The sequence below is a fragment of the Marinobacter sp. F4218 genome (genome assembly GCF_019443085.1).
Lineage (GTDB): Bacteria > Pseudomonadota > Gammaproteobacteria > Pseudomonadales > Oleiphilaceae > Marinobacter > Marinobacter albus.
In genome coordinates, this window is the sequence record NZ_JAHZIL010000004.1 from 514,134 (window position 1) to 571,424 (window position 57,291).

The 57,291-nt window shown below is 57.8% G+C and carries 54 protein-coding genes and 1 tRNA gene (2 of these 55 running past the window's edge); 22 read left to right on the forward strand and 33 right to left on the reverse strand.

All coding sequences use genetic code 11. The features are described from left to right. The 8 genes from alr to rnr all read right to left on the reverse strand — a co-directional run. Positions 1-684 carry the 5' portion of an alanine racemase gene (alr, locus tag K0B93_RS17700; protein ID WP_219868578.1) on the reverse strand. The gene continues 393 nt to the left of window position 1, outside the view, so 684 of the gene's 1,077 nt are visible here — the first part of the coding sequence; it begins with the start codon at positions 682-684; its stop codon lies off the left edge, out of view. Next, a complete protein-coding gene (gene dnaB / locus K0B93_RS17705; protein WP_219868579.1) occupies positions 684-2,090 on the reverse strand; it encodes a replicative DNA helicase in 1,407 nt (468 codons plus the stop codon). The genes alr and dnaB overlap by 1 nt, the downstream gene beginning before the upstream one ends. A gap of 179 nt (positions 2,091-2,269) precedes the next feature. Beyond that, positions 2,270-2,716 (reverse strand): 50S ribosomal protein L9, encoded by a 447-nt coding sequence (gene rplI / locus K0B93_RS17710; RefSeq protein WP_219868580.1) that lies wholly within the window; start codon positions 2,714-2,716, stop codon positions 2,270-2,272. 20 nt (positions 2,717-2,736) lie between these two features. Beyond that, entirely contained in the window at positions 2,737-3,603 is an 867-nt protein-coding gene (locus tag K0B93_RS17715) for a hypothetical protein (RefSeq protein WP_219868581.1), read from the reverse strand. A 26-nt stretch (positions 3,604-3,629) separates the two neighbouring features. Then, positions 3,630-3,860 carry a 30S ribosomal protein S18 gene (gene rpsR, locus K0B93_RS17720; RefSeq protein ID WP_007154918.1) on the reverse strand — a complete coding sequence of 77 codons (231 nt, stop codon included), beginning with the start codon at positions 3,858-3,860 and terminating at the stop codon, positions 3,630-3,632. A gap of 25 nt (positions 3,861-3,885) precedes the next feature. Continuing rightward, a complete protein-coding gene (gene rpsF, locus K0B93_RS17725; RefSeq protein WP_219868582.1) occupies positions 3,886-4,302 on the reverse strand; it encodes a 30S ribosomal protein S6 in 417 nt (138 codons plus the stop codon). A gap of 242 nt (positions 4,303-4,544) precedes the next feature. Next, positions 4,545-5,282 (reverse strand): 23S rRNA (guanosine(2251)-2'-O)-methyltransferase RlmB, encoded by a 738-nt coding sequence (gene rlmB / locus K0B93_RS17730; RefSeq protein WP_219868583.1) that lies wholly within the window; start codon positions 5,280-5,282, stop codon positions 4,545-4,547. Positions 5,283-5,297: 15 nt separating this feature from the next. Beyond that, positions 5,298-7,868, reverse strand: coding sequence for a ribonuclease R (gene rnr, locus K0B93_RS17735; protein ID WP_219868688.1), 2,571 nt, complete (start codon positions 7,866-7,868; stop codon positions 5,298-5,300). Positions 7,869-8,123: 255 nt separating this feature from the next. On the opposite strand from rnr, the gene K0B93_RS17740 reads away from it, so the two are divergent. The 5 genes from K0B93_RS17740 to K0B93_RS19495 all read left to right on the forward strand — a co-directional run bounded on the left by K0B93_RS17740 (position 8,124) and on the right by K0B93_RS19495 (position 15,389). After that, positions 8,124-8,210, forward strand: a tRNA-Leu gene (locus K0B93_RS17740). 478 nt (positions 8,211-8,688) lie between these two features. Next, positions 8,689-10,287, forward strand: coding sequence for a PAS domain-containing methyl-accepting chemotaxis protein (locus tag K0B93_RS19430; RefSeq protein WP_219868584.1), 1,599 nt, complete (start codon positions 8,689-8,691; stop codon positions 10,285-10,287). A 38-nt stretch (positions 10,288-10,325) separates the two neighbouring features. Further along, positions 10,326-14,003, forward strand: a complete 3,678-nt coding sequence (locus K0B93_RS17750) for a PAS domain-containing protein (protein WP_219868585.1) — start codon at positions 10,326-10,328, stop codon at positions 14,001-14,003. A gap of 8 nt (positions 14,004-14,011) precedes the next feature. Beyond that, complete coding sequence (locus tag K0B93_RS17755; protein WP_219868586.1) at positions 14,012-15,085, forward strand: HD-GYP domain-containing protein; 1,074 nt, start codon at positions 14,012-14,014, stop codon at positions 15,083-15,085. Positions 15,086-15,128: 43 nt separating this feature from the next. Continuing rightward, entirely contained in the window at positions 15,129-15,389 is a 261-nt protein-coding gene (locus K0B93_RS19495; protein WP_416383219.1) for a hypothetical protein, read from the forward strand. Here the strand turns inward: K0B93_RS19495 and K0B93_RS17765 are convergent. Further along, positions 15,379-16,308, reverse strand: a complete 930-nt coding sequence (locus tag K0B93_RS17765) for an AraC family transcriptional regulator (RefSeq protein ID WP_219868587.1) — start codon at positions 16,306-16,308, stop codon at positions 15,379-15,381. The two genes, K0B93_RS19495 and K0B93_RS17765, sit on opposite strands and share 11 nt — an antisense overlap. Positions 16,309-16,885: 577 nt before the next feature. Here K0B93_RS17765 and K0B93_RS17770 point away from each other — a divergent pair. The 6 genes from K0B93_RS17770 to K0B93_RS17795 all read left to right on the forward strand — a co-directional run bounded on the left by K0B93_RS17770 (position 16,886) and on the right by K0B93_RS17795 (position 21,204). After that, the gene (locus K0B93_RS17770; protein ID WP_219868588.1) at positions 16,886-17,524 is read left to right on the forward strand and encodes a hypothetical protein; all 639 of its coding nucleotides are present in this window, start codon (positions 16,886-16,888) and stop codon (positions 17,522-17,524) included. A gap of 9 nt (positions 17,525-17,533) precedes the next feature. Beyond that, positions 17,534-18,067: a GTP-binding protein gene (locus tag K0B93_RS17775; protein ID WP_219868589.1), complete on the forward strand. Its 534-nt coding sequence runs from the start codon at positions 17,534-17,536 to the stop codon at positions 18,065-18,067. 77 nt (positions 18,068-18,144) lie between these two features. Next, positions 18,145-19,401, forward strand: coding sequence for an ATP-binding cassette domain-containing protein (locus K0B93_RS17780; RefSeq protein WP_324125848.1), 1,257 nt, complete (start codon positions 18,145-18,147; stop codon positions 19,399-19,401). Positions 19,402-19,439: 38 nt separating this feature from the next. Next, positions 19,440-19,847 (forward strand): hypothetical protein, encoded by a 408-nt coding sequence (locus K0B93_RS17785; RefSeq protein ID WP_219868591.1) that lies wholly within the window; start codon positions 19,440-19,442, stop codon positions 19,845-19,847. Between the two features lie 69 nt (positions 19,848-19,916). After that, positions 19,917-20,324 (forward strand): roadblock/LC7 domain-containing protein, encoded by a 408-nt coding sequence (locus K0B93_RS17790; protein WP_219868592.1) that lies wholly within the window; start codon positions 19,917-19,919, stop codon positions 20,322-20,324. 16 nt (positions 20,325-20,340) lie between these two features. Then, on the forward strand, positions 20,341-21,204 hold the full coding sequence (locus K0B93_RS17795; RefSeq protein WP_219868593.1) for a 2Fe-2S iron-sulfur cluster-binding protein: 864 nt from the start codon (positions 20,341-20,343) through the stop codon (positions 21,202-21,204). Positions 21,205-21,250: 46 nt separating this feature from the next. Here K0B93_RS17795 and K0B93_RS17800 read toward each other — a convergent pair whose 3' ends face one another. From K0B93_RS17800 to mpl, 4 genes are all read right to left on the reverse strand, one after another. Further along, positions 21,251-23,152 (reverse strand): hypothetical protein, encoded by a 1,902-nt coding sequence (locus tag K0B93_RS17800; RefSeq protein WP_219868594.1) that lies wholly within the window; start codon positions 23,150-23,152, stop codon positions 21,251-21,253. Positions 23,153-23,307: 155 nt separating this feature from the next. Further along, a complete protein-coding gene (locus K0B93_RS17805; RefSeq protein WP_219868595.1) occupies positions 23,308-24,447 on the reverse strand; it encodes an acyl-CoA dehydrogenase family protein in 1,140 nt (379 codons plus the stop codon). Between the two features lie 122 nt (positions 24,448-24,569). Next, on the reverse strand, positions 24,570-25,223 hold the full coding sequence (locus tag K0B93_RS17810) for a flavin prenyltransferase UbiX (RefSeq protein WP_219868596.1): 654 nt from the start codon (positions 25,221-25,223) through the stop codon (positions 24,570-24,572). Positions 25,224-25,260: 37 nt separating this feature from the next. Continuing rightward, the gene (gene mpl / locus K0B93_RS17815; RefSeq protein WP_219868597.1) at positions 25,261-26,655 is read right to left on the reverse strand and encodes a UDP-N-acetylmuramate:L-alanyl-gamma-D-glutamyl-meso-diaminopimelate ligase; all 1,395 of its coding nucleotides are present in this window, start codon (positions 26,653-26,655) and stop codon (positions 25,261-25,263) included. A gap of 156 nt (positions 26,656-26,811) precedes the next feature. On the opposite strand from mpl, the gene K0B93_RS17820 reads away from it, so the two are divergent. Then, on the forward strand, positions 26,812-28,074 hold the full coding sequence (locus K0B93_RS17820; RefSeq protein WP_219868598.1) for a 6-phosphofructokinase: 1,263 nt from the start codon (positions 26,812-26,814) through the stop codon (positions 28,072-28,074). Between the two features lie 80 nt (positions 28,075-28,154). On the opposite strand, the gene K0B93_RS17825 is transcribed toward K0B93_RS17820, so the two are convergent. Both K0B93_RS17825 and K0B93_RS17830 read right to left on the reverse strand, forming a co-directional pair. Next, entirely contained in the window at positions 28,155-28,409 is a 255-nt protein-coding gene (locus K0B93_RS17825; RefSeq protein WP_219868599.1) for a GrxA family glutaredoxin, read from the reverse strand. Positions 28,410-28,569: 160 nt separating this feature from the next. Continuing rightward, positions 28,570-30,696: a methyl-accepting chemotaxis protein gene (locus K0B93_RS17830; protein ID WP_219868600.1), complete on the reverse strand. Its 2,127-nt coding sequence runs from the start codon at positions 30,694-30,696 to the stop codon at positions 28,570-28,572. A gap of 60 nt (positions 30,697-30,756) precedes the next feature. Between K0B93_RS17830 and K0B93_RS17835 the strand changes: the two genes are divergently transcribed. Next, positions 30,757-31,185 carry a YqaA family protein gene (locus tag K0B93_RS17835; protein ID WP_219868601.1) on the forward strand — a complete coding sequence of 143 codons (429 nt, stop codon included), beginning with the start codon at positions 30,757-30,759 and terminating at the stop codon, positions 31,183-31,185. Here the strand turns inward: K0B93_RS17835 and K0B93_RS17840 are convergent. Beyond that, positions 31,140-32,570, reverse strand: a complete 1,431-nt coding sequence (locus tag K0B93_RS17840; protein WP_219868602.1) for an ABC1 kinase family protein — start codon at positions 32,568-32,570, stop codon at positions 31,140-31,142. The two genes, K0B93_RS17835 and K0B93_RS17840, sit on opposite strands and share 46 nt — an antisense overlap. A gap of 250 nt (positions 32,571-32,820) precedes the next feature. Between K0B93_RS17840 and K0B93_RS17845 the strand changes: the two genes are divergently transcribed. Further along, the gene (locus K0B93_RS17845; RefSeq protein WP_219868603.1) at positions 32,821-33,912 is read left to right on the forward strand and encodes a GGDEF domain-containing protein; all 1,092 of its coding nucleotides are present in this window, start codon (positions 32,821-32,823) and stop codon (positions 33,910-33,912) included. Positions 33,913-33,915: 3 nt separating this feature from the next. Here the strand turns inward: K0B93_RS17845 and lipB are convergent, their stop codons facing one another. The 10 genes from lipB to K0B93_RS17895 all read right to left on the reverse strand — a co-directional run bounded on the left by lipB (position 33,916) and on the right by K0B93_RS17895 (position 42,947). Beyond that, entirely contained in the window at positions 33,916-34,554 is a 639-nt protein-coding gene (gene lipB, locus K0B93_RS17850) for a lipoyl(octanoyl) transferase LipB (protein ID WP_219868604.1), read from the reverse strand. Positions 34,555-34,559: 5 nt separating this feature from the next. Further along, positions 34,560-34,829 carry a YbeD family protein gene (locus K0B93_RS17855; RefSeq protein ID WP_218636911.1) on the reverse strand — a complete coding sequence of 90 codons (270 nt, stop codon included), beginning with the start codon at positions 34,827-34,829 and terminating at the stop codon, positions 34,560-34,562. 39 nt (positions 34,830-34,868) lie between these two features. Then, positions 34,869-36,032, reverse strand: a complete 1,164-nt coding sequence (locus K0B93_RS17860) for a D-alanyl-D-alanine carboxypeptidase family protein (RefSeq protein WP_219868605.1) — start codon at positions 36,030-36,032, stop codon at positions 34,869-34,871. 44 nt (positions 36,033-36,076) lie between these two features. After that, positions 36,077-36,970: a septal ring lytic transglycosylase RlpA family protein gene (locus tag K0B93_RS17865; protein WP_219868606.1), complete on the reverse strand. Its 894-nt coding sequence runs from the start codon at positions 36,968-36,970 to the stop codon at positions 36,077-36,079. A 126-nt stretch (positions 36,971-37,096) separates the two neighbouring features. Next, positions 37,097-38,239 carry a rod shape-determining protein RodA gene (gene rodA, locus K0B93_RS17870; protein ID WP_219868607.1) on the reverse strand — a complete coding sequence of 381 codons (1,143 nt, stop codon included), beginning with the start codon at positions 38,237-38,239 and terminating at the stop codon, positions 37,097-37,099. Continuing rightward, positions 38,239-40,134, reverse strand: coding sequence for a penicillin-binding protein 2 (gene mrdA, locus K0B93_RS17875; protein ID WP_219868608.1), 1,896 nt, complete (start codon positions 40,132-40,134; stop codon positions 38,239-38,241). The genes rodA and mrdA overlap by 1 nt, the downstream gene beginning before the upstream one ends. Before the next feature lie 9 nt (positions 40,135-40,143). Continuing rightward, entirely contained in the window at positions 40,144-40,614 is a 471-nt protein-coding gene (gene rlmH / locus K0B93_RS17880) for a 23S rRNA (pseudouridine(1915)-N(3))-methyltransferase RlmH (protein WP_219868609.1), read from the reverse strand. 2 nt (positions 40,615-40,616) lie between these two features. Further along, positions 40,617-40,967: a ribosome silencing factor gene (gene rsfS / locus K0B93_RS17885; RefSeq protein ID WP_219868610.1), complete on the reverse strand. Its 351-nt coding sequence runs from the start codon at positions 40,965-40,967 to the stop codon at positions 40,617-40,619. Between the two features lie 70 nt (positions 40,968-41,037). Beyond that, a complete protein-coding gene (gene nadD, locus K0B93_RS17890) occupies positions 41,038-41,688 on the reverse strand; it encodes a nicotinate-nucleotide adenylyltransferase (protein ID WP_219868611.1) in 651 nt (216 codons plus the stop codon). Positions 41,689-41,693: 5 nt separating this feature from the next. Continuing rightward, entirely contained in the window at positions 41,694-42,947 is a 1,254-nt protein-coding gene (locus tag K0B93_RS17895) for a glutamate-5-semialdehyde dehydrogenase (protein ID WP_219868612.1), read from the reverse strand. A gap of 141 nt (positions 42,948-43,088) precedes the next feature. Between K0B93_RS17895 and K0B93_RS17900 the strand changes: the two genes are divergently transcribed. The 3 genes from K0B93_RS17900 to K0B93_RS17910 are packed head-to-tail and all read left to right on the forward strand — an operon-like array spanning position 43,089 to position 46,545. After that, positions 43,089-44,105: a GGDEF domain-containing protein gene (locus K0B93_RS17900; RefSeq protein ID WP_219868613.1), complete on the forward strand. Its 1,017-nt coding sequence runs from the start codon at positions 43,089-43,091 to the stop codon at positions 44,103-44,105. Further along, positions 44,102-45,100: a GGDEF domain-containing protein gene (locus tag K0B93_RS17905; protein ID WP_219868614.1), complete on the forward strand. Its 999-nt coding sequence runs from the start codon at positions 44,102-44,104 to the stop codon at positions 45,098-45,100. The genes K0B93_RS17900 and K0B93_RS17905 overlap by 4 nt, the downstream gene beginning before the upstream one ends. Then, the gene (locus K0B93_RS17910) at positions 45,097-46,545 is read left to right on the forward strand and encodes a bifunctional DedA family/phosphatase PAP2 family protein (protein ID WP_219868615.1); all 1,449 of its coding nucleotides are present in this window, start codon (positions 45,097-45,099) and stop codon (positions 46,543-46,545) included. Before K0B93_RS17905 ends, K0B93_RS17910 begins: the two co-directional genes overlap by 4 nt. On the opposite strand, the gene K0B93_RS17915 is transcribed toward K0B93_RS17910, so the two are convergent. Then, the gene (locus tag K0B93_RS17915; RefSeq protein ID WP_219868616.1) at positions 46,542-47,120 is read right to left on the reverse strand and encodes an LON peptidase substrate-binding domain-containing protein; all 579 of its coding nucleotides are present in this window, start codon (positions 47,118-47,120) and stop codon (positions 46,542-46,544) included. The genes K0B93_RS17910 and K0B93_RS17915 overlap by 4 nt on opposite strands. Positions 47,121-47,170: 50 nt before the next feature. After that, entirely contained in the window at positions 47,171-48,427 is a 1,257-nt protein-coding gene (locus K0B93_RS17920; protein ID WP_219868617.1) for an HDOD domain-containing protein, read from the reverse strand. A gap of 173 nt (positions 48,428-48,600) precedes the next feature. Between K0B93_RS17920 and ilvD the strand changes: the two genes are divergently transcribed. Beyond that, positions 48,601-50,436, forward strand: a complete 1,836-nt coding sequence (gene ilvD / locus K0B93_RS17925) for a dihydroxy-acid dehydratase (RefSeq protein WP_219868618.1) — start codon at positions 48,601-48,603, stop codon at positions 50,434-50,436. Positions 50,437-50,500: 64 nt separating this feature from the next. Here ilvD and K0B93_RS17930 read toward each other — a convergent pair whose 3' ends face one another. Both K0B93_RS17930 and K0B93_RS17935 read right to left on the reverse strand, forming a co-directional pair. Further along, the gene (locus tag K0B93_RS17930; protein WP_219868619.1) at positions 50,501-50,911 is read right to left on the reverse strand and encodes a peptidoglycan-binding domain-containing protein; all 411 of its coding nucleotides are present in this window, start codon (positions 50,909-50,911) and stop codon (positions 50,501-50,503) included. 123 nt (positions 50,912-51,034) lie between these two features. Continuing rightward, a complete protein-coding gene (locus tag K0B93_RS17935; RefSeq protein WP_219868620.1) occupies positions 51,035-52,135 on the reverse strand; it encodes an AI-2E family transporter in 1,101 nt (366 codons plus the stop codon). A 154-nt stretch (positions 52,136-52,289) separates the two neighbouring features. Here K0B93_RS17935 and K0B93_RS17940 point away from each other — a divergent pair, with 154 nt between their 5' ends. The 3 genes from K0B93_RS17940 to K0B93_RS17950 all read left to right on the forward strand — a co-directional run bounded on the left by K0B93_RS17940 (position 52,290) and on the right by K0B93_RS17950 (position 54,006). Continuing rightward, a complete protein-coding gene (locus K0B93_RS17940; protein ID WP_219868621.1) occupies positions 52,290-52,634 on the forward strand; it encodes a hypothetical protein in 345 nt (114 codons plus the stop codon). Positions 52,635-52,705: 71 nt separating this feature from the next. Further along, positions 52,706-52,960, forward strand: coding sequence for a hypothetical protein (locus K0B93_RS17945; RefSeq protein ID WP_228743581.1), 255 nt, complete (start codon positions 52,706-52,708; stop codon positions 52,958-52,960). 146 nt (positions 52,961-53,106) lie between these two features. Then, positions 53,107-54,006, forward strand: coding sequence for a haloalkane dehalogenase (locus tag K0B93_RS17950; protein ID WP_219868622.1), 900 nt, complete (start codon positions 53,107-53,109; stop codon positions 54,004-54,006). Here the strand turns inward: K0B93_RS17950 and K0B93_RS17955 are convergent. Next, entirely contained in the window at positions 53,989-54,342 is a 354-nt protein-coding gene (locus tag K0B93_RS17955) for a hypothetical protein (RefSeq protein WP_324125805.1), read from the reverse strand. The genes K0B93_RS17950 and K0B93_RS17955 overlap by 18 nt on opposite strands. A 236-nt stretch (positions 54,343-54,578) precedes the next feature. Here K0B93_RS17955 and K0B93_RS17960 point away from each other — a divergent pair, with 236 nt between their 5' ends. After that, positions 54,579-56,093, forward strand: a complete 1,515-nt coding sequence (locus K0B93_RS17960) for a DEAD/DEAH box helicase (RefSeq protein WP_219868624.1) — start codon at positions 54,579-54,581, stop codon at positions 56,091-56,093. On the opposite strand, the gene K0B93_RS17965 is transcribed toward K0B93_RS17960, so the two are convergent. Beyond that, positions 56,090-56,599 carry a dihydrofolate reductase gene (locus tag K0B93_RS17965; protein WP_219868625.1) on the reverse strand — a complete coding sequence of 170 codons (510 nt, stop codon included), beginning with the start codon at positions 56,597-56,599 and terminating at the stop codon, positions 56,090-56,092. The genes K0B93_RS17960 and K0B93_RS17965 overlap by 4 nt on opposite strands. A gap of 77 nt (positions 56,600-56,676) precedes the next feature. Beyond that, positions 56,677-57,291 carry the 3' portion of a thymidylate synthase gene (locus tag K0B93_RS17970; protein ID WP_219868626.1) on the reverse strand. Its footprint extends 225 nt past the window's final position, so 615 of the gene's 840 nt are visible here — the last part of the coding sequence; its start codon lies off the right edge, out of view — the gene reads right to left on this strand; it ends in the stop codon at positions 56,677-56,679.

The following is a 57,291-nucleotide window of genomic DNA, read 5'->3' on the forward strand; positions in this document are numbered from 1 at the left end:
CTCGGGGCCAATCTTGGCCAGCATGGGCGACCCGCCGTACAGCATGATGCCCGGACGGCTCCAGTCAAACATAGGCTGACCGGGAATAAAGTGGGCGGCGGAATTACCGACACTTCGCATCAGCTCCGGCCAGTGCGCTGTCGCTTCCTCAAAACGCGCGGTCTGCTCGGCGGTCATCGAGCTGTCGAGGTCATCGGCGCAGGCAAAGTGGGTTACAAAACCCAGCAGGCCTGGACGGGCACCGATTGCATCCAACTTCCTCATCACCTCGGCCAGTTCGGCGGGCAGGAACCCAAGACGGTTCATCCCGGTGTTTACCTTGACCCAGAACGTTGGCCGCGCCGCCATTTGGTCCAGCCAGGCAAGCTGGTGATGACTGTGCAGAACCGGCTCAAAACCTTGCCGTACACACAGCCCGAGATCCCCGGGAGCATGAACACCCTGAAGCATCACCACCGGCTGCCGCAGCCCGGCGTCGCGAATGGCGAGCGCCTCTTCCAGGCAGGCGACCGCGTATTTCGGAGCATCGTTCGCGAGGGCCTGCGCCACGGGCACAATGCCATGACCGTAACCATCGGCCTTGACCACCGCCATAGCCTGCGCCGGGCCAGCATGCTCGCAGGCCAACCGGTAATTCTGGCGCAACGCCCCCAGATCAATACGGGCAACAGTGCTTCGGGGCATCAGTAATCACCACCGTAATCGCCATAATCACCGTGCGCCAGATCTTCAAACTTGGTGTATTTCCCGATAAAGGCCAGACGGATCGTGCCGATGGGGCCGTTCCGCTGTTTGCCGATGATGATTTCGGCAATGCCCTTATCCGAAGTGTCCTCGTTATAAACCTCGTCGCGGTAGACGAACATGATGACGTCGGCGTCCTGCTCGATCGCACCGGATTCCCGCAAATCCGAGTTCACCGGGCGCTTGTTGGGCCGCTGCTCCAGGCTCCGGTTCAGCTGCGACAGGGCCACCACCGGACAGCTCAATTCCTTGGCGATCCCCTTCAGGGAGCGGGAGATTTCGGAGATCTCCGCGGTCCGGCCCTCGGTGTTGCCCGGCACGCGCATCAACTGAAGGTAATCGACCATGATCAGGCCGATCTTGCCGTCGTTCTCCCGGGCGATTCGCCGGGCCCGCGACCGCATTTCCGTGGGACTCAGGCCCGGCGTGTCATCGATGTAGAGCGGCTTGTCCTTGAGCAGACTGACAGCCGAGGTCAGGCGCGGCCAGTCGTCTTCCTCAAGCTTGCCGCCGCGGACCTTGGTCTGATCAATACGACCCAGGGAGGACAGCATCCTCATGGCCAGGGCATCCGCCGGCATTTCCATGCTGAAAACCAGGACCGGCGTGCCGGTGCTGATCAGCGCGTTCTCAACAATGTTCATGGCGAAGGTGGTCTTACCCATGGAAGGCCGCCCCGCGACGATGATCAGGTCGGCCGGCTGCATACCGGAGGTCCGGTCATCCAGGTCCCGGAACCCGGTGGTCAGGCCCGTGGTCTGCTCGCCCGATTCGAACAGCTCTTCAATACGGCTTAGCGTCTTGGTCAGTATTGGATTGATGGCCTGGGGGCCGGAACCTTCCTTGACGCGAGACTCCGCAATCTGGAACACATTGCGTTCGGCTTCATCGAGGATCTCGTTACTGTTTCGCCCCTGGGGATTGAACGCAGAATCCGAAATCTTGCCGGAGACCTCCACCAGTTGGCGCAGGACCGAACGCTCGCGAACGATATCGGCATAGGCCCGGATATTCGCGGCACCTGGAGTTTTCTCGGCCAGCTCGGCAAGGTAGGCCAATCCGCCGGCATCTTCGATGTCGCCGGCGCGTTCGAGAAATTCCGCCAGGGTGACAACATCCAGAGGCTCACTTTCACTGGCCAGTCGCTCGACAGCACCGAAAATGAGACGGTGATCCTGCCGGTAGAAATCGACAGCAGAAATGATCTCTGAAATCTCGTCAAACCGGCGATTGTCCAGCATCAGGCCACCGAGTACCGCCTGCTCCGCCTCGACGGAATGCGGGGGGACCTTGATGCGACTGGTTTCTAGATCAGAGTTGGCGGATTTCAGGTTGGGCTTGGCCATAACAACGTCTTCAGCTGGATACCACGAAGCCCACAGTTTACGGGGAACGCTTCGGGAATGGGAGAGGCTTACAGAAAGCTAAGAATACCAGAAAGCAACGGGCCCGAAACCGTCTCCGGCTCGGGCCCGTTCAATCAAGCGCGGCCGGGTTGCCCCGGCCTGGCCAATGTTGTTGCAGATTACTCTGCAACAACCGCCAGCTTGACAGTTACTTCAACGTCAGAGTGCAGCTGCAGCTCGATATCATACTCGCCGGTCACGCGGATCGGACCTTCAGGCAGACGAACTTCGCTCTTCTCGACTTCAGTGCCACCGGTGGTGATCGCGTCTGCGATATCACGAACACCGATAGAACCGAACAGCTTGCCTTCCTCGCCAGCCTTGGAGCTGATGGTGAAAGACGCACCTTCCAGAGCTTCGGCGCGAGTCTTGGCAGCAGCCAGCTTCTCGGCAGCCGCTTTTTCAAGCTCTGCACGACGCTCTTCGAACGCCTTCAGGTTCGCTTCAGTGGCAGGTACGGCCTTGCCATACGGAAGCAGGAAATTACGACCGTAACCGGCCTTGACCTTTACCTTGTCACCCAGGGATCCAAGGTTTGCTACTTTCTCGAGCAGAATAACTTCCATCTCGTTAACCTCTTCGTGCTTTATTCAGCCGGCCCGGCAGGGCTTATACGCCTCCGGATATCCAGCCAGCTATCCACAAAAGCCAGAACCACTAACAGAATCATCAGACTTGGGCCCAAAAGGATCAGCGCCACATAGAACATCGCCAACCAGTTCCCACTGAGCTTTTTCAAACCAACAACGCCGTGAACCAGGGCCAGGCTGGCCAGGAACAGCGGTGTTCCCGCAGCCCAGGCAAGCAGCATGGAGTTCAGCCCGAGAAGCGGGCCACCCACCATGGTCACCGCACACAATACCGCAATGGGCGCCGACAGCCGCAGGCCATGGAATTCCTTCCGGAATCCGCCGGGGTTATAGAGCCCCGCCTGCCAGGACCGCGCCAGCATGGTCATGCCCACACCCGTTGCCAGGTAGGTGCCTGCCATGCTCGCGTTCATGGTGTCCCGGATAACCTTATCGAGGTCATCGCCGAGACTCTGCGCAATTTCGGCATTGTACTGTTGGTAAAAGCTCACCCCGGCCTGGACCAGATCGTCCAGCAGACCCGGGTAGATCACAGGCAACATCAGACCTGTGACGATTGCGAGAAAGCTTCCCGCAAGCAGGGCTTTTTCCCAGGACTGCGTGGTTCTGATCAGCGACGCCATGAGCATAACCTGAAGCAGTACAGCCAGAGCGGTCGGGTCCTGCCCGAAAATGCTCCAGCCAAGTGCCGGAAGTAATGCCCAGAGCCCGATGTTGAGCCCCTGGCTGATGCCAAGCCTGAGAATAACCAGGCCAACAACGGCTGCGCCAATCCAGAACAACAAAGGTACCGCAGTCGTAACTGCTGCTACCCCGCCGGCCTGGAAGGGACCGCGCATTACATACTGTGCAAGTGCACGCATGGTCCCAAGTCCTGTGTTTCTGTTACTTAGTTATCGTGGCTGTCCGAGTACGGCAGCAGTGCCAGGTAGCGGGCACGCTTGATAGCGGTAGCCAGCTGACGCTGATAACGTGCTTTGGTGCCGGTAATGCGGCTGGGCACGATTTTGCCGGTTTCAGTGATGTAGCCTTTCAGGGTGTCCAGATCTTTGTAATCGATCTCCTTGACACCCTCTGCCGTGAAGCGGCAGAACTTACGACGTCTGAAAAAACGAGCCATAACTTAACTCCTCAACTCCGGTTAATTACTCTTCTTCGTCCTGGGTTTCAGCACGCTGACGTGACTCGTCAGATTCGGCTGAACGACGCGGGCGATCATCTCCGCCACGACGGTCTTCACGGGACTCGGAAGCTTTCATCGGGGACAGGTCTGTATCCGCACCATCGCGGCGCAGGATCATGTCGCGGATGATTGCATCGTTGAAACGGAAGTTGTGAGTCAGCTCGTCCATCGCGGCCTGTGAACATTCAACGTTCATCAGTACGTAGTGAGCCTTGTGAATCTTGTTGATCGGGTATGCCAGGTGACGACGGCCCCAATCTTCAAGGCGATGTACCTGACCGCCATCTTCAGTGATGACGCCGGTATAACGCTCGATCATCGCGGGCACCTGCTCGCTCTGATCCGGATGTACCATAAAAACGATTTCGTAGTGACGCATGAGTTCTCCCTACGGTTTAAACAGCTTTCTTTTCAACCTTCGGACGCCTGGCCCAACCGGTTAAACGTGAAAGCAAGGAGGTGACAGCCTGGGCTGCCGTTTTTTTTGCTTTATCAATAAGGCTTTACAAGAAAGGCTTGATCAAAAGCGAGATTTTGGAGGCCTGACAAGCAGGCAATACAAAACCACCCCTTGGAAAAGGGGTCACGTATTCTAGGCGGCCGGGGGCTTCTGTGCAAGGGTTAACCAAGTCGCTGGCGCAGGGCTTCGTATAGGCAAACACCCGTAGCCACGGATACGTTGAGGCTATCCACGTGACCCAGCATCGGAATATTGATGAGCTGGTCGCAGTGCTCCCGGGTCAGACGACGCATGCCTTTGCCCTCGGCGCCCATGACCAGGGCCACTGCTCCCTTGAAGTCAGCCTGAAACAGCGTGGCACTGGCCTCACCCGCGGTACCAATTAACCAGACCCCCTGATCCTTAAGGGTTCGCAGAAACCGCGCCAGATTGGTCACCCGAACAAACGGCACAGTTTCCGCCGCTCCGCACGCCACCTTTCGGGCCACCGGGGTCAGTGACGCGGATTTGTCCTTCGGGACCACGACGGCCTGAACGCCGACCGCATCAGCCGTGCGCATGCACGCCCCGAGGTTGTGAGGATCAGTTACGCCGTCCAGTACCAGCAGAAACGGCGGCTTGTCACTGCCAGCGAGTTGGGCCAGCAGATCATCTTCCGTCCATTCACGGCTTTCACTGACCGCCGCCACAATGCCCTGATGGACACCGGACACCCGCTCATCCAGTTCCCTGCGATGCACCACCTTCCAGCGAACGCCAAGGCTATCAAGGGCGTCGGTGACACTTTTTACCCGCTTATCCTGACGACCGGTCTGGATCCAGACCTGCTGCAACCGCTCAGGCTCACGCTTGAGAACCGCCTCAACCGCATGCCAACCAAATACAAACTCTCCGGACACTGGCTTTGTTTCCTGTTACTTGCGGGATTTCCGTTTTTTATCGCCCTGACCGGACTTCTTGCCTTTCTCCAATGCGAGCTTGGCAGCCTGAGCAACCAGCTCATCCCTGGCCGATGGCGGCTCATTATCTGCACTGGAAGGCTTGGCGGGCGTAGCGGGTTTAGCGGGCGGCTTGCCACCGGATTTTTTGCGCGGACGCTTCAGCTCACCTTCAGCCGGCGCACGCCCTTTCGGACCCGATTTTTCCCGGGCTCCCGCCTTGCCTTTTCCACCGGTACGCTTGCCCTTCCCCTTGCCACGCTCATCGCCCTTGGGAACAGCCAGAGCGTCACGATCCGCCTGACGGTGCACTGGGTCGCTGATCAGTTCCAGGTCGATCTTGCGATCCTCCATGCCGACTCGAACGACCTTGACCCGGACCTCATCGCCAAGCCTGAAGCTCATCGCGGTGTGCTCCCCGATCAGCCGATGCTTGGCGGCGTCGTGGTGGAAGTAATCCCCGCTCAGGGTCGACACATGGACCAGGCCCTCGATGTAAACACCGGACAGCTCCACGAAGAATCCGAAAGGCACCACAGCCGCAATAACGCCGTCGTATTCCTCCCCGACGTGGTCACGGAGGTACTCGCACTTGAGCCAGGCCATGACGTCCCGGGTAGCGTCATCCGCCCTCCGCTCGGCCATCGAAGTATGCTCGCCCAGGCGTTCCATCTGGGGGAAATCGTAGGGATATTCGGCCAGCGCCGGGTCAGATTTCGGCGGCTTGACCACGTCTTTTGACGCGTTTTCGCCGTGAACAACGGACTTGACTGCCCGGTGGGCGATCAAATCCGGGTAACGCCGGATTGGCGAGGTGAAATGCGCGTAGCCCGCAAAGCCAAGGCCGAAGTGGCCCCCTTCCTCAGGGCTGTATACCGCCTGACTGAGGGAGCGCAGCATGACCGTCTGAATAACATTCGCGTCCGACCGTTCGGCAATTTCGGAGAGCAACGCCTGATAATCGGCGGACGTGGGATTGTCTCCGCCACCAAGCTGCAGCCCCAACTCGCCCAGGAACAGTCTGACCGCATTCAGGCGCTCTTCGGAGGGCCCATCGTGGACCCGATAAAGCGCAGGAATCTTATGTTTCTTGAGGAATCGAGCTGTGGCAACGTTCGCACACAACATGCACTCCTCGATGATCTTATGGGCGTCGTTACGGGTAACCGGCACAATCTCTTCGATTTTCCGATTCGCATCGAAGACGATCTTGGTTTCCGTGGTTTCGAAATCGATCGCACCGCGTTCGGTCCGCGCCTCGCGCAGCAGCTGATAAAGCCCGTACAGATTATGCAGCTGCGGGAGGACGTGGGCGTACTGCTCCGACAGACGATAGCCCGACTCGGAGTCGGGGTGCTCCAGCATGTCGCTTACCTTGTTGTAGGTAAGGCGCGCATGGCTGTACATCACCGCCTGATAAAAGCTGTAGCCACTGATGTTGCCAGCAGCACTGATGGTCATGTCGGCCACCATACACAGGCGATCGACGCCCGGATTCAGCGAGCAGAGGCCGTTCGAGAGTTTCTCCGGCAGCATCGGAACCACATGATCCGGAAAGTACACCGAGGTACTGCGATTCACTGCCTCTTCATCGAGTGGCGTACCGGGACGGACGTAGTGGGAAACGTCGGCTATTGCGACAATCAGGCGGTATCCGCCCCGCGGCCGGGGCTCACAGTAGACCGCGTCATCGAAATCCCGAGCGGTTTCGTCATCAATGGTCACCAACCGGAGATTGCGGATATCAACACGATTTTCCTTGTCTTTTTCGGTGACTTCTTCCGGAATCTTTGCCACCTGCTCGCCCACCGACGGCGGCCAGCTGTGGGGGATATCGTATGAGCGAATGGCGACATCGATTTCCATGCCGGGCGCCATGTGCTCGCCCAACACCTCGACCACTTTCCCCAGGGGCTGGGTACGAACACTTGGCTGACGGATGATATCCACCACCACGTACTGCCCGTGACGGGCTTCCCCGGCATGTTCCTGGGGAATCAGAACCTCGTGGTTGATGCGGGCATTCTCCGGCACCACGAAACTGATCCCGCTTTCCAGGAAGAAACGCCCGACCGTCTGACTGGTCCGATACTCGAGAACCTCGACAATCGCGCCTTCCCGGCGCCCACGATCGTCAACCCGATCAACCCTGGCAGCCACCCGGTCGCCATGAAACACCTGCCGCATCTGACGCGCGGTCAGAAACAGGTCAGAGCCACCATCATCCGGAACCAGAAAACCGAAACCATCTTTGTGACCAATCACCCGGCCGGTGACAAGATCGGCCTCTTCGATCGGGAGGTAGGCACCGCGACGATTGCAAATGAGCTGGCCATCCCGACACATTGCGATCAGGCGCCGGCGCAGGGCCTCAATGCCCTCGGGCGAGGTTTGCCCCAGCTCCTCACAAAGTGTTTCGTGAGTTGCCGGCGCACCCCGGTCTTTCAGGTGTTCGAGAATGAATTCCCGGCTCTGTATGGGGTTCTCGTAGTTCTGGGCCTCACGGCTGGCGTGAGGATCCCGGTCAGTTTTCTTCCTGGCAACCATTCGGATCCTTGCTGTCATACTGCACCGGATCGGCGCAGGTTCATTCGTTTGCCATGCAGTATAACGTTGGGATGGCGCACCTGCCTAACATGGAGACAAGAATAGGCATAATTACCTGCCAACCTTTTTTGCAAAAAGTGTTTGACAGGTTTTCCGGGAATTATTAAAGTACGCGCCATCGGTTGGGGGACACACTCTGGCCTTGGCAGAAAGGCCCAGTTTTCAATAAACTAACGGCTAATCTGCAAATCACCTGCCGAGGTGGTGAAATTGGTAGACACGCTAGCTTCAGGTGCTAGTGGGGGCAACCCCGTGGAGGTTCAAGTCCTCTCCTCGGCACCATTCTTCCCTGAATGGTCTCCCAGATATAATCCTTCTCTATCCATAAGCGCAATTGCCTTTCTGATTACGAAACGGCTAATCGCTATATGAAGCGCCTTTGTGGCCGCAGAGTTGATCTCAAAAACCCTCTCAGTCGAATCGAGCTCAATGGTTTTGAGTCCCGGCATTCCGCAGGATCAAGCAACCTCTGCCTTCGGTTGCCCGTTTCCAAGCCCCCCGATATCCATGTTTTGCAAACAAATACCCTCTGAATATCCACTTTCTGCAAAAATAACCGGGCGTTTGCAAGCCATAGCGCCCAACCAAAATTTTTTTTACTTTCAATACATAGAGTTAACGTTCACTCCACGCCTGATTTGATTCATTCAGAGTGAATCTTTAAAAAAACAAAACAAGACAGCACAAGTTGATTTGCAGCATAGTTGGGCAGGCATGGATGCCTAAAATTCACCTATGACTCTGCTGAAGAGGTGCGTCCGTGCGAGCCAATCACCCTGTCACCAACCGCAGCGTGCCTGTCAGTCGAAGCGCCAATATTCTCTCAACAACCAATCCGAAGGGCCAGATCACCCACATTAACGATGAATTTGTTGAGATCAGCGGGTTTTCACGGGAAGAACTGATTGGCCAGGCTCACAACATTATTCGCCATCCGGATATGCCCAGGGCCGCATACGAAGAAATGTGGCGCAGACTAAAGTCAGGCGAGACCTGGCTGGGAGCGGTCAAAAACCGGTGCAAAAATGGCGATCATTACTGGGTCAAGGCCTATGCCATTCCGGTGACCGGGAAGAACGGGGAGGTCCTTGAGCTTCAGTCAATCCGCTCACAGCTTGATCCAGCGGCCGAGGCCCGGGCAGACAAACTGTATGCCAAGCTTCGCGAGACCCAACCGACCAAAGGTCCGGTAGAACCAGTGAGCCTTCGCCGCGGGTTTTCACTGCATCTGAAGCTAATCATCGCAATAGCGCTGATACTGGCCGCGGTCAGCGCAGCTCAGTTCTTTGCCACCTCCGTCTACGCCGATCTCGCAATCCTGGCGGGTGCCTTTCTAGTAACCTCTGCGGCAGTTATCACCCTCACCCGCCCGCTGCGGCAATCTGTCCAACGAGCCCGGGATGTCATCAATGACAGCGTCGCTGAGAAGATCTTTGTCGGGCGCACCGACGATATCGGCAGCCTGGATCTCGCTATCCTTCAACAGGCCGCAGAACTGGACGCACTCGTCAAACGCATGGACGACGTTATCGGGAAACTGCAAAGCGGCGCCGAGCAAACAATTTCCCGAAGCAATGACGCTCATTCCGCCGTGCAGGAGCAGTCTACTGCCACAGACACCATCGCCGCTGCCAGTGAAGAAATGTCCTCCACTTCGCGGGAAGTGGCCAACAACGCGTCCGGCATGCTTGACCAGGTTCGTTTGGCCAACGACAGGGTTTCCAGCGGACAGTCCCTCACCCAGGAAACCCGCCACAGCATGGATGCGCTATCGAATGAGCTTTCAGAAGCTTCGCGAACTGTCGGCCAGCTAACCGAAGCAAGCAAGGGCGTTGCCCAGGCACTCAACGTTATTGGCGAAATCACCGAACAAACCAACCTGCTCGCTCTGAATGCCTCTATTGAGGCCGCAAGAGCGGGTGATGCCGGTCGCGGCTTTGCCGTAGTGGCGGATGAAGTCCGCAGTCTTGCGTTGCGGACAAAAACGACAACAGAACAGATTAACCAGACCCTTGGCCACTTTCATGAAACCGTTGCGAGTGCCACCGACTCAATGCAGCGCTGTGGCAGCTACGCACACAAAACCGTTGAAAACGCCAACAACTCGGAAGAGACCCTTGCAGAGCTGGTGACATTCATAGAACGAATTTCAGAGGCCTGCGATGGAACTGCCGCAGCGGCAGAACAACAGCACAACGCATCCGCTGAAATATCAGGGAAAATCGTCAGCATCAATGAACTTGGCGATACTGCCATGGGGGTGGTCAAGGAAGCCCAGGAGTCCATGCATGAGCTGAAAAGCCAGATCGGCGAGGTGGCCGGATTGGTTGACAGACTGCGCCAGCGGAACAGCCCCTGATTCAGTAACGTCCAATAAATCACCGATGGTTGTTCTAAGTGATTGAAATCCAGGTTTTGGGTAACAAAGAAACCGCTGACTGGCTGGCGCGGAAGGAGAAAAGCCTCTCCGCTTCCGGATTCCGCTGTCAATTCAGTGGCATAGATGACGAGCCAAGACCGGCAGAGGCCCCTGATGCCTGGCTTGTTGACTTTGATGCATGCGGAAAACCCTCTCTTGCTGACGTCCTCGAAGGAATAGGCAGCAGCGCCAGCGGGGCGGTACCGGTGGTGATTGCCGGAAAAGCAATCAGCATCGGGTCTGCCAGGCAGGCAGCGCTTGGCGGTGCTAGGCGCTTTCTGGAAAAACCCCTCACACCACGAGCACTTGTCAACGCGTGTAGGGGGCTCGGGATATTCAACACCCTGAGCTCCAGAACTGCTGTCGTTCTTGAGAACCGGCAGGCAATCCTTGAAAAAATCTGCAGGCCACTGGCCGAGCAGTCAGTTAATGCATTGCCCGCCAGCTCCGTTGAAGAGGCTCTCAACCTGGCGCGACATAACGATTCGGACGTCATCGTTATCAGCCATGACAAGGAGTCTCAGAGCTATCACGAACTCGCGGCATTGTTTGGCTTTTTCCCGGAGACCTCAGACATCCCGGTTATTTTCATCAATGAGGATATTGCCGATGCCGCTGCAAAGGACTTCCTGAATCGCCTCGGAACCGGGACCTTCTGCCCCTCATACCGAATGCTGGGACAGTTTCTGAGGGAGCAGACAGGCCGACAAAGTCGCCGCACACTCTCAGGTGGACGGGTCTATGACATCCTGCACGAACGGGAACAGGAACACTTTGCGCTGAATCATCACGCCATCGTCAGCACGACAGACAGCAGAGGGATAATCACCGAGGTAAACAGGCGGTTCTGTGACGTCAGCCAGTACTCCAAGACCGAGCTGATCGGCCAGAACCACCGCATTCTGAAATCCGGCTACCACTCCGCCGACTTTTACCGGGATCTCTGGAAAACCGTATCCGGAGGTGACGTATGGCAGGGCGAGATATGCAACCAGGCCAAGGACGGCAGCCACTACTGGGTATCGTCCACGGTCGTACCGTTTCTCGACAGCAAAAAGCGGCCCTACAAATACATAGCAATCCGGAAAGACATCACCCATGTCAAAGCATCGGAGCGTCAGGTGGAGCTCCAGGGTGAGCTTGCAAAGCTCGTCAGTGAAGCCAGCGCGCACGTTCTGTCGGGACACTGGTCCAACGCACCGGAAACCCTCCGATCAGCGCTGCACCCCCTGTGTCGGTTTCTTGATGTCCGCCACGTTTCCATCAAACTGCACCGGGCCGTCGGACTTTTATCCAACTGGCAAAACTACACCAGCGGTCCAGACCAGGATGTCTCACTTACCATAACCAGTTTTGAAACCGCCGGAACAGAAAGGCAAGAAAACAATAGCCACGTGATTGAATCCCGACTAGGAACAGGCGAGGAGGAGCTGGGCTCACTGACCATGCATGCAGGTCAGAACAGGATGATCGAGGTTATTTGCGCCCAGGGACTGATCGACGTGATGGGAAATGTCATCTCCCATTCCCTGGTCCGCTGGATATCGGAATACCACAAGGAGCGAGACCGGGAACGATTGCAGACAGCACAGTCGTTCGCGAGGATTGGCACATGGGAGTGGAATCTGGAAACCGACGAACTTCTCTGGACCGACATCATCCCCGCACTATTTGGTCAGCCCGAGGACAATGTGGAAACCTCCTATGACAACTTCATGTCAGCCATTCACCCCGAGGACCGGGAAAAGGTGGAATCAGGGGTAACCGCAGCAATTGAGCGCAATAAGCCCTACCGTGTTGAACATCGGGTGGTCTGGCCGGATGGCACTGTCAGATGGCTCCGGGAAACCGGGGCGGTCAACCGAAGCGAAGATGGAACCCCTCGGCAGATGCTGGGTGTTGTCGAGGATATTACCGCCGCCCATGAAGCGGAGGTTCAGCTGGCGCGCCAGGCTCAAATGCTGAACATGCTTCACGACTCCCTGACTGCGTTCATCCTCGACGGGAAGTTCGAGGCCACAATAGAGGCCATGCTGGAAAGCCTGCTTGAGCTGACCGATAGCGAGTCCGGTTTCATGGCCGAAGTGCTTTTTGACAGCACAGAAGAGCCCCACCTCAGGATTCAGTCCATGACCGACATTGGCTGGGACGAAGCTTCCAAGGACATATATAAGCAGGCCCGTACCGACAGGATCGAATTAAATCAACTGGACAAAATGCTGGGTGCTTCGATCAGGGAAAGGAGGATTATTCATAGTAATGAAGCCGAGTCAGAAGGCATCTTCAACCATCTTCCACAAGGCCATTCGCCGATAAAAACCTTTCTGAGTGTTCCCATAATGGTGGGTCCCGACCTGGTCGGAGTGTTTGCGCTTGCCAACCGTAAATCGGGTTACGATGACGCTCTAATCAATTTCCTACGTCCTTTTTCAGCAACCTATGGCGTGATCATCAATTCCCAACGAATGGTGGATATGGAGCAGACCCATCGGAAGAACCTGATCAGGGCCAAGCTGCGGGCTGATAAGGCGAACCGGGCTAAATCCGAATTTCTTTCCAGCATGAGTCATGAATTACGCACACCGCTTAATGCCATTCTCGGCTTTGCCCAGCTGCTGGAAAGCGATGACGAATTGAATGACGACCAGCAGGACAGTGTCCGGGAAATCTTCTCTGCGAGCGAACATCTCCTGGCCCTGATCAACGAGGTACTGGACCTTGCCCGGATCGAATCCGGCAAACTGGACCTCTTTCTGGAAACGGTCCCGGTTAGAGATGTAGTCGAGGAAGCGCTCACGCTTGTCCGTCTGTCCGCCAAGAAACGCGGTATCCGCATCAACCTTGACGGACTGCATAACTTCTGGGTGACCGCGGACTGGACCCGGCTCAAGCAGGCACTGCTAAACCTGCTTTCCAATGCGGTAAAGTATAACCACACGAATGGCACCATCTTCCTGGAGACCCTCCCCCAGGGGGACGCCTGGCTAGAGATCCGGGTAACCGATACCGGCGTTGGCATCCCCGAATCCCGGATCCCGGAACTGTTTCAGCCCTTTAATCGCTTGGGTGCGGAGCTCAGTCACATTGAAGGCACCGGTATTGGATTATCACTCACCCAGAGGGTGGTGGATCTCATGGGGGGGAGCATCGGTGTGCGTAGCACGGTAGATGAGGGCTCGACCTTCTGGATCCGCCTGCCTGTCCAGCCCCGGGATAACAATACGAACGAGGAACCATCCCTCTCCAGCGATGCCGTATGGGAGGCACCGAAAGACCAGTCTCTGGCCGAAAAACCGACGATTCTTTATATCGAAGATAATCCAGCCAACCTGAAACTGGTCAAACGTATCATTCAGTGTGATGCCAGGTTTTCACTGTTATCGGCATCCAGCGGAGAAGAAGGATTGCGAGTGGCCGACAACTGCAAGCCGGATCTGATTCTTCTCGACATCAATCTGCCGGACAGGGATGGCTATCAGGTCCTGCACGCGCTAAAGAGCCGGCCCGGAAACCGGAGCTTGCCCATAGTGGCCCTGACGGCTAGCGCGATGCCGAGTGAAGTCTGGCGAGGCAATAATGCGGGCTTTGACGACTACCTGACCAAGCCGTTCAACGTTCAGGAATTGATGAGCACACTGGAAAAACACCTCGGGTAAAAAGATTCATGCATGTAATCCCTGAAGAAAACCTTTTTGAACAGACGATCTTTGTCATCGATGATGAGCCGGTTAACCTCAAACTGCTCAACAAGATCCTTAAAAACGCAGGCTATCTCAACCTGGTTCTGATCAGCGACCCCCGGGATGTTATCGCTTCATACCGGGAACACCGCCCGTCATTGATACTGCTTGATCTCAACATGCCGAATATTGACGGCTATCAGATCATGGAGCAACTGAAAGACCTCGACGATCCGCTGCTGCCCCCCATCATCGTCCTGACAGCCCAGAATCAGCAGGACTACCTACTGCGGGCACTGGAGACCGGGGCCAGGGATTTTGTCAACAAACCATTTGACCGGCGCGAATTACTGATGCGGGTCCGAAATTTCCTGGACGCCCATGTTGCCCATAAGCTGGTTCGCGACCAGAAAAACCATCTGGAGCTTTTGGTGGAAGAGCGGACCCGGGAGTTACAGGCAACCCGACTCGGGATAATTCGCCGGTTGGGCCATGCAGCAGAATACCGGGACGAAGAAACAGGCAACCATATCTTGAGGATGAGCAAGATGTGCGCCCTGCTTGCCAGCAAGGCCGGCTATAACAAACAACAATGCGACCTGATCCTGGCTGCCAGTCCGATGCATGATATCGGTAAAATCGGCATCCCTGATTCAGTCTTGCTGAAACCGGGCAAGCTGGATCCAGAGGAGTGGCGGATCATGAAATCACACTCCGAGATCGGCGCTCGCCTCCTGGAAGGAGATGACAGCGAACTCCTTGCAATGGCCCGCGAGATTGCCCTTACTCATCATGAAAAATGGGACGGGACGGGCTATCCAAACGGGCTACAGGGGAAAGCCATACCGCTACCGGGAAGAATTGCAGCCCTGGCTGACGTCTTTGATGCATTGACCTCTCCCCGCCCCTACAAGGAAGCCTGGCCAATGGAGAAGGCGGTAGAACTGATCCGCGAGAACCGCGGAAACCATTTTGATCCGGACCTCGTCGACCTATTTCTGGGCAACCTTGATGACTTTCTTGAAATCAAGCTCGCTCACCAGGACGGCACTGACTGAAAAGCCAATGAATCCTGAAAACCTGAAGTGAATACTGAATGCCATACCGGATGCCGCTATCCTGATAGATCCCGGGCACTTTATCGTTACTGCCAACTCCCGAGCCGCAGATATCTTCGGCACCACCGTTGAAAGCATGACAGGTGCGCCACTGGACATCCTGATTCCGGAACACGCGGCTGGAGGCCGCCAACCTTCGGCTGACAAGAGCCCAGGATGCTGGCGGACTGCGAGCAGGCACTCAAGCGTGCAGATGAGGCACTTTACCAAAGCAAAACCGATTCCAGCCGCGCCTATGGGCTGATCTCAACGGAACGAGGAATTGCAGAGCCATGGCGCACACCCTGCCGACTGCGCGCCCCCTCAACGGCCCCCACGTTTTCTGAAAATTTTGTCAGGGATTCAAGGCATTCGAGCGTCTCGCTTGGATACTCACCAAAATGCTCACGGTAATAAGAGGAAAAGCGGCCGAGATGGTTAAATCCCCAGCGGAGTGCGTGATTGGCAATCTGGGGGTCTTCCTCATAATTGCGGATCAGGGACTCCCGGGCCTTTATCAGACGGCGGGACAGACAATAGTTATATGGGCTCATGCCCGTATATTTTTTCATCAGATAGTAGAGGTTCCGGATACTTAACCCGGACTCACTCGCAACCATTTCCAAATCAACACCATGTTCAAGCCGCTCATTTATCAGCTTCACTGCCTGACAAATCCGGCGTTCATCACGGACATGAACCTCAGGCAGTGAGGTAACTGAACCGTCGCCGCAATGCTGCACCAATGCTCGCTCAAACCATTGGACACGCTCCAGGGCATGCTCATGCCCCTTAAGGAATGCCATTTGGATCACAAAACTTTCAAGTAGCCTCGCGATGTTCGGGTCACCGCTCCTGGGGAATGCTTGCGGTTTTCTGGCACCGGGCGATCCCATCTGAACAATGAAGAGATGGGTTTCCGCCGACACATGGGCGCAATACTCGGCATTCGGTTCAAGAACGAAGGGAACTCCGGGTGCACTCAAGAAACTCTGACCATCAAGCTCAAACTCCGCGGCGCCCTCAAGAGGCAAAACAATCACCGGAGATTCGGTATTTGAGCCAGATATTCTATAGGCCTGATTCAGATAGATACCGCAAAGATTGACACGTTTACCCGGCAGGAAAGCCAGGTGGGCATAGAAATCCATCCGCTCACTGAGACCAGTGATTTCCTGCGACATCTTGAGGTTGCCACTCAAGGTCTGAAGCGAGGACAGACAATAGCTCGGACTTCTCGTGGCAAAGCGAAGGTAGTGCTCAAGAATGAAGCATTGGCTGCTACAGGCTCGCAAGACAAACTCCTCTGTTGTACGCACAAGGCTCGCGTATCAACATATCTACATAAGCTGAATGAACCAATATTTCGCTATGCAACTCTTTGTTTCATAAGGGCAAGCTTTATTTTTGCAGTATGCGGACATTGAGAAATATGTTCTGCGCGTATACTCAAGCAGTTGAAATGAGTTGTTTACCTGAAGAAGCCGCTCTTCCTCCAAGTCCAATTCCAAAAATAAAGCGCGCCCTTCACAGAGCATTACAAAAAAAATACGAACTATTTCATTCAGCAATATTAGGTTTCATTTTTATCTTTAAAACATACATTTATGTATTACATTGCGACATATGTTCCACTGAATACTCTACAGGCCGGCCTTAGACTTTTATTGATCAGAATCAATTTTTATAAAGACCTTCAATTCAGATATAAGCCGAAATTCATCAATTGCCGGTAACGCATTTGTCGCTTTGGGAAATCGCATGAACAGCAGAATAGAGTCTTCCAACACCACGAACGCTGGGAAAGCGGAGTTTTTCAGCCCCGACGATTGTCTGATCACAAGTTTCCGGCGAGCGTCAGCGAACAAGCAGGACATTCGCATCTCAACAGACGCTTATGGGGACTTGGTGCTCCTCAGTACCCGGGGAGAATATTTTGCAGACAGCCCGGATTTGCCGGGGCTCCTTCAACACTCTGTGGGGAAATTTCGTGTAAAGGTTCTCTCCGCAGAAGACAGTGACGCCTATGAAAACAAGGTGGGCAGAAACATAGACGAACTGATGTGGAAGACCGCGTTTTATGTTTCGAAAGGACGCCTGATGGAAGGCTGTCACTGGAACGATGTGGTTCAGCTTGATTACTGGCCTAATCTCACCCGCCTCCCCTTAACACCGGATACATTCAGGATCTTGGCCCTGTTTTTCAAACATCCGACATCCATCTTCTTTGCGTCCCGGCTGTTAAAGGTCCCGGCCAGTGAAATGTGTCAGATATACAGCGCAGCCCGCGCAGCCGGTTTCGCTCGCGCCATCAACCGGAAGCCAGAGGAACCCCGACTTGAGCCTCACCGCAGCCAGACCCTCTTGTCCTCGCTTCTCAGCAAACTCGCCGGGCGCTAGGAGCTCTTTATGGAACATAAAATCATCTTCGCCGGGCCTGTCGGTGCGGGTAAAACGACGGCAATAGGGGCCATCAGTGATATCGAGGTAGTCAGCACTGAAAGCAAGGCAACCGATAGCGTTTCACAACGCAAGGAAACCACGACCGTTGCGATGGATTACGGCACTCTGAATGTCGGAGACGGGCAAAAAGTTCACCTGTACGGGACCCCTGGACAGGAGCGCTTCAGCTTTATGTGGGACATTGTCACGATTGGGGGGCTGGGCCTGGTCGTGTTAATCGACAATAACCGGGAGGATCCACTTGCCGACCTGGAATTCTATATTCAAGCCTTCCGCCCTTTCATTAGAAAAAGCTCTCTGGTCATTGGGGTAACCAGTATGGACAAGAAGGCCCGGCCCGGCCTTTATTCCTACCACACAAAGCTCAGTGAACTCGGAATAAAAGCCCCGGTTTTTGAAGTCGATGCCCGCGAACGAAATGATATTTCTGTTTTGCTACAGGCGCTGTTGGCCATGCTGGACCCGGGAGTGAAGCGTTGAATAGCTTTGAACAGGATGGGCTAACCCCATCGGTTCTTTCACTTAATGGCTTCGGTGTGGCTTTCCGAGAGAAAACCGTGCTTGCGAGTGTCGACCTCGAGGTTGCGGACCGGGAAATCACAATTCTTCTCGGACCCAGCGGAACCGGAAAGTCGACATTGCTCCGGACACTAGCCGGTTTTAACGACCCAAACCCCAATCTCCGTACCTGGGGCAATGTAAGCTACATTGGCGACTCCCTGGGCGAGGGGGAACGGCCCGTACTTGCCGCACAGAACGCCAGAATGGTCATGGCGAGTATCCTCGAAAACATTATTCAGGATCTCCCGGAGAGAAGGTCCCTGTCACCTATACAGCAACGTCGGCTGGCACAAAGACTTCTGAAAACCGCCGGGCTGCAGGAACTCGTTGACAGAATTGATGAGCCCGTTATCCATTTGAGCCTGGCACAACAAAGACACCTCACCACCATGCGGCTTGCAGCAACGGGAGCTCGCCTGATGTTGCTCGACGAGCCAACTACCGGCCTGAATGATCAGGAAGCAGAGCGCCTGCTGCATTATATTGCTTCCGAGGGGCAGCGCCGCTCAATCCTCATCGCATTGCACAACCTCTCTCATGCTTCACTTATTGGCGGGCGCATGGTTCTGATTGCAGGAGGCACCGTTCATGAGTCTGCAAAAACGAGCGACTTTCTCAGGCATCCATCCAGTGAGGCAGGAAAAAGCTTTGTGAGAACCGGCTCCTGTGCCGTTGCTGCTCCCGACGCAGATCCTGAGACTCTGGCTCCTGAAACGCCACCTCCGCCACCTCTCCCGGAGGAAGCGCGTTCCTATGTCAGCGACAGCTTCGGCCCGAGAGGTTTTCTCTGGCTCAAGAAAGGACAACTGGCAGGCACACCCAGGCCGGGAATTGTTCAGGATCTTGAGTATGACCTCAAAGCACTGAAACGTGTTGGCATTACAACTTTAATCACACTCACCGAGACCCAACCTGACACCGAAGCTCTGGCCGAGTACGGGATCGAAAATATCTGGTCGCCATTCCAGGATATGGCGGCCCCTTCAATTACCCAGGCTGCAGGCCTCTGCAAAATGATACAGAAACTCTGCGATGAGGGCGGCGTCGTTGCTGTCCATTGCAGGGCCGGCCTCGGTCGCACCGGAACCATACTTGCCTGCTGCCTGATCTGGGAAGGCAAGGCGGCACTCGATTCTCTGGAAACAGTCCGCCGTATCGAGCCCCGCTGGGTTCAGTCCGAAGCACAAGTGGAATTCCTGGAGAAATTTGCCCTGTTTTTGAACGAACGGGTAAGAAACACGCAGGCATCCTGACAGATCCTGTGAAAACTAAAAGATGAGGAGAACAACGAATGTCCGACCTTGATAACGCTATTCAGCAAGCTATATCAACCATTCCGGAGTGCCTTGCCGGTGGCTACGTAGATCTGTCCAGCGGGATGCTTCTCGGTATTAAAACCGTGGACTCACACCCTGAGGAAGTACTTGAAATGCTCGCGGCAGCAACTGCCGACCTGTTCCAGGGTCCTAACGTCGTCAGCATCGAAAATATGTTCAAGAAAGCCCGAGGCTTGCCACTTGACGACTTCCATTACTTCCAGGAAATCATTGTTAACAGCGAAAACCTGATTCACGTGTTCATGCGAACCAAAGAAAACCAGGACCACGTTGTGACCTTTGTCTGTCGCAAAACAGCCAACCTGGGCATGGTAATTACAAAAGCCCGCAGCGCTCTACCAAAAGTTGAAGCAGCACTGTAACTCATCTGCCGGCCGGGCTTACGCTCGGCCAGGCAACTCCTCCAGTGAGCTATTAAACAGGAATAACGGATGACCGCCGAGATTAATTCCGGGCAAAATCACCCGAAAGCGAGTGCTGCAAGGTCGATTTTGAGAGAGTTAAACGCTTCCTCAGATGACATAGAAGCCTCAGCCACAATGACAACCGACGGTTACATCATTGGTGCTGTACTGAGTAAAGATACTGATCAAGACCGGTTTGCGGCAATGTGTGCATCTCTACTCGCATTGGCTGAAAAGGCTGCGGACGAGATCGCCCGAGGCCAGATGAAGCAACTTTTAATAGAAGGATCTCAGGGACTGATGCTTTTGGTAAGGGCCGGCGGAGACAAGGTTCTCGCGGTGGCTGCAAAACCAACCGTCAATCTCGGACGCATCTTTCTTGAGGCACGCAAATCTGCCACAAAAATTGACCAACTCATCGGTAACGAATACTGAAGCATGAGCAATAGCAATGTTTAAAGTTGAATATCTGGGAAGCCATTATAACTGTGGGTCAGAGGAGACAATACTTGAGGCTATGCTCCGGCAAGGTGTGAAATTTCCATTTTCATGCCGCAAAGGCTCCTGTCACGCCTGCATCCATATTGCCGAAAAGGGGTCGCTTCCCCCTGACTCTCAGAAAGGATTAAGTAGCGAGCAGGTCGATGAGGGGTTCTTTCTTCCCTGTGTCTGCAAACCGACAGACTCGCTCTCGATTATTCCAGGAAACAAAAGAACCCTGAATAAAAAGCTGCCCGCTGGTGCCTCTGAGGGTGGCACATTTTTATCGCCTGACCCTGAAATGTGGGAAGCATTGGACGATGGTCGCGTGCTGGCTGAGATTCTGGAAGATTTCTACACAGAGGCTTTTTCAGATGAAAGGCTTTCTCCCTTTTTTCACGGCGTAACCCAGCAACGCGCTCAAGAAAAACAGTACCTCTTCCTCCGACAAAAATTTACCGGAGAAAAAGTCTATTTCGGAGACAGGCCAAAAAATGCCCACCATTGGATGGTCATATCCAACGATCTTTTCGATTACCGAGAGTCGTTGATGATGGAATGCCTGAAACGCCATAACTTGCCTGAACACTTGATAGAGCGTTGGCGCAGTCTGGAAAACAGCTTTCGTGGGGATATTGTCAAGGATGAGCCCTGGAATCGAAAAATAGGCGATATCGAAATGCCCGTATCGGGTTACGGAGAAGTCACGCTGGAAATCGGGTCACTCTGCGATAGCTGCAATGCTGAGATACAAGAGGGCACAACCGTGCGATATCATCTTCGCTTGGGGACTCTTTACTGCCCCAACTGCATGAATTCGCCTGTGGAGGGCTGACCTGACCATTGAGTGCCGTAATAAGCTCCCAAGCCCATCTTCTTAGTCATTCGAGTAAACCCAGCAAATAATCGGATAACCTCTGGTAGCCATACTCCACGCGAGCATAGACTCCCGAAGGTGCTTCCTCAAATTCCCGCCCGCAGGCCCGGGCACCGCTGTATTTCTTCAGATAAGCTTCTTCGATTAGGTTGGGCTGCCCGGCCTCGAAGGTGCCTTCGCCCACCGGCGGATAATACATCACCCATTCGAAACTTCCGTCGGCGTCGACGTTGGTCAGGCTGGCCGATGCCGGGTCCAGGAAACCATACCGGAGCGGACGTTTGAGCGTGAGGCGGTCTTCAGGCCCCGGATATGCAAATTCCCTCGCATCAAATTCCAGCGCGAGATCCACAAAACTAGCGGGCTGGGGCGAATACCCCGAAAAGTCATAACCCTGAGCCGCACTGACGACCAGATCCATGCCAACGGCCTCCTGCGCCACCGTGCAGTCAGTCAGGGCTTCACTGAAGGTCAGCGCTTCGAGCTCTGAGCCGCTTTCGCTCAACCGGTAACCGGGAAAGCCGGCCGTGGCGTTTGCCTCTTGCGGCTCCAGCGTTCGGGTAAGCATGGAGCCACCGGGCTGGGGGATTTGAGCAACCAGCTCGGCCAGACTGCCATCCTGCATCGTCCAGCTATAAGTGACTTCCGGATTGCCACCCAGCTCGCTGGACCCCGCAAAAATACCCTCCTGATCGTGACAGGTGGTCGTTGTCTCGAAATAGATGCGGTTATTCACCCAATCAAACTCAAGACGCTCATCAACGCCGGCGTTGGCGAAGTTAATCCGGCTCTGGGCCGACAAAGCAGCAGACGGCAGCCACTGGGTACCGAGATTGGCGACATAACCACCCGCCGAAATCAGCCGCGCCAGCTCGGGCATCGAAGGGGACAGGCAGCCCTCGGCAGAGACGGACTTGATGCGCCCATCTTCGCTGTAGTCAAAGGCCAGTTCGGCCGATATCTGCAGGTCCGAGAGGTTGGCTGGCAAGGTATCAGATCGCTCCGGCTGCGCGAAAACCCGCTGCAGGGTGAGCAACGTCGGATCACTCAGCGCCAGTGGAACCTCCGGCAGAACCAGCGAATCGATATCAACGTTGGCGAAATCACCATTCGCGGCGTCGTTCACGATACCGATCACCTGATTTGCATTCTGGACCAGGGAAATACCAAGAAGGAAAGCCGCCTGAGGGCTCAGGTACCGTTCGGTACCGTCGCTGCCGGGCGCAGCCAGAAGGTGGTTGTACTCCTGGGGCACCTGACTGGCCATGAATCGCGCCAGGGCACGGGCATAGGCGTGTGCCTGATCGTCACCGGCGAGGACGTAATCCCGAACCAGATTGAGGTCGACCAAACTGGCATCCAGGTCCTCCCCTGCCCCTTCCGGCAGGCCAGCCAATCCCCGGAACCTTGCCAGCGTGGTCAGCGGAGTGATATTGCGGAGCCCCGGCGATGCCGACATCATGAAGGCATCGGTAACGACCAAGTCACCGGCCCGGGTCTCCTCCAGTGTCTGCCCCGGGATCGCCAAGGCGATCAAGGGGTAGTCCCGGGGATCCAGATCAGGTCCGACAACGGGGTCAACCGACAGCTCGGATACGTCCAGGGAAAACGCACCACCCGCCCCGCTCATGGCCGTTGGTTCGCCCGACTCCAGAACCACATCAGCGCCATTTTCCAGGGTGATAATCAGCGGCCCGGCGGTGTACTGGCCATCCCGATCCATATCCAGCCAGACCCGTGCATTTTTCAGGTAGCCATCGATAACCTTGCCCGTATAGGCCGCAGATTCGCTGTATTCAGCACCATCAAAATCTCTGCCATCCACGGGCAGCTGATCGGATTCCTCACCGCAACCGGTCAGGGTGAGCGTGAGAGCGAAGACGGAGAGACTCGGGAGGCGTTTCATCGCGGCAACCGTTTATCCTTGTTAGAGGTTGTGCCGCTACTTTAGGGGATGTGGAGATCGGAGACCTTGATAGGTTTGGCAATTTGTAAACTTTGGTAACGCATTCGCAGCGACGGCGGGTCCCGGCGGCTTGACACCGCCGGGACCCAGGCGCTTCAGAAGGAGCGGGCCACGATTTCTTTCATGATCTCGTTGGTGCCGGCATAGATGCGCTGGACACGGGAATCGGCCCAGGCCCGAGCGATCGGGTATTCCCACATGTAACCGTAGCCACCGTGAAGCTGAACGCACTCATCCATGACCTTGCACTGCAAATCCGTGGTGAGCTGCTTGAGCATGGCCGCCGTCGGAATATCCAGTTTCCTCTCGAGATGAAGTTCCAGGCAGCGGTCGGTGAAAACGCGGGCCGCGGTAATCTCAGCCTTCATTTCCGCCATCTTGAACCGGGTATTCTGGAACTTGATGACCGGCTTGCCGAATGCCTTACGCTCTTTCACGTAATCCAGCGTCCATTGCCACGCCGCTTCAGCGGCAGCCACGGCCGAGAGTGCAACCTGGAGGCGCTCAGCCGGCAGCTCCTGCATGAGCTGGAAGAAACCCTGGCCTTCCATGGACCCCAACAGGTGGGTAACCGGCACCTTCACATCCTGGAAGAACAGCTCGGAGGTATCCTGAGCTTTCATACCAACCTTGTTCAGGTTCTGGCCTTTTTCAAATCCTTCCCAGGCGGCCTCAACCAGCAGCAGGCTGGTGCCCTTGGCCCCCTCTTTCGGGTCGGTCTTGGCAACCACAATAACCAGGTCGGCCAGCTGGCCGTTGGTGATAAAGGTCTTGGAGCCATTCAACACATAGTGATCACCGTTTTTGACCGCTGTGGTTTTCACACCCTGAAGGTCGGTCCCGGCACCGGGTTCGGTCATGGCAATGGCGGTGATCATTTCGCCGGATACCAGCTTCGGCAGATAGTGCTGCTTCTGCTCTTCCGAGCCGTAATTGAGGATATAGGGCGCTACGATGTCCGAATGCAGGCCCCAGCCGATACCCGACAGACCCGCCCGAGACACCTCTTCCATTACCACGGCACTGTAGCGAAAGTCCGCGCCGGCGCCGCCGTACTCCTCGGGCGTAGTGGGGCACAGGAAACCGAGCTCCCCTGCTTTCTGCCAGAGTTCACGGCTGACCTGGCCGTCCTTCTCCCATTGCTCATGGTATGGCACCGCTTCCTGCTCAAGAAACTTGCGGACGGAATCGCGAAAGCCTTCTAGATCGGCATCGAAGAGCGTACGTGGAATCATCGTGAACCTCGGTGGATAACCTGTGTTGTGTTTGTCGTCCACCAAGTCTCGGCCGGGAGGCCCGTTCGCTCAATGATGAAAACCATCAATCGCGCTGACCAAAACCATCGCCGGGGGCAGGATCAGGTTGATGCGTTGCGCTTGGCTTGCGCTCGTTCCTCGCCCCAGCGAGGCATCAGATCCTGGGAAATTTCGAGATGATCCAGCACACGGGCTACCACAAAATCCACCAGATCCTGCACCGATGCCGGCTTGTGGTAGAAACCGGGGCTGGCCGGCATGATCACGGCACCCATCCGGTTCAGCTTCAGCATGTTTTCCAGATGAACCTCGGAAAACGGTGCTTCCCTCGGCACCAGGATCAACTGCCGACGCTCTTTCAGAGCCACATCACCGGCCCGCTCGATGAGGTTGTTGCTGGCGCCTGTGGCAAGAGCGGAGAGGGTGCCGGTGCTGCAGGGGCAGATCACCAGGGGCGCTTTTTCACCTGAGCCCGACGCCGGAGGTGCAAACCAGTCTTCCCGGCCGAACACCAGCACCTGCCCCGGATCCGCCTGCGCCCACTCGGTCAGGGTTGCCTGCATCCCGGGCGGCGTGCCCGGCAGTTTCAGATCGGTTTCTGTGGCAATAACCACCTGCGCCGCCCGGCTGATCATGACATGAACCCGACAGCCGGCCGCAACCAGACATTGCAGGAGACGCAACCCATACTGGGCACCGGACGCGCCGGTGAACGCCAGATTGATGGTTCGCGCCTGCGGGGAATGCTCGGTCATGGCTCAGCCCTGGGTAGAGGAAAGGAACACTGGAATATCAGTTCTGGATACGTTCAAGCTCGGCAACGAGTTTGCCGTGAATCCCCCCGAATCCGCCGTTGCTCATGATGACAATGTGGCAGGGACTCGGCAGATCGTCCAACGCCCGGCCAATCAGGCTGTCAACCGACGCTTCAACGCTGTGCTGACCGGCATCGTCGTGACCGGACTGCCAGTCGGCAACCAGCTCTGGCAACCACGCCATCCCGTTGAGGTTGGCCCAAAGCACCCGATCAGCGGCTGCTGCGCTTGGCAGCAATGTTTTCTGGTGCACACCCTGCTTCATGGTGTTGGAACGGGGTTCAATCAGCGCGACGATCGGTTCGTCCCCCACCTGCGCCCGCAGCCCTTCGAGCGTGGTCGCGATGGCTGTCGGGTGATGGGCGAAGTCATCGTATACCCGGACCCCGCCCACATCGGCCAACAGTTCCATTCTGCGCTTCACGCCGGAGAACCGGCACAAGGCCGCCACAGCGTGGTCCGGCGTCACCCCCACGTGACGGGCGGCGGCGATCGCAGCCAGGGCATTGCGCACGTTGTGCATGCCAGTCTGGGACCACTTCAGTGTCGCCACAGGCTGTTCATGGTGGATCACCATGAATCGGCTACCGTCCTCCGATAGCAGCTCGGCCCGCCAGTCCGAAGTGCGGGGTGTTTCGCTACCGATCGACGTGTCCTGGACCGGGCTCCAGCAACCCAGCTCCAGGGCATTGTCCAGATGTGCGTCCACCGCCGGCCGGATGATCAGCCCCCGGGAAGGCACGGTCCGGACGAGATGATGGAACTGCCGCTCGATAGCCTCGACATTGTCGAAGATATCGGCATGATCGAATTCCAGGTTGTTGAGGATCAGGGTGTGGGGCCGGTAGTGAATGAACTTTGAGCGCTTGTCGAAGAACGCGCTGTCGTATTCGTCGGCCTCGATGACAAAGAAATCGCTGTTGCCAAGCCGCGCTGACACCGGGAAGTCGTTGGGCACACCACCCACGAGGTAACCCGGCTCAAACCCGGCCTGCTCCAGAATCCACAACAGCATGGACGTGGTCGTGGTTTTGCCGTGGGTTCCCGCCACGGCAAGCACCCAGCGATGCCTCAGTACTTCCCGGGCCAACCACTCGGGCCCTGACATGTAATCGATGTTCTGGTTGAGGACCGCTTCCACCTCCTCATTGCCCCGTGACATGGCGTTGCCAATCAGCACCAGATCCGGTACCGGCTCGAGGTGGTCAGCGCTGTAGCCTTCCATGAGCTGGATGCCCTGAGCTTCCAGCTGGGTACTCATGGGTGGATAGACGCCCTGGTCGGAACCGGTGACGGTATGGCCCAGTTCCCGCGCCAAAACCGCAAGGCTGCCCATAAAGGTGCCACAGATCCCCAGGATATGAATATGCATTCCGCTACTGCCCTCTCCCATTGAAACCCGACAAGCCTCCCGTATCCGTCCGGGCCCGTCAAGAGGCTTGCCATCAGCAATCCTGCTCATGAAAATCCGCGTCGATTGGCGTATCATCGGCGCCATTGTCGAACCAGCAGGAGGCTCCAGCCCAAGATGGCCATCAAGAACGCATTCTACGCTCAATCCGGCGGCGTTACCGCCGTTATCAATGCCAGTGCCTGCGGGGTCATCCAGACCGCGCGCAAGCATCCGGACAAGATAGGCAAAGTCTTCGCCGGCCGTAACGGCATCATCGGGGCATTGAGGGAAGAACTGATTGATACCAGCCTTGAAAGCGACGACGCCATCCAGGCCCTGATCCACACTCCCGGTGGCGCATTCGGCTCCTGCCGTCACAAGCTCAAGAACATCTCCGAGAACCGCCGCGAGTACGAACGCCTGATTGAAGTTTTCCGCGCCCACGACATCGGATACTTCTTCTACAATGGTGGCGGTGACTCTCAGGATACCGCCTACAAGGTATCTCAGATTGCCGACAAGATGGGCTACCCCATTACCTGCATCGGTGTCCCCAAAACCGTCGACAACGACCTGCCTTTTACAGACTGCTGCCCCGGCTTCGGCTCCGTTGCCAAGTACATTGCCACCTCCACACTGGAAGCCAGCCTGGACATCAAGTCCATGTGCGAAACCTCCACCAAGGTCTTTATTCTTGAAGTGATGGGGCGTCATGCGGGCTGGATCGCCGCCTCGGGAGGCCTGGCGGGCCAGGGCGAAGGCGAGCCACCGCACATTATCCTGTTCCCGGAGATCCCGTTCGATCGCGAAGCCTTCCTGGCACGGGTCGATCACTGTGTAAAGGAATATGGTTACTGCGTGGTGGTTGCCTCAGAAGGGGCCCAATACGAAGACGGTCGATTCCTGGCGGACGCCGGTGCCAAGGATGCCTTTGGCCACACCCAGCTCGGCGGTGTCGCCCCGGCACTGGCCAATATGGTGAAGCAGGCCCTTGGCCACAAATACCACTGGGCAGTTGCCGATTACCTGCAGCGCAGTGCCCGGCACATCGCGTCAGCTACCGACGTACAGCAGGCCTATGCAGTGGGCGAGGCGGCCGTGGAAATGGCGATCAGTGGCAAGCAGGCCCTGATGCCGACTATTGTCAGGGAGCAGGCCAAGCCTTACCGCTGGAAAATTGGTGAGGCTCCCCTGAGTGAAGTGGCCAACCAGGAAAAGAAAATGCCGATCCACTACATCACCGACGATGGGTTCGGAATTACCCAGGATTGCCGAGACTACCTCGAGCCGCTGATCGCCGGGGAAAGCTTTCCTCCGTTCGATAACGGCCTGCCCAGGGTGGCAAAACTGAAAAACCAGCTGGTCGAGAAGAAACTCAAAACCCCTTTCGATCTTTGAACCGCGCAGATATCCGCCCAATAAAAAACGCCCGGAAGCTCAAACTTCCGGGCGTTTTTAATCCCGTCGGGCGAAGCCGGTCAGTCGGCTGTCGCCGCCTCCTGCTGACGCACGAACATGAAAAACTCGTCGCAACCACCAATGTATCGGTCACCCACCAGAATCTGAGGCACCGTATGCACGGGCCTGCCAATGCGATTGGCGATGTCAGTCTTGCTCAGCCCCTCCGCCATCATATCGACCCACTTGTACGGCAGCCCTTTCGCTTCGCAAAGGCTCTTGGCCCGCACGCAAAAACCGCAGCTCGAGCGGCCATAAATAATCACCTGATCCATAACGACCTCCTGAACACCGGCGCTATTTTACGTTCTACCCATTAAATCTTGGGCCCAATGATCGCACGGTGGCCAGCAATTGAAAATTGATGCTTTGAATCACCGCCATAGTACGGGACGATGTCGCGACTTCTAACCGGGCCCGCGCCCGGATCTCCGGTCAGGTTATCAGTCGCCCAAGCTCCCGCTCGAGTACCTGAACCTGTTCATCCAACGCCGTGCCGCTGCTCTTGACCCGGGTAGCCAATTCCCTCAGATCGTTCGCCGCATCACCAATCTGGGTCAGGTTTCGATTGATCTCCTCACTGACAGAACTCTGCTCTTCGGCCGCCGTGGCGACGTGCGTCACGTGCTCGACAATGGTGCCAATGCGCTCGACCACCGTTGCCAGCGAATGGGCCGCTTCCTGGGTACCGTCGACTGCGTTGGAGGCGCGCTCCACGCCACTCTCGATGACCGAGACCGCACCGCTTACATCGGCCTTCAGGCCGTCAATCATTTCGCTGATTTCGTCGGTCGACTGCCGGGTGCGTGAGGCCAGCGTCCGAACCTCGTCCGCGACCACCGCGAATCCGCGCCCCTGCTCACCGGCCCGGGCGGCTTCAATGGCGGCGTTGAGCGCCAGAAGGTTTGTCTGCTCGGCGACCCCCCGAATAACATCCAGAATGCGATTGATATCCTCGCTGCGGCTGGCAACGTGGCCAATCGCCGTGCTCGCCTCGCTCATGTCTACGGACACTTCGTTGACACCATTGACCGCCGACAGCAGGGTATCCTGGGTAAACCGGATGCCGTCCTGAGCCATTCGCGCGTTATCCGCCGCATCCACGGCAAAGCCGGCGACCTCGCCGGCCGCCGCCGACATCTCGTTCATGGCGGTCACCACACTGTCAATATCCTGATGCTGACGGGAAGTCTGCTCGTCGGTTTCCATGGCAATGGCACCGACGCCTCTGGCCTGTTCGCTCACGCTCGCGTTCACGTCCTTGAGGTCATTGATCATGCCCCGAAGCCGGCTCAGGAAGGTATTGAAACCCGCCGCCAGGTCGATCAGCTCGGCGTGCGTATCGATATCCAGTTCCCGGGTCAGGTCGCCTTCGGCGCTGGCCAGGTTCTGCATCCGGTCCCGGATTTCGTTCAACGGCCGGGTCACCGACCGTACCAGCAGCACCAGTGCCAGCGTAGCCACCACGACCACCACCACGCCAACCAAAGTCTGGCCCGTTGCCGTTGCAGCGACTTCGTCCGACAGCATGGTCGTTATCTCGTGCACACCGGCAAGCGCGGTATCCCGGGGCAACTCGATCAGCAGGGACCACTGGGTATTGGCGAGGCCGATCTCAACCGGATAGGACACAGCGAGTGTGTCGCCGGTATCAAAACTGCCGTCCTCCCGATGCAACTGGACAAACGGATCCGCCAGCTCAGGCAGGGCCTCGCGCAGTGGCCGGCCAAGGTGTTCCTGATAATGGCTGGACGCGGCGATCAGACCTTTTGCGCTCAACAGCGTTACCCGGGACTCGCCGCTGAACAGGTTCTGGCTGACGCCCGCGATGGTTTTCTGCAGTTGGGACAAGTTAATGTCGGTGCCGGTAACCCCGGCGAATTCACCGTCGTTGAGGATCGGCATGACCAGGCTGGTCATCAGTTCGCTGTAACCCCCTTCGATCTCGTATTCGTAGGGCTCCATGATGCAGGGTGACCTGGTGTCACGGGAACAGAGATACCACTCCGCTTCCCGGATGCCGAACTCGTTACGCTGTTCCAGGTATTTGGTAGCAGGGTCCTCGGTCCGGCTGAACACCACGTTGTCGTCCGGGTCCCGATAGTAGTAGATTTCCAGGGTTCCTTCGTCGCTGCTGTGTTCTTCGACGCCCCCGGTAAAATAGCGGTCCTGGCCATCGTAGGCATCCGGCTCGAACTGGGCATAGATGGAACTGAGACTCTCCTGCTCCTCCAGAACCGCGCCAATGGTTTCCTGGAGCGCAAGACGACTGATTCGCCCGGAGCTGTCCGCCTGAATGTTGCGGGTTATCACGTTCCGAACCACCTCCGGCGTCCGGTAGGCGGTGGCAAACTGACCACTCACCAGTTCGCCATACTTCCCTGCCGTTGCGCTCAACTGGTCCATGACAATACCCTGAACCGTATCCCTGGTTTCGGTGGTCAACCGCTGCTCCATGCTGCCGAGTGACATCTGGGCAGTGATGACAATGCTGATTCCCATGACCAACAAAAGCGATATCACCAGGGCATAGAGTTTGAACTGAAGGGAAAGCTGTTTCATGGTGGAGCGACCTGTTTGACGAGAAGGCAACGTTCTGATTCTTGATGGAAGGAGATCCGGTTGGCGTACCTGACACTGTTCCTGACGGCTTTTGCAGCCGCGACACTGTTGCCCGCGTATTCAGAAATACTGCTGGGAACCCTTGTGGCGCAGGGACTGTCGTACTGGTGGTTGTGGTTCTGGGCCACCCTGGGCAATACGCTTGGCTCCGTCGTTAATGGTCTTATCGGCCGGCAGGTGGATCGCTTTAAGGATAAAAAGTGGTTTCCGATCAGCGAATATCAGTTGCATCGTGCACGGAACCGTTTCAACCGGTACGGTCAGTGGTCGCTGCTTCTGGGCTGGCTGCCTCTCGGCGGTGATGCACTGACTCTGGTAGGCGGCATCATGCGGGTGCCCTGGTTCAACTTCGTGATCCTTGTAGGCATTGGCAAGGGGCTTCGCTACGCCTTCGTGCTCTGGCTGGTGGCTGAAGCGTCTTCCCCGTAGAGATACTTGCGCAACAGGGGCTCACCGTTGAACTCAGAGTGCAGCACCGCGATAAAGGTGTACACGCCGATCAGTTTACGGTTGAGAAAAACAAATTCCTTGGGCGGTACCCGGAAATACCGGCTGATGGCGGATCGGGCCGCCTGGCGGGCCACCCTGGAGGGCAGGTCGCTTTGCTTCCAGCGGTACTGGCCATGGACGTTCACCGCATAATCCGGCCACTGGTCCTGATTCCGGGACAACGGCTCCAGCACTGACATGCAGACCGAACCAAAGGTCTCCAGCACATCCCCGGGCCAGTCCCGGCTCATGAAGCGCAGTTTTACACCGCCCTCTATCACCGCTTCCAGATCATTTTCGTAGGAGGCGCGGATCATCTGCCGTACCGGATCAAGAAACTCGTCGCTGTAGGCCTGAACGGCACCGAAATCCAGCAGTACGATGCGATCATAGCCGGGGTCTTCTCCCTCCTCGCCGGCAATCCGGATCCGGTAATTGCCGAAATTGGGGTCGGTCTGGATCTCGCCCCAGACAAACAGCTCACGGAAGAACAGTTCCAGCGCTGCCTCGCCGAGGGCCGTGCGCCGTGCGAGCGGGAGTTCACGGACGGGCCCGGAGCTGACCGCATGACCGTGCTCGTAGGTTGAGGCAATAACGTGGGCAGTGGAAAATTCCTGCAGCACCCGCGGTACGATAAATCGCGGATCGGAAGCCAGCATGCCACGGAATTTTTCAGTCGTTCGGGCTTCGAGACGGTAATCCACCTCTCGGTGCATCATATCCCGCACTTCTTCCAGCCAGTCATTGAATTCCGGACCAAAACTGACCAGACGGGCAATTTTCAGGAGTTGCGCAACCGCATTCAGGTCGCTGTCGACCGCATCTGCCACCCCCGGATACTGGACTTTAAGCACCAGCTCCAGACCGTCGCTGCGCCGCACCGCACGGTGAACCTGACCCAGGGACGCAGCACCGATGGGCTCGGGGTCGACGTCCAGCTCCGCCAGGCGCCCGGCCCCCAGCTCTTCTTTCAGGACTCGCTCTATCGCCGGCCATTCCAGCGACGTGGTCTGATCCTCCAGCGTATGCAATGCCTCGGTCACTTCCTCCGGCAGGAAGTGCTCACCGTAAAGCGCCATGACCTGACCAATCTTGACGACACTGCCCTTCAACTGACCCAGCTCGTCAACGAGGAAGCGAGCCTGACTGGACAGCATGGCCCGGTGCTTCTTCTCTCGCTTTTCCTTGTTGCTGAACCAGTTGGTGGCCATGTGGGAAGCCATGCGGCCGCTCGCGTAAAGACCGGCGCGGGTGAGGCTCAATCGGCGCTCGAAGCTGCCGGTTTTGATGCGGGAGACCGATTTACCTGGACGTCTGGCTGACATGAATGACCTGTCGCGATCCGAAAATTTCACCGTCACCGGCGGCTGTCTTCATTATACGGATACTGTGGCAGCGTAACCTAACCGTATCGACCCTTACTCCTCGGCCGCCGAGCCAATGCACCGGCCTGGCTGCAAGGTTAAAGGTGTCTGTATTACCTGTTTACGTTTTTATACAGTTTTCGGCCCAAAACCGATCTAGTATTGGCTTGCACAGGATCCATGAACCGCATCACAACAACAAGACTCGGACATGACAACTGGTTCACTGAAAACTCCGGACCCGAAACTGTCTCAGTTTCGGGTCAAAGGGGAAATACCGGTCCCTTTACTGATCAACTGGCTGACCGCCGTTGCTATCCCTCTGCTGCTGTTTTTCGCCTGGCGCTCCAGCCTGCGGGACGATCCAGTCACCTCGCCCCTACTCGTTACGATCGCTGTGCTGCTCGCTATCAACGCCGCCGTGTTCTGGTTCAGCGGCAGCAAGGTCGCACAGCGACGGGGTTTCATCGCCCTGATAACCGTGCTGTTTACCTACCTGGCCGTCCATGCGGTGGAAGATGGTTCCGCCATTATCTGGCTGTTCGCCTACCCGCCCATCATCTTTTACATCAGCGATGCCCGCGTTGGGGTGCTGGCCTGCGCGGGGGGCTTTATCGCCCTCTTGCTGCTCTTCAGTCCGCTGGGCGATCTGATCTTCAGCGCGCCATACAGTCCCGGCTTCCGACTCACCATGCTTGCGGCTCTCGGGTTCGAGATGGTCACCTGTTACATCCTTGATCAAAGCCGCAGGCGCAGCAAGCTGGGCCTGCTCAAACTGGCGGCGGATTTCGAATACGCGGCCAAACACGATTCCCTGACCGGGCTTGCCAACCGCCGGGAAGCATTGGCGCAACTGGATGCAGAGTACCAGCGCTACCTGCGCAGCGCGCGCTCCTTCTCAGTTCTGTTGATGGACATTGATCTGTTCAAGTCGGTGAATGACACCCATGGCCACCATGTTGGTGATGAGCTGATCATCCTGGTCGCCCGAACGTTGCGGGGTGAGTGCCGAAAGATCGACACGCTTGCACGCTGGGGAGGGGAGGAGTTTCTGGCCCTGTTACCGGAAACCGAAACCGACGAGGCCCTGAAAATGGCCAATCGAATCCGGGAAGCTATTGCCCGATCCGCCGTGCCCGTGGATGAACATGCGGTAAAGGCAACCATCAGCATTGGCGCAGCCGGAATGCGCGCCTCCGAATCCATCGACCGCCTGCTGCAACGTGCGGATGAGGCCCTGTACCGAGCCAAAACCCTGGGTAGGGATCAAGCCTGCGCCGCCGAAGGGGAAAATGCAGCCTGAGCTTTACCAGCCCTGGCGGTAGTCGACGGCAGCGGCTCCGAGACCGGCAACCAACTGCGCAACCAGGCGCGCTTCGAGGTCACTGACTGTCGCACCCGGGACGAAGTCTGCCACCTGGCTCATGGGCATACCGGCATAGCCACAGGGATTGATTCGACGGAAGGGCTCCATGTCCATGGCAACGTTCAGAGCAAGTCCGTGGAAGGAACAGCCCCGCCGGACCCGAAGGCCCAATGAGGCGATCTTGGACTCGCCAACGTAGACACCCGGGGCATCCGGCCTTGGAGCGGCCTCGACTTCCAGCTCGGCCAGGGTGCGAACAATACCCTGCTCGATTTCATCCACCAGGGTTCGCACCCCAAGCTTGCGTCGGCTCAGGTCAATCAACAGATAGACAACGAGCTGTCCGGGCCCGTGATAGGTAACCTGACCGCCTCGATCCACCTGAATGACCGGGATGTCTCCCGGGGCCAGGATGTGTTCGGCCTTGCCGGCCTGTCCCTGGGTATAGACCCGGGGGTGCTCCAGACACCAGAGCTCGTCGGTAACCGTCTCGTCCCGCTCAGCGGTGAAGGACTTCATCGCTTCCCAGGTTTCCGTGTACGGCTGCTGGCCCAATGAACGGACAATAAGATCGGTCATGCTGGTTACAACACCATGTGAACCCGACCGCTGGCCTTCAGTTCCTCAAACAGCGCCTTGAGCTGGGCCTCACCGGTCGCCACGATGGTAAGCTGAACCGATGAGAACCTGCCCTTGCTGCTCTCGTTAACCGAGATGTCGGCTTCAGTGATGCCCGGCGCATGTTGTTCCACAACTTCAACCACAAAATCCGTGAAGTCGGGCGCCGAGTTGCCGATGACCTTGATGACGTAGTCACAGGGGAATTCGATTTTTGGTGCTTTCGGCTCACTCATACCGTCAATACTCCCGGGGCCTCACTCAGTCACCCCTGCTCAGAACAATTGGAAGAAAAAGAGCTTGATGGCATCCCAGATACGTTTGAAGAAACCGCCCTCAGGTACCTCAGTCAGCGCGAGTACCGGCTGATCCACCAGCACGTCGCCATTCAGGGTCACTTTGACCCGACCCAGCTCATCCCCAACTTTAATGGGCGCTTTTATCACGGAATCAAGGTCCACCGTGGATTCCAGGTCGTTGCGGGAACCCCGGGGGATGGTGACGTAGACATCCTCGGTCAGGCCGACCGATAGCTGATCGGACTGCCCTGCCCAGACCCGGGCTTCCATCAGCTCCTGGCCGGCCCTGAACAGGCGCTCACTCTCGTAGTAGCGGAAGCCATAGTTCAACATCTTCTGAATTTCCTGGGAGCGCGATTCCGAGCTACTGGTCCCCATGACCACGGCAATGAATCGGGTGTCGTTGCGTTTTGCCGATGCCACCAGGCAGTAGCCCGCCTCCTCGGTATGTCCCGTCTTCAGGCCGTCCACACTGTCATCACGCCACAACAGGCTGTTCCGGTTCGGCTGCCGAATGTTGTTGTAGGTGAAATGCTTTTCCGCGTAAATCGGGTAGTTTTCCGGGTAATCGTTGATGATCGCCCGAGCCAGAATCGCGAGGTCATACGCGGTGGATCGGTGTTCGGGCGAGGGCAGGCCGGTGGCGTTCTCGAAGTTGGTATCCTTCATGCCCAGTATCTGGGCCTGCTGGTTCATGATGTCGACAAACGCGCCCTCGCTACCGGCCACAAACTCTGCCAGCGCGACCGAGGCATCATTTCCCGATTGGATGATCACACCTTTCAACAAGGTCTCGACGGGCACACTGGTGCCCTCCCGAATGAAGGTTCGTGAGCCCTCGGTTTTCCAGGCGCGAACACTGATCGGCACCATGTCGGACATGGAGATGCGCCCCTCATCAAGCTCCCGCTCGACGATATAGGCCGTCATCATCTTGGTAAGGCTCGCCGGCGGCAGGCGCTCATGGCTGTTTTCTTCCATGATGATCCGCCCGCTCTTCGGATCCATCAGCACGTAGGACGTGCCGGCGATCTGCGGCGGAGAGGGTATCAGAACTGACTGCGCGGTCGTTTTTCCCACCAGCATCAGGGTCAGGACAAAAATGATCGAAAAGGAGCGGAACAAGGATTTTAAGGCCATGGGTTCATTCATTCGTCGTTAGGTGTGTGTCTTTTTAATTGGTATCAATGTGAATCGGTCAACAGTATCGACTGGGAAAATCCCCGCGACTCAAGCAGGCTCTGGGTTCTTCGGGCACTGCCCTCATCGGCAAACGGACCAACCTGGACCCGGTGGAAGCGCCCGGACGCGGTGTCGATGGCCCGAACGCGCATGGGGTTCTCAAGCACCGCCCGGGCCCTGCCCAGCAATTCTTCTGCTGGATGCCGGCTGCTGAAGGAACCAAGCTGGACGAACAGGGCCTCATTACCGGGCGCTATCTGCCCACTGGCTACCACCCTGCTCTCAGGGTAGCTCACTGATGAGCCCGGCACGAACGGCTGGCCGGCCAAAAACATGGATCCGTCCGGTTTGACCGTTATGGCTGCCACCTCGACCCGGGCAGTCCCCCGCGACTGGTAGCCAAGCTTTTTCGCCGCCGCGTAGGACAAATCAATCAGACGATCGCCGTGGAAAGGTCCGCGATCGTTGACTCTCACGATGACCGACCGGCCATTGTCCAGGTTGGTCACCCTCGCGTAGCCGGGAATCCGCAGGGATTTGTGCGCCGCGGACATCGTGTACATATCGAAGGTCTCGCCGTTGGATGTCTTGTGGCCGTGGAATTTTTCGCCGTACCAGCTGGCCGTGCCACGCGCCACGTAGCCGTCGTTAGTCCCCATCACCTGATACTGTTTGCCCCAGACTGTGTAGGGGGACTTGTTACCGGCCCGCCTCGGCTTCTCGTACACGGGCCGGGCATCGGATAACCCGGACGCATCAAAATCCCCCGAGGGCGCGCGATCCTGGGATATTGTGTAACGGGAGGAATGGTCTGGTTCAGGTGCAGACGCACAGCCACCTAACACCAGGGCAGACATCACCGCCAATATCCATGAGAGCGAGGGCTTGAAGTTCACAGTCCGGAATTCCTCTTTCAAGACGGCCGCCGGATTCACTTTCACGCTTTGACGACCATGTCTTTATTGTAACGGGTTATAACCGGTATTCACCATTACCCACTTTCCACCTTTTGCAGGCCGCCGTCAGGCGCTGATCATTCGTCGATGGGTGTGGATGGACATCAATACACCAAAGGCGGCCATCAGCGTCACACCCGAGGTGCCACCATAACTGATCAACGGCAACGGCACACCAACCACCGGGAGCAATCCGCTGACCATTCCCACATTCACGAAGATGTAGATAAAGAACGTCATGGTCAGGGCACCGGCGAGCAGGCGACTGAACGAATCCTGGGCCGTCACCGCAATGTAGAGGCAGCGCAGGATGATGAGAAAATACACGGCCATCAGAGCCATCATGCCGATAAAACCAAACTCTTCCGCCAGCACCGCAACGATGAAATCCGTGTGGCTTTCAGGCAAAAATTCCAGATGGGACTGGGTCCCCTGCAGCCAGCCTTTCCCCTCGATGCCACCGGAACCTATGGCGGTCTTGGACTGAATAATATTCCAGCCTGCACCGAGCGGATCGCTCTGGGGATCGAGCAGGGTCAGGACCCGCTGTTTCTGATAGTCGCGCATGACAAAAAACCACATCATGGGCGCCGAGACCGACACCAGCGCCACGAAGGCGGTGATGAGCTTCCAGCTGATGCCGGCGAAGAACACCACGAAGATCCCGGCCATGCCCACCAGCAATGAGGTCCCCAGATCCGGCTGCTGAATAATCATCATCATTGGCACCAGCACAATGGCCAACCCGATGATGACATGCCGGAAACGGGGCGGCAGGTAATGTCGCGACAGATACCACGCCGCCATCATCGGAACCACCAGTTTCATCAACTCCGAAGGCTGGAACCGGGGCAGCCCGGGAATCGACAGCCAGCGTTGGGCGCCCTTGGCCCCCACACCGACCAGCAGGACCGCCAGCAAGGCGGCAATGCCCGCCCCGTAGAGCCACGGAGCCCAGCGCCTGAATACGGAAGGATCCAGCTGGGCAAACACCAGCATCACGACGAAGGCGACCCCAAGCCGAATCCCCTGGGCCTTGACCACCTCAATGTTTCGATCCGCCCCGCTGTACAGGACAAACAGACCGCCGGAGACCAGGATCAGAAGAAGAAACAGCAGGATCGGATCCAGGTGCAAGGCCGACCAGATTCCCCTTGGGCGACCGAGGGGGTTGGCGGCCGTCGAATCCACGAAATCGTTCAGCGCCATTACCCATCCCCTCCGGCTTTCACGCTGCCCACCAGGGCGCCGTCGTCGTTGGCGGGAAATTCGAGCAGCCAGGCATCGAACAGAGCCCGGGCAACAGGTGCCGCGGTGCTGCTGCCGCCGCCGCCATTCTCGACGATGACGGAGACGGCAATTTTTGGATTTTCAACCGGCGCAAAACCGACAAACAGGGCATGATCCCGCAGCCGTTCCCGGATTTCCTCGGCATCGTACTCCTCATCTTCCGCGAGACTGAAAACCTGGGCAGTGCCGGTTTTGCCTGCCATTCGATAGGGGGCATCGCTGCCGACCCGACGCGCCGTCCCCCGACGACCGTGCATAACCTCGGCCATGGTTTCGACGACGAATTCCCAGTCCCCCGGATTCTTGAGCTTGAGGGGTTCGTGGGTGCCGTCGGGCAGGTAATCCGTCACCGGAGTATCGCCCTCGATTTCCTTTAACAGCCGGGGTTCCGCCCAGGTGCCGCGATTGGCAATCAGCGACGTGGCCGTCGCCAGTTGCAGCGGCGTTGCCAGCATGAACCCCTGGCCAATACCCAGATTCACTGAATCGCCGGGGTACCAGGATTCGCTGCGCATGGCGCGCTTCCATTCCCTGGACGGTAGCAAACCACTCAGGGCGCCGGACACGTCGAGGGCTGCGTCCTCGCCGAATCCGAAGCGGGAGAGATAGCTGTACATGGTGTCCACGCCCATCTTCACGGCAATCTCGTAGAAGTAGACATCACAGGATTCGGCCATGGCGTCCATGAGATCAACCCAACCATGACCGCCCCGCTTCCAGTCCCGGTAGCGACGGCCGGAGTCGTTGAGCCGGAAGTAACCCGGATCCCAGATGGTGTAATCGCGCGTTGTCGCGCCACTGTCCAGGGCTGCGATGGCCAACATCGGTTTCATTGTAGAGCCCGGCGGATACTGGCCCCGGAGTGCGCGGTTGAACAGGGGCTTGTCGCGGCTCTCGCTGAGCTCGCGGTAATCATTGACGCTGATGCCGGTAACAAACTTGTTGGCATCGAACCCGGGCACGCTCGCCAGCGCGAGTATCCCGCCGGTGGCGGGCTCAATAGCGACAATTGCCCCGCGCCGGCCATCCAGCAGCTCGTGGGCCCGTTTCTGAAGTCTAAGATCGAGGTGCAGCTGGAGGTCCTCACCCGGAACCGGATTTTCCCGCTCCAGGACCCGCAGTGTCCGGCCCCGGGCGTTGGTCTCCACGTGCTGATAACCCACCTGGCCGTGCAACAGATCCTCGTAGAAGCGCTCGATGCCGGACTTGCCGATGTAATTGGTACCTGCATAGTTGACGGGATCAATGCGCTGAAGCTCATCCCGGTTAATGCGACTGACAAAACCAAGCGCGTGTGCGGTCAGCTCACTGTGGGGATAATAGCGGACCAGCTCGGCCGTCACTTCCACACCGGGTAATTCATGCCGGTGGACCGCAAGCCGCGCCATCTCCTGTTCATTGAGGTCGTAGCGAAGCGGAATCTCCTGGAAGGGGCGCCGGGGTTCCTGCAGACGGCGCTGGAACCGTTCCAGGTCCTCCTCGGAAACATCGAGAATTCCGCCAAGCTGAGACAGGGTCTGCGCCATTTCGTCCACCCGCTCAGGCACCAGCGTCACGCTGAACACCGGACGGTTTTCGGCCAACAAAGTGTGATTGCGATCGTAGACGAGACCTCGGGGAGGCGGAACTGACTGGACCTGAACGCGGTTTTTATCCGACAGGGTTGTGTAAACGTCGTGCTCAATCACCTGGAGCTGGTACATCCGGGCCAGCAACCCACCGATCAACAACACGACGAAGGTCAGCATCACCATGGCCCGACTCTGGAACAGTCGGCGCTCGGCAGCAGTGTCCTTGAATTCACCCCACGGCATGACGTTTTCCTAAGCCCGGTGGTACGGGTGGTTGCGGGTGATCGACCAGGCCCGATAAAGCTGCTCGGCCAGCACAATACGAACCAGGGGATGAGGCAGTGTCAGGGGCGACAAGGACCACTGCTGGTCCGCCCGCTGGCGGCAGCCCTCGGCCAGCCCATCCGGGCCACCCACGAAGAAACTGACGTCGCGGCCATCCTGCTGCCAGTTCTCCAATTGGCTCGCGAGTTTCTCGGTTGACCATGGCCGACCGCCCACTTCAAGAGCTATGACCCGGTCTTTCGGGCCGGCAGCAGCAAGAAGTGCCTCACTTTCGCGTTGCATCAATCTGGTGATATCCGGGTTCTTGCCTCTATGTGCCAGGGGAATTTCGACCAGCTCCAGGGGCAGTTCCGGCGGCATCCGGCGGGCGTAATCGTTATACCCGGCACTGACCCAGTCGGGCATTTTCTGCCCCACGCAGATCAGACGTAACCGCATGATTATTCGCTGCCCGCAACACCAAGATCCGGGGCATCCCGCCAAAAGCGCTCCAGATCATAGAACTCACGGGTGGCGGGCATCATGACGTGAACAACCACGTCGCCGAGGTCTACCAGTATCCAGTCACTGGCGGTTCCGCCCTCAACATTACCGGCACGGACGCCCTCTTCCTTGGCTTCGGAAACTACGGAGTCGGCAAGTGACTTTACGTGACGGTTGGACGTTCCGGATGCCAGAACCATGAAGTCTGTGACACTGGTACGGTCACGGACATCAATGACACTGATGTCCTGTGCTTTCACATCTTCAAGCGCGTTAACTACCAGATCTTTCAGTTGTTCTGCCTGCATAATCACCCTGTTAGACGGGCGTCGGCCGAAATGGCCGCCCGAAAAGTCATATTCAGACGCGATTGTAGCACTAAAAGTTCCCGCCGGGGCAGGCACCATAGAGCCCCAGACGACGAATCTCCCGCCACACAGAATCCGGAACCAGGTAACGCGGGGACCGACCGTCGCCAATCCGTTCCCGGATGCCGGTAGCGGAGATATCCAGAAGCGGAGGGTCCAGCTCGAGCATCAGACCGCCGGGCTGATTGTGCAGCAGCCTGACGTCCCGGACAGCACGTTTCGCCAGCATCCGCGATGGCTCACCGTCCGGATCAAGCCCCGCGCCGGGCCGGCGGACGACAATGATGTGGGCGAGATCGGGAATCTGCTGCCACTCCTGCCAGCGATCGAAACCGGCAAAGGCATCCGTCCCCACCACCATGGCCAGCGGAGCGTCAGGTCCGAGCTCGTGGCGCAGCTGTCGCAGGGTATCGGCGGTGTAGGACGCCCCGGCCCGCCGGAGTTCCCGATCATCTACCCGTAATTGGGGCTCATCGGCCACAGCCAACTCCAGCAGCTTCCAGCGCTGCTCGGAGGTGGCGCCGGTGTCGCCCCGATGGGGCGGTATATGACAAGGCACCAGACTGACCTGATTGACACTCAGTCGGTCACTGATCTCCAGCGCAAGACGAAGATGGCCGTGATGGATCGGATCGAAAGTTCCGCCGTAGATCACATGCATCGACATCAGGTCCGGATGTGACCGTCGCCGAATACCACGTATTTCTGGGACGTAAGCCCCTCTAACCCGACCGGTCCACGGGCGTGGATCTTATCGGTGGAGATGCCGATTTCAGCCCCCAGGCCGTACTCGAAGCCGTCCGCGAAGCGGGTCGAGGCATTCACCATTACCGAACTGGAGTCCACTTCGGTAATGAACCGACGGGCCCGGGTGAAATTTTCAGTGATGATGCTGTCGGTATGCTGGGAACTGTAGCGATTTATGTGCTCTATGGCACCGTCGAGACCATCAACCACACGAATCGCCAGGATCGGCCCCAGATACTCCGCCTCCCAGTCGGCTTCGACCGCTTCATCGGCATCGATGATCGCGCGGGTCTGGTCACACCCCCGCAACTCCACCCCTTTTTCCGAGAAGGCGGAAGCCAGCAGCGGCAACATATCCTCGGCGATCTCACAATCCACCAGCAGGGTTTCCATGGTGTTGCAGGTGCCATAGCGCTGGGTCTTCGCATTCACCGACACATTCAAGGCCTTTTCCGGATCGGCATGACTGTCGAGGTAGACATGACAAACCCCATCAAGGTGCTTGATGACAGGCACACGGGCATCCCGGCTGATGCGTTCGATCAGCCCCTTGCCACCGCGTGGCACAATCACATCCACATACCTGGGCATGGTAATCAATTCACCCACCGCGGCTCGATCGGTGGTTTTGATAACCTGCACGGCGGTTTCAGGAAGACCGGCCTCGGCCAGTCCGCGGGCCAGGCACTGCGCAATGGCCTGGTTGGAGTGAATGGATTCAGAACCACCCCGAAGGATGGTTGCATTACCCGATTTCAGGCAGAGGCTGGCGGCTTCGACCGTCACATTCGGACGGGATTCGTAGATGATGCCGATCACGCCCAGCGGCACCCGCATTTTGCCAACCTGGATGCCCGACGGGCGGTAGGTCATGTCGGTTATTTCTCCGATCGGATCCGGCAGCGATGCCACCTGGCGAAGGCCCTCGATCATCGCATCAATGCGCTGCGGTGTGAGCTCCAGTCGGTCGAGCATGGCAACGTCCAGCCCGTTGTCACGGCCACTCTCGAGATCCCTGCTGTTGGCCACGGCCAGTTCGTCGCGGGCCTCATCCAGCGCGCGGGCCGTCGCCAACAGGGCCTGATTGCGCACGGCTGTGGTAGAGCGCGCCACTTGCGTTGCCGCTGCGCGGGCCTGTTCTCCGACGTCAGCCATGTAAGCTGCAATATCCATCCGTTTACCTTCGTGTTTTCGAGCAGAATTCATTAATACCCGCTAACTTTACCTTTCCCGTTTCAAGTACGCACCCCAAACAGATATTATAGCGCTGCGGTATGCCACATACTTAGGGAGTTTCAGAAAAGGAAGGACACCATGGCCCAACTGGCCGAGAAATTTCTATTGAGCAGACTGTCGCGGGCCGGATTCGTCGCCCTGATTGCCATAGCCGCACTTTGCGCCGTGTTGGGGGAGCCACTGACGTCCGCCACGGCAGCCGCAGCCGCCGGAATCGTCATCTGCGGGCGCACTTTTCACGCCAGTCGCCAGCACCGTCCCTGGCCACAGCTCCAACAACTGTTTTTCGTGGTCCTATTGCTGCTTCTGCTGACCAGCTTCTGGACCGGACCCTGGGCTCTCAGCCACTGGTTTTATGCGATCCCCCTGCTTGCCTTTGCCCTGGTCAGGCCGGGCCTGGCAATCGCGATCACCCTGGCATTCATGGCCCTGGCCGGCCTGGCCATTCCTACGGCAACCGGCCTGGCCGATCGCCACCAGATGATCAGCGCGTTCATGCTTACCACCCTGCTTTCGGGCCTGCTGGTGTTCCTGCGCGAGTATAAAACCCGCCAGCTCGCCCCCTTGCGCCGCACTGACGAGCTGACCCAGGCCGCCAGCAGGGAGTACCTCTCGGCTGACCTGCACAAGGAAATCCAGCGCAGCGAGCGCGAAGGAACCGACATGTCGATTATCATGATCGGCCTCGACACCCACTTGAGCGACCATGATCCGGACGAGGACATCCGATCCATCCTGCCCCGGATTGGCCGTTACCTGCACAGCCAGATCCGGGATTTTGATACCTATTATCGGGTCGCGGACCTGCAATTTCTGGTGATTCTCCCCGGCATTGCCACCAGCGACGCCATCAACCGGTCTGAAATCATCCGAAAGGGTCTGTGCACCCTGCTGGAATCCCACGGCATGGCGCTAACCGTGAGCACGGGCATCGCCGGGCTCAACATCGGCGATGACGCCGACAGTTTGCAGCAGAGCGCCGCCAACGCCCTGCGCCGGGCCCAGCAACAAGGTGGCAACCGGACCCAGGCCTACAGCGCCTGGACGCAATCCGGAACCTCAGGCTCAACTTCGGCTGAAGGACCTGCATCATGACCGAAACGCGTCTGCGCACCCTGACCCACAGCATCGGTTACATCCTGGCGACTCTGTTCATCTTCACCCTGGCAATGCAGAACCTTCGCTATGGTTTTTACGAGTTGTTCTACCTTGCCACCGGCATGGCCATGCTGACCCTCGGCGGTGTTGCCTATACCTTCATTTGTCGCCGGCACCAGTTGTCGGCGCCGGGGCACCTGATCATCCTGGCGGGGCTGAACAGCGGCCTGCTGGCCGCCCTGCTCACCCTGGACAGCCCCGGCATCGCCCACTGGGCCATGCCCATGCTGATCCTTAACCTGCTGATCCTGCCGCTCAGACAGGGCGTGGCACTGTCTGTCCTGCTGCTGCTGCCGACCTCTGCAGCGGTCCTGTTCCGGCAGGCACCCGCAGACGCCCTGACCGTGATTGCAGGACTTTTCATTCTGCTCACGGCGGCCTCCCTCTACATCTGGCATTATGACCACATGGCCCAGTCCGCGGAGGATCTGGCAATCACGGATTCGGTCACCGGAGCCCACAATGCCCGCTTTCTGGACGAAACCCTGCAGAAGGAAATCAGCCGGGCCATCGCCACCGGCCACCCGTTGTCTGTGATTGATCTGAGTATCGACTACGCAGATGAGGCCGAGGACCTTTACGGCAAGGGCGGCGTACAGAATCTGTTTCGCGACATGACGGAGCACCTGTTCGGCGTGATCCGCGCCGGTGACACGCTCTATACCTTGAATGAGTCGGAATTTTTCCTGATTCTGCCCTTCACTCCGGAAGAAGGCGTGAGAGTGATCGCTGAGCGCATTCGTCGCACCATCGCTGAACACCAGTGGCCAGTTGTTGGCAAGGTTACGGTCAGCCTCGGCTGCACCACCCGTGGCAGCGGTGACACGCGCACCGACGGGCTCCGTAAGCGCGCCCACGAGGCCATGGAGGAAGCCCGTCGGCGCGGCGCCGATTCGGTCTGGTTCAGTGCTGGAGAGACCATCACGGCATGAGCGCGGACTGGCTGCAGAATCTGTCGGCCTGGCTCAGCGTGCACCCCGGCTGGCTGGCTATCGCCCTGTTCAGCACCGCCTTCGTTGAATCCCTGGCCCTTGCGGGTATCGTTGTGCCCGGGGTCGCCATTCTATTTGCGTTCGCGGCACTGGCCGGAAAAACCGGCATGCCCCTGACGGAAACACTCATCTGGGCCGGCCTGGGCGCGATTGCCGGCGATACGCTCAGCTTTGCCCTGGGACGGAAACTCCAGGGTCGGCTGGATTCGGTCTGGCCGCTCAGCCGCTACCCAAAGCTCATTCGCAAGGGGAAGTCCTTCTTTCGTCAACACGGCGGCAAGAGTGTCGTCATAGGTCGCTTCGTTGGGCCCGTTCGCCCTGTCATCCCGCTCATTGCCGGCGCCCTGTGGATGCCCTGGCAACGGTTTCTCGCCTTCAATATCGCTTCGGCAATTGGCTGGGCGCCGGTATATATTCTGCCGGGCTTTCTGGTCGGAAGTGCACTGGCCAGCGAGATTCAGCCGCCCGCGCATTTTTACGCCGTGGTGGGGGTCAGTCTGGCGGTCATGGTCGTGGTTTACCTGGTGCTGATACAGTTCCAGCTCGGACTCGGTCAAGGCAGCCGGTTTTACTCCTGGCTGGAACGACGGATGGCGACCTACGACGCTACCCACCGCTTCTGGCGACTGTATACCAATCACCGGCCGGACCGGGGTGGTGAGTTTCCCCTTCCCTCGCTAATGATGGCATTGGGGGCTTCCGGCTTACTGTTGCTGTGGGGACAGCTCGCGACAAACACTGCGAGCCTGGAACCGTTCGACCAGCTGGTGTTCGCCTGGTTCGAACAGCTCCGGCAACCCATCCTGGATGGCCCGGTCATCATCGCGACCCTGCTGGGAGATCCGCCAGTGTTGATCACTGCGGCGATTCTCGCGACCCTGGCGCTGGTTTTTCGGGGCTACTACGCCGCCGCTATCCACATTGTCATGGCGGCGGCGCTCACCTTCGTCCTGGTCTGGCTGTTGAAATCCACGCTCGGGGTCACGCGACCGGACGCGGTGCTCAGCCCGCCTGCGTCGGATGCCTTTCCGAGCGGTCATAGCGCTGGAATCACTGTATTTGTGACCCTCGCTGCCAGTTTCGTTGCCGGGGAAACCCGAAGCCACAATCGGTGGCAATCCTACGTGCTATTGTCTCTGCCGCTGCTGCCTGTGGCGCTTAGCCGACTGTATCTCGGCGTACACTGGTTTACGGATGTGATCGGAGGCATCTTGCTGGGGATGGCGATTACCGGGGCGATACGGGCAAGCTACAGCCGATACGATCGGATTCACCTGGCACCGGATGTATCCATGGCAGTGGCAGGCGCCGTATGGCTGGCATTCACCATCGGCTATGTGGTCCTGGCATGGCCACAAGCGCAGATGGATTTCCGGCCGATCTAACCCTCTTCAAGGGCTTCGAGCAGTTCCTGCAATCGGCTGAGCCTTTCAAGCGGATCCTGCAACTCAACCAATCGCTGCTTTTCCTGCTTATCCAGTGGCAACAGTTCGGTCAGGCGCCAGCCCACGTGTCGGGCATCCCGGTAGTCCACATCCATGTCGAGATCACGAACCACCGGATGCTTGAAAAGCGCCCGAAGCACCGAGGGCAGCTCGCTGAACCGTGCCGGCACTTCGCGGTCGGCCTCGTCCAGCAGGACCTCGACATCACCGACATTGAGGCCATCGTCCTGCTGCCAGCTGCGAACCACCGTCACTTTGGAGGCGCCTTCCACGGTGATGCCGAGCAGGCCATTCTCCAACTGCTGAAAATCAATAATCCGGACGTAGGTGCCGATGTCATAAAACGAAGCGGTCGGGCCTGTCTCCGCGCCATCGCGCAAGAGGACCACGACAAATCCGCGATCTTCCTTGAGGCAACGGGTGAGCATATCAATATAACGGGGCTCAAACAGCTGCAGGGGTATCCTCCCCCGGGGGAGAACGATGGAATTCAGGGGGAAGAGAGGTACATTCATATCAACACTAGTCACCGCGTGGCGGACCCAAAAAAATCAGACCCATCGGGTCATCGAATAGAAAGCAACTGCTGTACTTCGTCAACCCGGGCACGAGCCTCGGTCAACAGCTGGAGGCTGCGCGAGGCGTTAAGCTCCAGCTCTCCCAACCGGCGATAGGCCGGCACCTGATCGAACCGTGGTAACTCGGCATTCTGGTGCGAACCAATCATCGAATGCAATTGCGCAACGATCACCACATCGGTCAGTTGCGGCTCCGGTTCGCGACATTCATGGTGCCACTCTTCCGCGTGGCGAACCGACTCGATGAAGGCCGGCGGAAACGCCCAGCTTTCCAGCACCGCCGTACCGACATCTGCACGAAGTTCACGGATCGCATGTCGCAGGTTGTCCGGATCCGAGAACAGGCTCGGGTGATGCTCCGCCTGGACCAACACCGGCACCACACCGATGTCGTGCAACAATCCGGCCAGCATGGCCTCCTCCGGGTTCAGCCGGGTAGCGTGATCGGCCAGCACCCAACACAATGCCGCAACCTCCCGGGAGTGGCGCCACAGGTTCTCCATCTCTTTCTGCAAAGCTGCCTGCCGGCTCTTGAAGACCTCGCGCATGGAGAAAACCGTCACCAACTGCCGGGTGGTTCTCATCCCCAGCCGAACCACCGACTCGCGAACATTGCGCACGTCACTGAAGCCGCGATACAGCGGACTGTTGCACGCCCGCACCAGCTTGGCAGCTATGGCCGGGTCGGCGGAAATGGCACTGGCAACCTGCTCGGCCGTGGAATCTTCCCGGTCAACCAGCCGGCGAACCTTCCATGCCACGTCCGGGACGCTGGGCAGCTTGATCTGGTTGGAGCGCAGCTCGGAGTAAAACTCCATCAGCAGCTCATGCGCTTCACCTTCTCTGCCACCAAAACCTTCACCCGAATTCATGTCCACCTGGTCTACGGGTGCTGATCGCAGCATCTGGTTCAGGATATCCTGCTCGACCGCAAGAATTTCGCACGGCCGTACCGCCGTCACCTCGTACATCCGTGGCTGAAGTCTGGCAATAGGATTGAGCGCTTTCTCGGTCTCGGCCTCGATCAGGGATTTGCGACCATCAACCGACTCCAGCTCCACCAGGCCCGAGACCAGGAAGAAATCGAGACCGTCCCTGACCCCGCGTTCCACCACACGTTGGCCGGCACCGTACGTCCGGCGCTCTGCACGACTGGCCAACAGTACCAGTTGATCATCGCCAAGCCGGTTCAGGGGCTGGAATTCTTTCAGACGGCGAAGTGGCAGGCTTTCCCGGCCGGCCATAGGCAAGCTCCTTTCATGAGGCAAATCCGGAGGCGATTTGTGCTCCCTTATATGCATTGTAAACACGGCCTGCTAAAACAACCATGCGATAGGAGTCTAATCTGGTATTCTTTTACGTCGCACAAAGCCAACCAGAAACCACCATCAGGTAACAACAGAGAGATCAGAACACCATGCCTCAGTATCGTTCGCGGACTTCCACCGCTGGCCGCAATATGGCCGGCGCCCGCGCCCTCTGGCGCGCCACCGGTATGAAAAACGAGGATTTCGGCAAACCCATCATCGCAGTCGCCAACTCCTTTACTCAGTTCGTACCCGGTCACGTCCATCTGAAAGATCTGGGGCAGCTCGTCTGCCGCGAAATCGAGGAAGCCGGCGGTGTCGCCAAGGAGTTCAACACCATCGCCGTCGATGATGGCATTGCCATGGGCCACGACGGCATGCTGTATTCCCTGCCTTCCAGGGAGATCATCGCCGACTCTGTTGAGTACATGGTCAACGCCCACTGCGCCGACGCATTGGTCTGCATCTCCAACTGCGACAAGATCACCCCGGGCATGCTCATGGCTGCCATGCGTCTGAACATCCCCACCATCTTCGTGTCCGGCGGCCCGATGGAAGCCGGCAAAACCAAGTTGTCTGAACACAAGCTTGACCTGGTTGATGCCATGGTTATCGCCGCCGATCCCAACGCCGACGATGAAACCGTGGCCGAATATGAGCGCAGTGCCTGTCCCACCTGCGGCTCCTGTTCCGGCATGTTCACAGCCAACTCCATGAACTGCCTGACGGAAGCCATCGGCCTGGCCCTGCCCGGCAATGGCTCCCTGCTGGCCACCCACGCCGATCGCGAGCAACTGTTCCTGAAGGCCGGTCGTCAGATTGTGGAGAATACGCGGCGCTATTACGAGGAAGACGACGCCAGCGTTCTTCCCCTGAGCATCGCCTCCATGGCCGCGTTCGAAAACGCCATGGTAATGGACATCGCCATGGGCGGCTCGACCAACACCATCCTGCATCTTCTCGCGGCGGCTCAGGAAGGCGGAGTGCCGTTCTCCCTGAATGAAATCGATCAACTCTCCCGCAAGGTGCCCCAGCTGTGCAAGGTTGCCCCCAACTCGCCCAAGTATCACATGGAAGACGTCCATCGGGCCGGTGGTATCATGGGCATTCTCGGGGAACTGGAACGGGGCGGATTGATCAACACGGATTTGCCCACCGTGCACAGCAAGACCATGAGCGAAGCCCTCGAAACCTGGGACATCATGCGCTCTCCGCCCGCCGAAGTGGTGGAATTCTACAAGGCTGGCCCGGCCGGGATTCCAACCCAGACGGCCTTCAGCCAAAGCACTCGCTGGCCAGCTCTTGATGGCGACCGGGAGACCGGCTGCATCCGGTCGGTTGAGAATGCCTATTCCTCCGAAGGCGGACTGGCAGTGCTCTACGGGAATATTGCCCTGGACGGCTGCGTTGTTAAAACCGCCGGCGTCGATGAAAGCATCTATGTGTTCGAAGGGACGGCGCGGGTGTTTGAAAGCCAGGACTCCGCTGTCGCCGGCATCTTGAGCGACGAGGTCAAACCGGGCGAGGTGGTCATTATTCGTTACGAAGGCCCACGCGGTGGCCCCGGCATGCAGGAAATGCTGTATCCCACCAGTTACCTGAAGTCCAAGGGGTTGGGTAAGGACTGCGCCCTGCTGACCGACGGTCGCTTCTCCGGCGGCACCTCTGGCCTGTCGATTGGCCATGCCTCGCCCGAGGCCGCAGCGGGCGGTGCCATCGGCCTGATTGAGAATGGCGATCGCATTCGCATCGACATCCCGAACCGCACGATCAATGTCGAGCTGGACCAGCACGAACTGGATCGCCGGCGGGAGGCTCGCGAGGCCAAGGGCTGGAAACCCGACCTGGCCCGGGACCGCAAGGTGTCGGCGGCCCTTAAGGCATACGCCCTGCTGGCCACCAGTGCCGATAAGGGCGCGGTAAGGGACCTGAGCAAGCTCGATTAGGCCGCGTCCGCCCAAAAAAAAGCCCGCTCAGGATACCTGGCGGGCTTTTTTGTCGGTGGCCGACTTACCAGAGCGACCAGCCGCCCTCGTCATCTTCTTCAATTGCACCTTCTTCGGCGCTTTCGGTCTTGGCCGGCGCCTCAGACTTCGCTGGTGCGGAGGAGCTGGCACTGCTCTGTGCCGGCGCGGTAGAGGCCGCAGCGACCTTCACCGAAATCATGCCCAGCGCCTTTTTGGTCTCATCGTTCAGGGTTCCAGTCGCCTGAAGTCCGTTTTCCTTCTGGAACGTGGTCAACGCCGCGCGCGTGGCATCGTCCATTTTAGAGCTGACGTTCGTAATGTTATACCCGGCGCCATAGAGCGCATTCTTGAGGGCAACGGTTTCATCCGCATAGGCTACGGGCGCCAGCCCAAGCATGGCAGCGGTGCCGGCCGCCATTGCCAGTCGGCCCAGATGGTTGGTCGCTTTTCTCATGGTACTCACCTGCATTACTCCTGATATCTCGCCGATACCCGTTTCTTTTTTGTTTTGTGGTGCCTATCTCCACAGGCTGGGGCAAACAATGAAAATCGTATCACACTTTCGCGACATGTAACCTCACCCGGCTCCATCGTCACCATGGCCGTGACTGGGTCCAACTTTTTCAGTCCGCCCGGTCTCCTCCCCAAACTCGCGGATAAAGATTCCCCAGAACGCCATGAACAGCGCCGCCACCAATGGCCCCATGACAAAACCGTTAACTCCGAACATGACGATGCCCCCCAGAGTGGACAACAGTACGATGTAATCGGGCAGCTTGGTATCGCGGCCCACCAGCACCGGGCGCAGGAGGTTGTCCGCCAGGCCGATAACCACAACGCCAAAAATGGTCAGTATCACTGCCTGGATCGTGTCCCCGACTGCGGCCAGGTAGATGGCGGCCGGCACCCAGACCAATGCTGCACCCACGGCCGGCAACAGGGATACGATGGCCATCACAACACCCCAGAGCAGTGCGCCGCTAATTCCCAGGATCCAGAAAATCAGACCGCCCAGAGCCCCCTGGATAATGGCGATCAGTAGATTGCCTTTCACGGTGGCCCGGGTTACCTCGGCAAACTTCGCGAACAGCAGTCGTTCACGCTCATCGCCGAGCGGCAGTGCCCGAATCATCAGCTCCACCAGCTTGGTGCCGTCGCGTAGCAGGAAGAACGCCAGATACACCATCAGTGCCAGGCCCAGGAAAAACTGAAAGGTATTCTGACCAACCCCAAGCGCCTGTTTTGCGAAAAACTGACTGCCACCGACAAAGATGTTGACCGCGCGGTCACGAATTTCGGCGAAATTGATATCAAACTGGGCCAGAAACGACTGGATGGCGGGGAATGACTTGTTCACCTGATCAATATACTCGCCCGGTCGTATTTCACCATCCTGGATCTGCTGGTAAACGCCGACACCCTCGGCGATGAGCGACGTTATCAGCACCAGCACCGGAATGACGACAATCACCATGCAAGTGACAAGCGTAATCAGGGCATTCACGTTCGGACGCTCTCCGATCTTGCGTACCAGCAGTTGCTGAACCGGGTGAAAAATCAGCGCGATGGCAACGGCCCAGAAAATGGGACCGAAAAACGGTTTCATGAGCCACACAAAGGCCAGGGAAACCCCCACCAACATCGCGAGAAAAGTCCGAGTTTCCAGTTTTGCGTACATAATTGTGGTTTTTCCTGACAAGTAAGAGCAAAAAGACGGCCCTGCCCGGCTTCAGCCGCAGAACAGGGCTAGCCTACCACGGCAACGTGGCCACTGTAGCCCGCTTCAGGTTATAGTGAACGGTTGTTGATCAGCTATTAAACAGGTCGCGCTGTTGGAACTGGAAACCTTTACACCGGAAACCGCCCTGGAAGCCGCCATTGAACTGCGCCGGGTGCTGGCAGCCCGTACCCACCGCCGCAAGGTGTTGGGGCAGGAGGTGCTGGTCCCGGGCCAGTTGGGTGAGGCACTGCAGCTGCCGCGTACCATCAACCGTCTGCAGAGCAAGCAACAACGGCAACGTGAACTCGGCCTGGACGATTTTCAGGAATTGTGGCCAACCCTTTCACCGACAACTCGCGAAAAAGTGCTGAATGGCATAGGCTGGTATGATCCGAAGGAGCTTGATTGGGAAGACAAGCGTTCCAACCGTCGACCAGTGGTCGATCCGGATAACTAACGCGTAATGGGGCAGGAGACTTTTATTTGTCACACTCCGTCCCTAGGTTGGACTTTATCAGGAGGATAATCATGAGCATAAACGATCAACATATCTACACTGCCCTGGTTGCTGAGGGCAGTGCCGTCCCGACCCTTCTCTGCGGTCATTGTGGTTCAATACTGTCCCGCGCCCGGATTTTCCGGAACGAAGGCGATCGCCTTCAGGACGTCAAATGCATGACCGTCGGTCTGTGTTCGGCCGACGATTGCGGCGCCGTAAACTGCTGCGATTCGGCCATGGCCAGCATTGAAAACCCGGACCAGCTATTTGGAATGGCGTCCTGATTCAAAGCGGCAACGCACTGTTACGCAACTCAAACACACAAAATTTCCATCTGCTTTATCCTGATCTTCGACGATTGTCTTATCGGCCTTCCAGTGCAGGAAGACCCGGACAATCACGCAACCAATCAGTCAGGACAGTCGATGGCATGCGTATTCTGAGAACCGATGAAGCCCGCTTCGCAGGCCTTCCGGATTACCCTTTTACTCCGCATTATCTTGATGTAGCGCCCAACCTGCGTATGCATTATGTGGACGAGGGCCCGGAGAGTGCTTCACCGGTGCTGATGCTGCACGGTGAGCCATCGTGGTCTTACCTCTACCGGCACATGATTCCGCAGGTGGCTGCGGCCGGCTACAGGGTTCTGGCGCCGGATCTGATCGGTTTCGGAAAATCCGACAAACCCGCGGCCGTCGAGGATTACAGCTACGAGCGACATATGGAATGGCTTGCGAGCTGGCTGGAAGCCCTGAATCTGACAAACGTCACCCTGGTTTGCCAGAACTGGGGGTCGCTGCTGGGTCTGAGACTGGCAGCAGAGCACCCTCAGCGTTTCAGTCGGATCATCGTCGGTAACGGAATGCTGCCGACCGGCGAGAATCGTGTCCCGACGGCGTTTTCACTGTGGAAGGCCTTTGCCAGCCACAGCCCCTGGTTTCCGATCGGGCGAATCGTCCAGCTCGGCACTGAACGGACCCTGTCCAAGGCAGAACTGGCCGCGTACGAAGCACCGTTCCCGACAGCGGATTACAAGGCGGGCGCCCGGGCATTCCCGAAGCTGGTTCCCCTGTCCGGTGATGATCCGTCGGGGGAAGCCAACAGGGAAGCCTGGAGAGTGTTGGAGAAATGGCGCAAGCCCTTCATCACCTGCTTTAGTAGCGGGGATCCGATTACCCGGGGCGGTGATCGCTACATGCAACGCCGAATCCCCGGCGCCCATGGTCAACCGCACATTACATTGCGAGGCGGGCACTTCCTGCAGGAAGACTCCCCAGAGGACTTTTCCCGCATCATTATAGATGCCCTGAAATCAGAAATGGCGGCCTGAGTCGCCCGGCGACAGTGCAGGACGTGGGTGGATGATATCAAGGGCCCAGCTCAGCGAACTGGCAGGTACGGGGCCACTTAGGTGCGGCAGGACCGCCGTTGGCCAGGTGTTAACCAGAGCCACGATGTGGGCATCGGAGAAGGTTTCAGGCGACTCGCGGAATTGCATCCAACCTCCCATTTCCCGTCCGCCCTTGCCTGAGAAGGGCATATGCCCGAATGACCAGCGCATCTCAATGTGCCGAGTGAATTCCGGGGTCGTATTGGGAATATAGGGTAACGCCGGGCACTGCTCCACGGGTTGAGCCTCGGATGCCGAAAGGGCATCCACCTGCACCACGGATTCCCGGTCGCCGACAACAACTGATCAAAGGTCATTCCTGAACCCTGTTAGCAACCTACCGGAAAAGGAAAGACTGCCTCAGATGCACCACCAAAGCAATAGTGGCGCACCGGCAACTACCTACAGGGATTAGGGGATTATGCATATTAAAGCAACGGCAAAGCGGCTATAATGCGGCCACATCGTGCATTGCCCGACAATGCCTTACCCCCCGAATTCCGAGTAAATCAATGTCAGAATTGTCCTTTGCCGAACTGGGTCTGGACCCGGCCGTACTTGAAGCCGTGACCGCTGTTGGCTATGAAAAACCGTCTCCCATTCAGGCTCAGTCCATCCCCGCACTGCTGGCCGGAAACCATCTTTTGGGTGTTGCCCAGACAGGTACCGGTAAAACAGCGGCCTTTGCGCTTCCTCTGCTGAGCCGAATTGACGCATCCATCACTGAGCCCCAGATTCTGGTGTTGGCTCCGACCCGGGAACTGGCCATTCAGGTGGCTGAGGCATTCACAACCTACGCCAGCAAGTTCCGCCAGTTCCATGTGCTGCCGATTTACGGCGGCCAGGATTTTTATCCCCAGATCAAGGGCCTGAGGCGCGGTGCCCAGGTTATTGTCGGCACCCCGGGGCGCATGCTCGATCATCTGCGCAAGGGTACCCTGAAACTGGACAGCCTCAAGGCTCTGGTTCTGGACGAAGCCGACGAAATGCTGCGCATGGGTTTCATTGACGATGTCGAAGCGATCCTGGCCAAGACGCCAGAGAACTGCCAGCGCGCCTTGTTCTCGGCCACCATGCCTCCTCAGATCAAGAAGGTCGCCCAGACCTACCTGCGCAACGCAACCGAAGTAAAAATCGAGAGCGAAACCCGGACGGTCGAGCGGATCTCCCAGTTCGTCCTGCCGGTCTACGCCGAGCGCAAGCTGGACGCCCTGACCCGCATCCTGGAAGTCGAACCGATCGATGCCGCCATTATCTTCGTGCGCACCAAGGCCGAAACCACCATGCTGGCGGAGAAACTGTCGGCACGCGGCCATGCCGTCGCGCCCCTGAGTGGCGATCTGAATCAGCGCCAGCGCGAGCAAACCGTTGAAGACCTGAAACGTGGCAAGAAAGACATCATCATTGCGACCGATGTAGCCGCCCGCGGTCTGGACGTCTCTCGCATCACTCACGTCATCAACTACGACGTGCCCTACGATACTGAAGCCTACATCCACCGGGTGGGCCGGACCGGTCGCGCCGGTCGTACTGGCAAAGCCATCCTGCTGGTCACTCCCCGTGAGCGCAGCTGGCTGAAGACCCTTGAGCGCGCCACCAATTCGCCGATGGAAGCCTACGAACTGCCCTCCCCCACTGATCTCAAGAAGATGCGGGAACAGCAGTTTGAGGCCCAGCTGCTGGGTTTCGCGGAGGACAAGAAACTGGCGAAGGCGATGTCGCTGCTCGACGAGATTGCCGAGCGTAATGAGATGGATATGGCGATGGTTGCCGGTGCCCTGGCGTGCTGGATGGAAGCTGCGCAGCCAGGCTCACTGCCGCTGGAGCAGCCGGAAGCCCTGCCGGTCGTTTCTGCCACCCCGCCCCGCCGTGATCGCAAAGGCGGGCGTCCTGGCGAGTTTCGCAAGGGCCCGAAAGGGGGCTTCAAGAAAGGCGGGCCCAAGGGCAAAGGCGGCCCAGGCGGTCGCGGTAAACCGCCCGGCAAGGGCGGCAAGCCCGCTGGAAAGCGCCCACCCCGCCAGGCTTAAGCCTGGCGCTGGTAGACGACGAAACTGTAGTCGTACGGATTGTTGTCGGACGCGGAGAAATCCTCCCGTCCGATCTCTTCCCACTGGCCCCAGTCCACTTCCGGAAAGAACGCGTCCCCGTCCACTTCTGCGTGCACCTGGGTGACGTACATTCGATCCACCATCGGTAGCGCCTCGGTATAGATCTGGCCGCCCCCGATGATCATCACCTCGTCCCCCCCTTCCAGCTCGGCCTGAGCCTCGGCTTTGACCAACGCATCCTGCAGCGACGTTGCCGCCACCGTGCCGGCGGGTGCCTGCCAGTCCGGATTCCGGGAAATAACCACGTTCATGCGACCCGGCAGTGGCCGACCAATGGAATCCCAGGTCTTACGCCCCATGATTATGGGCTTGCCCATGGTCGCCTGCTTGAAGTAGCGCAGGTCGCCCGGCAGGTACCAAGGGAGATTGTTGTTGCGACCGATGACCCGGTTACGGGACATGGCGACGATGAGGGCTTTCCTCATTTCGGATCCTCTTGCTTTGGCGTTGGCAAGCTCTACCTCCCGCCCGCAGTCAGGCTGAAGAAACAGTCAACTGAAGTTTAAATCGCGATCGGAGCCTTGATCCCCGGATAAGGGTCATAACCTTCGAACTCAAAATCTTCCAGTTCATACTCGAAGATGGATGCCGGTTTGCGCCTGATCACCAGCTTCGGCAGGGCACGCGGTTCACGTTTGAGCTGTTCGAAGACAATGTCGTCAGTCAAGTGGTTCTGGTACAGGTGGCAATCACCAAACGTATGCACGAACTCACCAACGTCCAGATCGCATTGCTGGGCGATCATATGTGTCAACAGGGCGTAAGAGGCAATATTGAACGGCACGCCGAGAAAGAGATCGGCGCTGCGCTGGTAGAGCTGGCAGGAGAGCTTGCCGTCGGCCACGTAGAACTGGAACAGGCAATGGCAGGGGGCCAGCGCCATACGACCTTGACGAACGTTATCCTGGGGGCCGATGGACTCGTCCGGAAGTTCGGCCGGATTCCAGGCCGAGACAATCAGGCGCCGGGAGTTCGGCTTGGCTCGGATCTGCTCAACCACTTCGCTGATCTGATCGACCACCCGACCGTCCGGGCACTGCCAACTACGCCACTGCTTGCCGTATATCGGTCCCAGGTCGCCATCGTCCAGGGCCCACTCGTTCCAGATCGACACCTT

Excerpts from the sequence above, each read along its gene's own strand:
- dnaB (WP_219868579.1), bottom strand. The coding sequence starts at position 2,090 with ATGGCCAAGCCCAACCTGAAATCCGCCAACTCTGATCTAGAAACCAGT.
- rplI (WP_219868580.1), bottom strand. The coding sequence starts at position 2,716 with ATGGAAGTTATTCTGCTCGAGAAAGTAGCAAACCTTGGATCCCTGGGT.
- K0B93_RS17715 (WP_219868581.1), bottom strand. The coding sequence starts at position 3,603 with ATGCGTGCACTTGCACAGTATGTAATGCGCGGTCCCTTCCAGGCCGGC.
- rpsR (WP_007154918.1), bottom strand. The coding sequence starts at position 3,860 with ATGGCTCGTTTTTTCAGACGTCGTAAGTTCTGCCGCTTCACGGCAGAG.
- rpsF (WP_219868582.1), bottom strand. The coding sequence starts at position 4,302 with ATGCGTCACTACGAAATCGTTTTTATGGTACATCCGGATCAGAGCGAG.
- rnr (WP_219868688.1), bottom strand. The coding sequence starts at position 7,868 with ATGGTTGCCAGGAAGAAAACTGACCGGGATCCTCACGCCAGCCGTGAG.
- K0B93_RS17755 (WP_219868586.1), top strand. The coding sequence starts at position 14,012 with ATGCATGTAATCCCTGAAGAAAACCTTTTTGAACAGACGATCTTTGTC.
- K0B93_RS17765 (WP_219868587.1), bottom strand. The coding sequence starts at position 16,308 with ATGTCGCAGGAAATCACTGGTCTCAGTGAGCGGATGGATTTCTATGCC.
- K0B93_RS17770 (WP_219868588.1), top strand. The coding sequence starts at position 16,886 with ATGAACAGCAGAATAGAGTCTTCCAACACCACGAACGCTGGGAAAGCG.
- K0B93_RS17775 (WP_219868589.1), top strand. The coding sequence starts at position 17,534 with ATGGAACATAAAATCATCTTCGCCGGGCCTGTCGGTGCGGGTAAAACG.
- K0B93_RS17785 (WP_219868591.1), top strand. The coding sequence starts at position 19,440 with ATGTCCGACCTTGATAACGCTATTCAGCAAGCTATATCAACCATTCCG.
- K0B93_RS17790 (WP_219868592.1), top strand. The coding sequence starts at position 19,917 with ATGACCGCCGAGATTAATTCCGGGCAAAATCACCCGAAAGCGAGTGCT.
- K0B93_RS17795 (WP_219868593.1), top strand. The coding sequence starts at position 20,341 with ATGTTTAAAGTTGAATATCTGGGAAGCCATTATAACTGTGGGTCAGAG.
- K0B93_RS17800 (WP_219868594.1), bottom strand. The coding sequence starts at position 23,152 with ATGAAACGCCTCCCGAGTCTCTCCGTCTTCGCTCTCACGCTCACCCTG.
- K0B93_RS17805 (WP_219868595.1), bottom strand. The coding sequence starts at position 24,447 with ATGATTCCACGTACGCTCTTCGATGCCGATCTAGAAGGCTTTCGCGAT.
- K0B93_RS17810 (WP_219868596.1), bottom strand. The coding sequence starts at position 25,223 with ATGACCGAGCATTCCCCGCAGGCGCGAACCATCAATCTGGCGTTCACC.
- mpl (WP_219868597.1), bottom strand. The coding sequence starts at position 26,655 with ATGCATATTCATATCCTGGGGATCTGTGGCACCTTTATGGGCAGCCTT.
- K0B93_RS17820 (WP_219868598.1), top strand. The coding sequence starts at position 26,812 with ATGGCCATCAAGAACGCATTCTACGCTCAATCCGGCGGCGTTACCGCC.
- K0B93_RS17825 (WP_219868599.1), bottom strand. The coding sequence starts at position 28,409 with ATGGATCAGGTGATTATTTATGGCCGCTCGAGCTGCGGTTTTTGCGTG.
- K0B93_RS17830 (WP_219868600.1), bottom strand. The coding sequence starts at position 30,696 with ATGAAACAGCTTTCCCTTCAGTTCAAACTCTATGCCCTGGTGATATCG.
- K0B93_RS17840 (WP_219868602.1), bottom strand. The coding sequence starts at position 32,570 with ATGTCAGCCAGACGTCCAGGTAAATCGGTCTCCCGCATCAAAACCGGC.
- K0B93_RS17845 (WP_219868603.1), top strand. The coding sequence starts at position 32,821 with ATGACAACTGGTTCACTGAAAACTCCGGACCCGAAACTGTCTCAGTTT.
- lipB (WP_219868604.1), bottom strand. The coding sequence starts at position 34,554 with ATGACCGATCTTATTGTCCGTTCATTGGGCCAGCAGCCGTACACGGAA.
- K0B93_RS17855 (WP_218636911.1), bottom strand. The coding sequence starts at position 34,829 with ATGAGTGAGCCGAAAGCACCAAAAATCGAATTCCCCTGTGACTACGTC.
- K0B93_RS17860 (WP_219868605.1), bottom strand. The coding sequence starts at position 36,032 with ATGGCCTTAAAATCCTTGTTCCGCTCCTTTTCGATCATTTTTGTCCTG.
- rodA (WP_219868607.1), bottom strand. The coding sequence starts at position 38,239 with ATGGCGCTGAACGATTTCGTGGATTCGACGGCCGCCAACCCCCTCGGT.
- mrdA (WP_219868608.1), bottom strand. The coding sequence starts at position 40,134 with ATGCCGTGGGGTGAATTCAAGGACACTGCTGCCGAGCGCCGACTGTTC.
- rlmH (WP_219868609.1), bottom strand. The coding sequence starts at position 40,614 with ATGCGGTTACGTCTGATCTGCGTGGGGCAGAAAATGCCCGACTGGGTC.
- rsfS (WP_219868610.1), bottom strand. The coding sequence starts at position 40,967 with ATGCAGGCAGAACAACTGAAAGATCTGGTAGTTAACGCGCTTGAAGAT.
- nadD (WP_219868611.1), bottom strand. The coding sequence starts at position 41,688 with ATGCATGTGATCTACGGCGGAACTTTCGATCCGATCCATCACGGCCAT.
- K0B93_RS17895 (WP_219868612.1), bottom strand. The coding sequence starts at position 42,947 with ATGGATATTGCAGCTTACATGGCTGACGTCGGAGAACAGGCCCGCGCA.
- K0B93_RS17900 (WP_219868613.1), top strand. The coding sequence starts at position 43,089 with ATGGCCCAACTGGCCGAGAAATTTCTATTGAGCAGACTGTCGCGGGCC.
- K0B93_RS17905 (WP_219868614.1), top strand. The coding sequence starts at position 44,102 with ATGACCGAAACGCGTCTGCGCACCCTGACCCACAGCATCGGTTACATC.
- K0B93_RS17910 (WP_219868615.1), top strand. The coding sequence starts at position 45,097 with ATGAGCGCGGACTGGCTGCAGAATCTGTCGGCCTGGCTCAGCGTGCAC.
- K0B93_RS17915 (WP_219868616.1), bottom strand. The coding sequence starts at position 47,120 with ATGAATGTACCTCTCTTCCCCCTGAATTCCATCGTTCTCCCCCGGGGG.
- K0B93_RS17920 (WP_219868617.1), bottom strand. The coding sequence starts at position 48,427 with ATGGCCGGCCGGGAAAGCCTGCCACTTCGCCGTCTGAAAGAATTCCAG.
- ilvD (WP_219868618.1), top strand. The coding sequence starts at position 48,601 with ATGCCTCAGTATCGTTCGCGGACTTCCACCGCTGGCCGCAATATGGCC.
- K0B93_RS17930 (WP_219868619.1), bottom strand. The coding sequence starts at position 50,911 with ATGAGAAAAGCGACCAACCATCTGGGCCGACTGGCAATGGCGGCCGGC.
- K0B93_RS17935 (WP_219868620.1), bottom strand. The coding sequence starts at position 52,135 with ATGTACGCAAAACTGGAAACTCGGACTTTTCTCGCGATGTTGGTGGGG.
- K0B93_RS17945 (WP_228743581.1), top strand. The coding sequence starts at position 52,706 with ATGAGCATAAACGATCAACATATCTACACTGCCCTGGTTGCTGAGGGC.
- K0B93_RS17950 (WP_219868622.1), top strand. The coding sequence starts at position 53,107 with ATGCGTATTCTGAGAACCGATGAAGCCCGCTTCGCAGGCCTTCCGGAT.
- K0B93_RS17960 (WP_219868624.1), top strand. The coding sequence starts at position 54,579 with ATGTCAGAATTGTCCTTTGCCGAACTGGGTCTGGACCCGGCCGTACTT.
- K0B93_RS17965 (WP_219868625.1), bottom strand. The coding sequence starts at position 56,599 with ATGAGGAAAGCCCTCATCGTCGCCATGTCCCGTAACCGGGTCATCGGT.